38 protein-coding genes (1 of these 38 running past the window's edge) are annotated in these 57,671 nt (G+C 69.0%); 15 read left to right on the top strand and 23 right to left on the bottom strand.

Features of this window, described 5'->3' with window-relative positions; translation table 11 throughout:
• Window positions 1-1,342, bottom strand: partial view of a RecQ family ATP-dependent DNA helicase gene (locus BLU09_RS28680; RefSeq protein WP_244172089.1) — the 5' portion only. 614 nt of this gene lie to the left of the window's left edge; the window shows 1,342 of its 1,956 coding nt (coding positions 1-1,342); it begins with the start codon at window positions 1,340-1,342; the stop codon falls past the left edge of the window.
• Between the two features lie 186 nt (window positions 1,343-1,528).
• On the opposite strand from BLU09_RS28680, the gene BLU09_RS28675 reads away from it, so the two are divergent.
• Both BLU09_RS28675 and BLU09_RS28670 read left to right on the top strand, forming a co-directional pair.
• Window positions 1,529-3,202, top strand: a complete 1,674-nt coding sequence (locus BLU09_RS28675; RefSeq protein WP_090493061.1) for an amidase — start codon at window positions 1,529-1,531, stop codon at window positions 3,200-3,202.
• Window positions 3,203-3,355: 153 nt separating this feature from the next.
• Window positions 3,356-4,834, top strand: coding sequence for a glycoside hydrolase family 6 protein (locus BLU09_RS28670; protein ID WP_090493059.1), 1,479 nt, complete (start codon window positions 3,356-3,358; stop codon window positions 4,832-4,834).
• 26 nt (window positions 4,835-4,860) lie between these two features.
• Here the strand turns inward: BLU09_RS28670 and BLU09_RS28665 are convergent, their stop codons facing one another.
• The 3 genes from BLU09_RS28665 to BLU09_RS28655 form a co-directional block, all read right to left on the bottom strand.
• Window positions 4,861-6,324, bottom strand: a complete 1,464-nt coding sequence (locus BLU09_RS28665) for an MDR family MFS transporter (RefSeq protein WP_090493057.1) — start codon at window positions 6,322-6,324, stop codon at window positions 4,861-4,863.
• A gap of 182 nt (window positions 6,325-6,506) precedes the next feature.
• Window positions 6,507-7,073, bottom strand: a complete 567-nt coding sequence (locus BLU09_RS28660; RefSeq protein WP_090493055.1) for a hypothetical protein — start codon at window positions 7,071-7,073, stop codon at window positions 6,507-6,509.
• Window positions 7,074-7,146: 73 nt separating this feature from the next.
• The gene (locus tag BLU09_RS28655; RefSeq protein WP_011554819.1) at window positions 7,147-7,581 is read right to left on the bottom strand and encodes a hypothetical protein; all 435 of its coding nucleotides are present in this window, start codon (window positions 7,579-7,581) and stop codon (window positions 7,147-7,149) included.
• A 164-nt stretch (window positions 7,582-7,745) separates the two neighbouring features.
• Between BLU09_RS28655 and BLU09_RS28650 the strand changes: the two genes are divergently transcribed.
• From BLU09_RS28650 to BLU09_RS28625, 6 genes are all read left to right on the top strand, one after another.
• Complete coding sequence (locus BLU09_RS28650; RefSeq protein WP_090493053.1) at window positions 7,746-10,400, top strand: ATP-dependent Clp protease ATP-binding subunit; 2,655 nt, start codon at window positions 7,746-7,748, stop codon at window positions 10,398-10,400.
• A 77-nt stretch (window positions 10,401-10,477) separates the two neighbouring features.
• Window positions 10,478-11,131 carry an Isoquinoline 1-oxidoreductase subunit gene (locus BLU09_RS28645; RefSeq protein ID WP_186817853.1) on the top strand — a complete coding sequence of 218 codons (654 nt, stop codon included), beginning with the start codon at window positions 10,478-10,480 and terminating at the stop codon, window positions 11,129-11,131.
• Window positions 11,128-11,589 carry a (2Fe-2S)-binding protein gene (locus BLU09_RS28640; protein WP_090493262.1) on the top strand — a complete coding sequence of 154 codons (462 nt, stop codon included), beginning with the start codon at window positions 11,128-11,130 and terminating at the stop codon, window positions 11,587-11,589. The genes BLU09_RS28645 and BLU09_RS28640 overlap by 4 nt, the downstream gene beginning before the upstream one ends.
• A 10-nt stretch (window positions 11,590-11,599) precedes the next feature.
• Window positions 11,600-13,861, top strand: coding sequence for a xanthine dehydrogenase family protein molybdopterin-binding subunit (locus BLU09_RS28635; protein ID WP_090493048.1), 2,262 nt, complete (start codon window positions 11,600-11,602; stop codon window positions 13,859-13,861).
• Window positions 13,862-14,217: 356 nt separating this feature from the next.
• Window positions 14,218-14,718: a flavin reductase family protein gene (locus tag BLU09_RS28630; RefSeq protein ID WP_090493046.1), complete on the top strand. Its 501-nt coding sequence runs from the start codon at window positions 14,218-14,220 to the stop codon at window positions 14,716-14,718.
• Between the two features lie 25 nt (window positions 14,719-14,743).
• Window positions 14,744-15,325 (top strand): superoxide dismutase, encoded by a 582-nt coding sequence (locus BLU09_RS28625; RefSeq protein WP_090493044.1) that lies wholly within the window; start codon window positions 14,744-14,746, stop codon window positions 15,323-15,325.
• A gap of 45 nt (window positions 15,326-15,370) precedes the next feature.
• Here BLU09_RS28625 and BLU09_RS39525 read toward each other — a convergent pair whose 3' ends face one another.
• Window positions 15,371-21,049, bottom strand: coding sequence for an AAA family ATPase (locus tag BLU09_RS39525; RefSeq protein ID WP_244172088.1), 5,679 nt, complete (start codon window positions 21,047-21,049; stop codon window positions 15,371-15,373).
• A gap of 5 nt (window positions 21,050-21,054) precedes the next feature.
• A complete protein-coding gene (locus tag BLU09_RS28610; RefSeq protein ID WP_244172087.1) occupies window positions 21,055-24,462 on the bottom strand; it encodes an AAA family ATPase in 3,408 nt (1,135 codons plus the stop codon).
• A 435-nt stretch (window positions 24,463-24,897) separates the two neighbouring features.
• Here BLU09_RS28610 and BLU09_RS28605 point away from each other — a divergent pair, with 435 nt between their 5' ends.
• From BLU09_RS28605 to BLU09_RS28585, 5 genes are all read left to right on the top strand, one after another.
• Window positions 24,898-25,908 (top strand): sulfate ABC transporter substrate-binding protein, encoded by a 1,011-nt coding sequence (locus BLU09_RS28605; RefSeq protein ID WP_090493041.1) that lies wholly within the window; start codon window positions 24,898-24,900, stop codon window positions 25,906-25,908.
• A 12-nt stretch (window positions 25,909-25,920) separates the two neighbouring features.
• Window positions 25,921-26,763 carry a sulfate ABC transporter permease subunit CysT gene (gene cysT, locus BLU09_RS28600; protein WP_090493039.1) on the top strand — a complete coding sequence of 281 codons (843 nt, stop codon included), beginning with the start codon at window positions 25,921-25,923 and terminating at the stop codon, window positions 26,761-26,763.
• Between the two features lie 5 nt (window positions 26,764-26,768).
• Window positions 26,769-27,617 carry a sulfate ABC transporter permease subunit CysW gene (gene cysW, locus BLU09_RS28595; protein WP_090493258.1) on the top strand — a complete coding sequence of 283 codons (849 nt, stop codon included), beginning with the start codon at window positions 26,769-26,771 and terminating at the stop codon, window positions 27,615-27,617.
• Entirely contained in the window at window positions 27,614-28,681 is a 1,068-nt protein-coding gene (locus BLU09_RS28590; RefSeq protein ID WP_090493037.1) for a sulfate/molybdate ABC transporter ATP-binding protein, read from the top strand. Before cysW ends, BLU09_RS28590 begins: the two co-directional genes overlap by 4 nt.
• Before the next feature lie 92 nt (window positions 28,682-28,773).
• The gene (locus tag BLU09_RS28585) at window positions 28,774-30,141 is read left to right on the top strand and encodes a glycoside hydrolase family 16 protein (RefSeq protein WP_186817852.1); all 1,368 of its coding nucleotides are present in this window, start codon (window positions 28,774-28,776) and stop codon (window positions 30,139-30,141) included.
• An 18-nt stretch (window positions 30,142-30,159) separates the two neighbouring features.
• Here BLU09_RS28585 and BLU09_RS28580 read toward each other — a convergent pair whose 3' ends face one another.
• The 17 genes from BLU09_RS28580 to BLU09_RS28500 form a co-directional block, all read right to left on the bottom strand.
• Window positions 30,160-30,717 (bottom strand): peroxiredoxin family protein, encoded by a 558-nt coding sequence (locus BLU09_RS28580; RefSeq protein WP_090493033.1) that lies wholly within the window; start codon window positions 30,715-30,717, stop codon window positions 30,160-30,162.
• A gap of 59 nt (window positions 30,718-30,776) precedes the next feature.
• Window positions 30,777-31,142: an HPF/RaiA family ribosome-associated protein gene (locus BLU09_RS28575; RefSeq protein ID WP_090493031.1), complete on the bottom strand. Its 366-nt coding sequence runs from the start codon at window positions 31,140-31,142 to the stop codon at window positions 30,777-30,779.
• A gap of 149 nt (window positions 31,143-31,291) precedes the next feature.
• Window positions 31,292-32,386, bottom strand: a complete 1,095-nt coding sequence (locus BLU09_RS28570; protein ID WP_090493029.1) for a hypothetical protein — start codon at window positions 32,384-32,386, stop codon at window positions 31,292-31,294.
• Window positions 32,387-32,394: 8 nt separating this feature from the next.
• A complete protein-coding gene (gene tssH, locus BLU09_RS28565; RefSeq protein ID WP_090493027.1) occupies window positions 32,395-35,052 on the bottom strand; it encodes a type VI secretion system ATPase TssH in 2,658 nt (885 codons plus the stop codon).
• 83 nt (window positions 35,053-35,135) lie between these two features.
• On the bottom strand, window positions 35,136-36,179 hold the full coding sequence (gene tssG / locus BLU09_RS28560) for a type VI secretion system baseplate subunit TssG (protein WP_020478477.1): 1,044 nt from the start codon (window positions 36,177-36,179) through the stop codon (window positions 35,136-35,138).
• Window positions 36,143-37,894: a type VI secretion system baseplate subunit TssF gene (gene tssF / locus BLU09_RS28555; RefSeq protein ID WP_090493025.1), complete on the bottom strand. Its 1,752-nt coding sequence runs from the start codon at window positions 37,892-37,894 to the stop codon at window positions 36,143-36,145. Before tssF ends, tssG begins: the two co-directional genes overlap by 37 nt.
• Before the next feature lie 37 nt (window positions 37,895-37,931).
• Window positions 37,932-38,327, bottom strand: coding sequence for a type VI secretion system baseplate subunit TssE (gene tssE, locus BLU09_RS28550; protein WP_090493023.1), 396 nt, complete (start codon window positions 38,325-38,327; stop codon window positions 37,932-37,934).
• Between the two features lie 83 nt (window positions 38,328-38,410).
• The gene (gene tssD, locus BLU09_RS28545; protein WP_090493021.1) at window positions 38,411-38,902 is read right to left on the bottom strand and encodes a type VI secretion system tube protein TssD; all 492 of its coding nucleotides are present in this window, start codon (window positions 38,900-38,902) and stop codon (window positions 38,411-38,413) included.
• A 119-nt stretch (window positions 38,903-39,021) separates the two neighbouring features.
• A complete protein-coding gene (gene tssC / locus BLU09_RS28540) occupies window positions 39,022-40,506 on the bottom strand; it encodes a type VI secretion system contractile sheath large subunit (protein WP_011554794.1) in 1,485 nt (494 codons plus the stop codon).
• A 25-nt stretch (window positions 40,507-40,531) separates the two neighbouring features.
• A complete protein-coding gene (gene tssB / locus BLU09_RS28535) occupies window positions 40,532-41,026 on the bottom strand; it encodes a type VI secretion system contractile sheath small subunit (protein WP_011554793.1) in 495 nt (164 codons plus the stop codon).
• Between the two features lie 82 nt (window positions 41,027-41,108).
• Complete coding sequence (gene tssA, locus BLU09_RS28530; protein WP_090493019.1) at window positions 41,109-43,133, bottom strand: type VI secretion system protein TssA; 2,025 nt, start codon at window positions 43,131-43,133, stop codon at window positions 41,109-41,111.
• Between the two features lie 15 nt (window positions 43,134-43,148).
• On the bottom strand, window positions 43,149-44,081 hold the full coding sequence (gene tagF / locus BLU09_RS28525; RefSeq protein ID WP_090493017.1) for a type VI secretion system-associated protein TagF: 933 nt from the start codon (window positions 44,079-44,081) through the stop codon (window positions 43,149-43,151).
• Between the two features lies 1 nt (window position 44,082).
• A complete protein-coding gene (gene tssM / locus BLU09_RS28520; protein ID WP_244172086.1) occupies window positions 44,083-47,775 on the bottom strand; it encodes a type VI secretion system membrane subunit TssM in 3,693 nt (1,230 codons plus the stop codon).
• Entirely contained in the window at window positions 47,775-48,491 is a 717-nt protein-coding gene (locus BLU09_RS28515; RefSeq protein WP_090493012.1) for a DotU family type IV/VI secretion system protein, read from the bottom strand. The genes tssM and BLU09_RS28515 overlap by 1 nt, the downstream gene beginning before the upstream one ends.
• 15 nt (window positions 48,492-48,506) lie before the next feature.
• Window positions 48,507-49,832 carry a type VI secretion system baseplate subunit TssK gene (gene tssK, locus BLU09_RS28510; RefSeq protein ID WP_244172085.1) on the bottom strand — a complete coding sequence of 442 codons (1,326 nt, stop codon included), beginning with the start codon at window positions 49,830-49,832 and terminating at the stop codon, window positions 48,507-48,509.
• 38 nt (window positions 49,833-49,870) lie between these two features.
• Window positions 49,871-50,455, bottom strand: coding sequence for a type VI secretion system lipoprotein TssJ (gene tssJ, locus BLU09_RS28505; protein WP_225909366.1), 585 nt, complete (start codon window positions 50,453-50,455; stop codon window positions 49,871-49,873).
• Window positions 50,456-50,634: 179 nt separating this feature from the next.
• The gene (locus BLU09_RS28500) at window positions 50,635-52,899 is read right to left on the bottom strand and encodes a type VI secretion system tip protein TssI/VgrG (RefSeq protein WP_090493007.1); all 2,265 of its coding nucleotides are present in this window, start codon (window positions 52,897-52,899) and stop codon (window positions 50,635-50,637) included.
• A 231-nt stretch (window positions 52,900-53,130) separates the two neighbouring features.
• On the opposite strand from BLU09_RS28500, the gene BLU09_RS28495 reads away from it, so the two are divergent.
• Together BLU09_RS28495 and agmC are read left to right on the top strand one after the other, a co-directional pair.
• Window positions 53,131-54,978 carry an OmpA family protein gene (locus BLU09_RS28495; protein WP_090493005.1) on the top strand — a complete coding sequence of 616 codons (1,848 nt, stop codon included), beginning with the start codon at window positions 53,131-53,133 and terminating at the stop codon, window positions 54,976-54,978.
• A gap of 27 nt (window positions 54,979-55,005) precedes the next feature.
• Window positions 55,006-57,671 (top strand): adventurous gliding motility protein AgmC (agmC, locus tag BLU09_RS28490; protein ID WP_425270588.1); only part of this gene is annotated, 2,666 nt, incomplete at its 3' end.

The raw sequence follows: 57,671 nt of genomic DNA, 5'->3' as shown, positions 1-57,671 counted from the left end.
GAGCAAACACGTCGCGCAGGAACTGCCCCCGTTCTCCCTGGAAGCGCCCCACGAGCGCGTCGAGGGGCATGAGCGGCTGCACCTTGTAGCCCGCGTAGTACGGCGTGCCTTGCCTCAACACGCCTTCGAGCTCCAGGTACGTCAGCGCGGTGCGCAGCACGAGCGGCCGCACATCATGCCGGGTGGACAGAGCGAACATGTCGACGCTCAGCTCGGGACCCAGGCCGAGCAACTCGGTCACCAGACTTTGAATTGCTTCCCGCGTGGGTGTGTCTCCGAGCGCGAAGTTCTCCAGGCTGGGGACATCGTCCGGACACGCGAAGAGCTCCACCACCGATGGCGCTCCATCTCGCCCGGCTCGGCCGATTTCCTGGCTGTAGCTCTCCAGGCCCTTGGGCAGGTTGTAGTGATACACGGCCCGTACATCCGCCTTGTCGATGCCCATCCCGAACGCGATGGTCGCTACGACGATGCCATTCGCGGAGGCCATCCAGGCTTCCTGCACCCGCTCACGGACCTCGGGCTCCAGTCCCGCGTGGTACGCGCTGGCGGGGAGCCCTTCGGCGGAGAGGAACGCGGCCACGCGCTCGGCGGTCTTCTGCTGCGTGACGTAGACGATGGTGGGGCCGGGCGCTCGGGAGCCGAGCCGCCCCAGGAGGAGCGCGTCGCGGGCCTCGGCGTGAACCGGGGTCGTCTCCAGCGTGAGGTTTTGCCGGTAGAAACCCGTGACGACCGCGTTCTCCTCGGGGATGCCAAAGCCCTGGCAGATGTCTCGCACGACGGAGGGTGTCGCCGTGGCGGTGAGTGCGAGGATTCGCTCTGCCGATAAATCCCGCGCGGCCTTCGCCAGCTTCAGATAGTCCGGGCGGAAGTTGTGGCCCCATTCCGAGACACAGTGCGCCTCGTCCACCGCGAACAAGGAAATGCGCAGCTCACGGAGCAGGGCGGTGAAGCGCTCGTTGTTGAAGCGCTCGGGCGCCACGTACAAGAGCTTGAGCGAACCATCGCGCAGCGCCTGCGTGACTTCGCGTGAGTCGTCCACCGACAGTGAGGCGTCCAGCCGCGCGGCACGAATGCCCTGCCGGGCCAGGGCGTCAATCTGGTCCTTCATCAGCGCGATCAGCGGGGAGACGACCACCGTGATGCCCTCCAGCAGCAGCGCCGGAAGCTGATAGCAGAGCGACTTGCCGCCACCTGTGGGGAAGACCGCGAGCGCCGCGGCTTTCGGACCGAGCAGCGCATCGAGGACCTCACGTTGGCCAGGGCGGAAGTCCGTCAGGCCGAACCGCTCGCGCAGAACGGTATCGAGTGAGCTGTGTCGTGCGCCATCTGCCCTGTGCATGAAGCTCCTCCAACTCGCGAACTCCGGCAACCCACGCCCTCCATGGGCCCTGTCCAGCGACTCCGTCCCTGCTCACCGAGGGAAGAGCGTAGCCACGAAGTCCACGAAGACGCGAACGATGCGTGCCGCTGAATTGGCCACCATCGCCCATGCGGGATGGCCGGCTCGGGGATAGGCTGCGGCGCCATGACCTACCAACGCAATCCCGTGAAGGCGCCCCGTGTGTCGGGCCTGGCGCTCAAGGCTTTCGTGAACGCCCTCGAGAGCGGCGTCGGGTCGGTGATGCTGGACAAGCTGACGCGGGACAGCGGCATCGAGCGATGGCGTGAGTTCTCGGCGGGGGACGCGCCGCCGCTCCAGTTTCCGTTGCCCCAGGGCACCGCCGCCACGGAGCCGCAGACGCCCACGGAGCAGGCCGCGCGCGCCATCGCCGCGTCCGCCAGTCCGCCGGAGCGTGAGAGCGTCGCGGCCTATGTCCGCGCCTACCGCGAGGGCGCCACGGACCCGGTGGCCGTGGTGAATCGAATTCATGAGTCCATTGCCCGGATGGACAGTGGGAAGCAGCGCCTGGGCTTGTTCATCGCCCGCAAGCCGGACGAGGTGCACCGGGCCGCAGAGGCGTCCTCCGAGCGGCTGCGCGAGGGGCGTCCGCTGAGTGTGCTCGACGGCATTCCCGTCGTGCTGAAGGACGAGGTCGACCTGGCCGGGTTCCCCACCACGCTGGGCACGCGGTTCCGCACGCAGGTGGCCGCCGCGGACTCGACGGTGGCGGCCCGGCTCAAGGCCGCGGGCGCCATCATCCTCGGCAAGGCCAACATGAATGAGATTGGCATCAACCCCATCGGGTTGAATCCCCATCACGGCGCCGCTCGCAACCCTTGGGACACGGGCCGCATCACCGGTGGCAGCTCCAGTGCCTCCGCCGCCGCCGTGGCCGCGGGCCTGTGCCCCTTGAGCATCGGTGCCGACGGCGGCGGTTCCATCCGCATCCCCGCGGCCCTGTGCGGCATCGTGGGCCTCAAGGCGACGTGGGGCCGCATCCCGGAGACGGGCGTACCGCCACTGTGCTGGAACGTGGGCCACGTGGGGCCCATGGGGCTCACCGTGGACGATGTCGCCGCGGCGTATGCGGTGCTCGCGGGGCCGGATGGACACGACCTCGTCTCACAGGGGCAGTCACCGCATCACCTGTCTGGCTACGAGGATGACGGCCTGAGCGGCGTGCGGCTGGGCATCTGCTGGGACTACTTCGAGGACGCCGACACGGACGTCGTCGCCCGCTGCAAGGAAGCCGTGGCCGCACTGTCGGCCGCGGGCGCGCGCGTGGTGGAGATTCCGCCTCCCGACCTCAACACCGTGCTGTGGACCCACAGCTGCATCATCCTGAGCGAGATGTCGGAGGTGATGCTTCCCCATGTGAAGGCGCATCCGTCGGAGTTCGGGCTCGACACGCGCACCAACCTGGCCATTGGCCGGCACTTCCGGGCCACGGACCTGGTGCATGCCCTGCGGCACCGGCATCGCCTGACGCGTGAGCTGCTGGCGCAAATGGCGGGCGTGGACGTCCTCGTCACGCCGACGACGGCCACCACGGCGCCCCTCATTCCGGAGGCGGCGCTTCCGGATGGCGAGTCGAACCTGCCTGTCGTCGATGCCCTGATGCGCTTCGTGCGCCTGGCCAACCTGACGGGCTTCCCCTCGCTGTCGGTGCCAGCAGGCTTCGACGAAGAGGGGCTCCCGGTGGGCGTCCAGCTCACAGGCCGCCCCTACGAGGAGCACCTGCTGCTGCGCCTGGGCCGCGTGGTGGAGCAGGCCTCGGAGTACCGCGTCCCGCCTGTTCATCTGCGCGCACTTCGGTGAACGCTGTGGATTGAAGGGCTGAAAAACAAGAAAAACGTGCAAGTGTGGCTTCGCGTGCTCGCGGGGCCACCCACGGGCCACGCACTCGACACAGCCCGCGTCACTCCGGGCGCCGCTCCCTGGCGCCCTCGCGCGGGCGGGAGGAATGGCTTCGTGCAACCCAGTAACACCGCCGTCTCGCCGTTTCGTCGCTTCACCGCTCCGGCCGCGCTGATGCTCGCGGCGGCCCTCACGACTGGCTGTGGTCCCTCGGAGCCACCCGCCCCGAAGGAGGCCGAGGCGCTCGGCAGTCGCACCGACGCGCTGACCGAGCTCGTCTCCAATGGCACCTTCAACGGCGGCACCGTGTCGCCCTGGTGGAGCGGCCCCAACACACAGTCCCGTGTGGAGAACGCCCGCCTGCGCGTGGACGTGGGGGGTGGGACGGCCAACCCCTGGGACGCGCTGATTGGCCAGGATGACATTCCGCTGGTGAATGGCCGGGCGTACACGCTGTCCTTCACCGCTTCTGCTTCGGTGACGACGACGGTCCGTGTGACGGTGCAGTTGGAGAGCGCGCCGTACACCGCGCCGCTGGACCGGCAGATTACGTTGGACGGCACGTCACGGCACTTCACGTTCCCCTTCACGTCGACGCTGGCCACGCAGGCGGGACAGGTCACCTTCCAGATGGGAGGCCGCGCGACGGGGTTCAGCGCGTTCATCGATGACATCTCGCTCACCACGGAGGACGGCGGCGGAGGCGGCGGGCCGCTGGCGATGACGAGCGGCTTCTACATCGACCCGAACTCCAACCCCGCCAACTGGGTCCGGGCCAACAGCGGGGACTCGCGCGCTGCGCGCATCCAGTCCTCCATCGCGAACAACCTGGCCGCGCGCTGGTTCGCCGCTTGGAGCGGAGACATCACCACGGCGGTGTCCAGCTTCGTCTCGGCCGCGGACGCGGCGGACAAGCTGCCGGTGCTGGTGGCCTACAACATCCCTGGCCGAGACTGCGGGAGCCACTCGGGCGGAGGCGCGGGGTCGCCGGAGGCGTACCGGACGTGGATTTCGTCCTTCGCCGCCGCCATTGGCAACCGTCCCGCCGTCGTCATCATCGAGCCGGACGCCGTCGCCCAGCTCGACTGCCTGGCGAACGACGCCGAGCGGCAGACGCGCATCAGCCTGATTCGCTACGCCACCGAGCAGTTCAGGGATCGCGCGCCGAACACGTGGGCCTACCTGGACGCGGGCAACGCCCTGTGGATCAACGCGGACACCATGGCCCAGCGACTGGAGAACATGGGCGTGCGCAACGTGCGAGGCTTCGCGCTCAACGTGTCGAACTTCTACACCACCGCGCAGTCGGCCTCGTACGCGGGCTCCGTCAACAGCTCGCTGAACAGCCGGTACGGCTACACCAGGCCCTTCGTGGTGGACACCAGCCGCAACGGCAATGGCTCCAACGGGGAGTGGTGCAACCCCGCCGGCCGCAAGATTGGCACGACGAACCAGGTGGGCGTGGGCGGCGCGGAGATGACCCTGTGGATCAAGGTCCCCGGAGACTCCGACGGCCAGTGCGGCGTCGCGCCCAACACACCCGCAGGCACGTTCATGCCGGACGTGGCCCTGCGGATGATTGACGGCCTCTGAGCGACGCACGGGGCGCCGCACGGACGTCAGTGCGGCGCCGCCACCTCGGTGGAGGCCACCGTCGTGGTGCGTGACACCTTGGGGAAGAACAGCCCCGCGGTGAAGGCGGCCACGGTGAAGGCGCAGATGAGCCAGAAATTGATGCTCAGCCCGGTGCCCAGCGCGCCGCTCAGCGTCGCCAGCAGGTCCGCGGGCAGGTCCTGGCCATGGTCGGGGCTCATCAATGCGTTGGCCGCCGAAATCGGCACCGTCGGGTCCTTGAGGAGCTGCGACACCATGACGCCGCCCATCAACCCCACGCCAATGGCGCCGCCGATGGTGCGGAAGAACATGTTGCTGGCGGTGGCCACGCCGCGCAGCTCCCAGCCCACGCTGGTCTGCACGGCGATGAGCAGCGCGGTGGACGCGAAGCCCATGCCGATGCCGAACAGGCCCATGGCGACCTCCGGCACCAGCTTGGGCGCCTGGGGCCCCAGGAGCAGCGCCATCAGCGTCGTGCCTACCACCGTCAATCCCAGCCCGCCCACGATGAGCGGGCGGAAGCCCGTCTTGAGCAGCAGCTTCCCAGCGACGAGGGCCGCCAGCGGCCAGCCGACAATCATCGGCGTAATCATCCCGCCGGCCTCGGTGGGCGTTCCGCCCAGGACGCCCTGGACGAAGAGCGGAACGTAGGTGGTGGCCCCGAACATCGCCGCGGAGAAGAGCGCTCCCGCGATGGAGGAGATGACGATGGCCGGCACCTTGAAGATGGACATGGGGATGATGGGCTCGGCCGCCTTGCGCTCCACGGCGACGAAGGCCGCGAGCAGCACGGCCGCCACGGGCAGGCCCCACAGATTCACGCCCACGCCTTGCACGCCGACGAGCAGCGCCACCACCCAGCCGGTGAGCAGCGCGGCGCCCGCGTAGTCCAGCTTCTGGGGCTTCCGCTCCACGCGCTCATGGAAGTAGCTCAAGAGCAGGACGAGGCAGCCCACGCCCACCGGGACGTTGATGAAGAAGACCCAGTGCCACGTGAAGTACTTCACGATGAAGCCGCCGGTGATGGGGCCGATCAGGCCCGCGATGCCCCACACCGCGCTGAACGCGCCCTGGACCTTCGCGCGCTCCTCCAGCGTGTAGATGTCCCCGATGATGGTGAGCGCCACCGGCTGCATGGCGCCCGCGCCCAGACCCTGGAGCGTCCGGAAGCCGATGAGCATGGCCATGGACGTGGACAGGCCACTGGCGATGGAGCCCACGAGGAACAGCACGATGCCGAACAGGAGCACGGGCTTGCGGCCGTAGAGGTCCGCCAGCTTCCCGTAGATGGGCACGGTGATGGTGGAGGACAGCATGTACGCGGTGAAGACCCACGCGTAGTGCTGGATGCCGCCCAGCTCGCCCACCACCGTGGGCATGGCCGTGGAAACGACAGTGGCTTCCAAGGCGGCCATGAAGAGGCTCAAGGCCAGGGCCAAGGTGGTGAGGGGACGATGAGTGGTTCGCATGAAGACGCCGGCGCGGGAGAGGCCCTCCTTAACGGCTGCGGGCGGGGGTCGCCAGCAACAAGCGGCCTTGTGCCCCGGGTGGCCACTCAGCGTGCGGGCGCACACGGACTCGGAAACGAACGAAGGGCCAACCCCCACATGCGTGGGAGCTGGCCCTGGAGGCTTCACCCGTCGATTCGGGATTACAGGCCGCGCATCAGCTGGGCCTGGGCGAAGGCCGCCATCTGCTGGGCGTTGAAGCGGCCCTCGGCGATGTCGCCCACCGTCTTCGCGCCCGTGCGGACCGTCTCCACCATGTCCGCCAGCTTGCCCACGGTGCCGGCCTTGCCGAACATCGAGGCAACGCCACCCAGCGGACCGCCGGCGACCATGGCCAGCCCGTTGTCGATGAACTTGTCGACGAACGGCTTGGCGAGCTGGCCGATGCCGAAGGGCATCTTGTCCAGCAGGCCGCCAATCATGCTCTTGAGGGGGCCGGTGATGGCGCTCATCGCCTTGTCGACGAGGCCGGACACCTGGCTCAGCGCGCTGCCAATCTTGCCGGCGATGCCGCCGATGCTGTTCGCCAGGCCGCCTACCGCCTTGCCGATGCCGCCCAGCGCCTTGCCGATACCGCCCAGCGCGCCCGCGATACCGCCCGCCGCCTTGCCCGCCGCGTTGGCCGCACCCGCAGCGGCGCTCCGGCCAGCACTGCTCGCGCCATTCGAGCCACGGCTACCGTTCGAACCACCTGCGCCGCCAACGGACATGGGGGAACCTCTGTGAAAGGGGGTGAATGTAAGGATTGTCGGGGAGCGCGGGGGAAAGTTGCGTCAAATCCGCCTAAACGCGATCAGGCCCGCCCTTGGGCACGTGCTGGCGGAGCTTCTGGCTGGTCTCCTCGTCCACCTTCACGGGCTCCTGGCCCTCATCCCCCCGGAGTGACGGCTTGTTCGCGTCGTCCTGCTTCCCTTCGAAACCACTGTAATAGGACTTGGGCGGGCCAATGCCCAGCTCGCCATTGGCGGCGGCGATGAAGAAGTTGGCGACGTCCTGGGTGGTCGGCGGGTTGTAGCCGGCGGCGCGCAGCTCCTCGTCCGGGGCAACGATGAGCGTTGGCTCCTTGTCCGGGTTCTGGGCGTAGTCGAGGACCAGCTCGACGTAGGCCTCCAGCTCCATATCCAGGGACTTCGCGATGCGCTGGGTGTCTGGGTCCGCGAGCAGCTCGGCGCGGACATTCTCCACGGGGCGCTTCAGGCGGGGCTTCTGCTCGGACATGTCGGGACTCCCAGAGGGCATGGAAAGAGCGACTCTTCCGGCAGGTTAGCGTCCCCTGCAACAGGGGGCCACCTTGGACGCCCGGCCCTGCCCTGGGGCCGAGGTGAGGCGCACCGGCCGTCCCTAGCGTTGGCGTTGAACCGTCGTTCGGGGGACCCCAAATCATGGCCAATGTCTGCGACCTCTGCCACCAACGCCCGGCGACCACCCGCGTCACCCGCGTCATGGGGAACCGGCGGACCACCGAGTCACTGTGTGACATCTGTAGCAGCCAGCGTTCGCGCTTCGGCCGCATGGGCCTGGGCACGTCGCTCTTCGACCAGTTCTTCAGTGACTTCGGAGACGAGGACTTCGGGGGGCTGTCGCGTTCACTTCAGCAGCCGGTGGAGCGCTACGACATCACCGAGGCCTTCTCCGATGAGACGCGGCGCGTGCTGGAAGCGGCCTTCGAGGCGGCGCGAAGCGCGGGGGCGGCTTCCATCGACACGGAGCACCTGCTGGTGGCGCTCGCGAAGGACCCGCTGGGCCGGACCGCGCTCAGCCGCATGAAGCTGGACCCGGCCCGCGTCGCCGAGCGCGCCGAGTCCGAGATGCGCCGTGGAAAGCGCCCCATGGAGCGTCCCGAGCTGTCGCCGCATGCGAAGCGCGCCCTGGAGCTCGCGTACCAGGAGGCCTACGAACTGGGGCATTCCTACGTGGGCCCCGAGCACGTGCTGCTGGGGTTGCTGCATGAAGGGGAAGGACTGGCGTCGGAGATTCTGCGCGAGCAGGGGGCCCAGCACGGCAAGGCGCGCGCTGCCGTCGCGGAAGCGCTGGCACCTTCATCCGAGGCACGCCGGTCGCCCACGCCCACGCTGGACGAGTACTGCCGCGACCTCACGAGCCTGGCTTCGGAAGGGAAGCTGGACCCGGTGGTGGGGCGGGCCAACGAAATCGAGACCACGCTCGAAATCCTCTCGCGCCGCACGAAGAACAACCCCGTGCTCATTGGTGAGCCGGGCGTGGGCAAGACGGCCATCGTGGAGGGCATTGCCCAGCGCATCATCTCCGCCGCGGTCCCGGACACGCTGCGCGACAAGCGCGTGCTGCAACTGGACCTGTCCGGCCTGCTCGCGGGCAGCAAGTACCGCGGCGAGTTCGAGGAGCGGCTGAAGAAGGTCATGGACGAGGTGAAGGAGCACAGCGACGACATCGTCCTCTTCATCGACGAGGTTCACACCATCGTCGGGGCGGGCGCGGCGGAGGGCGCCATGGATGCGGGCAACATGCTCAAGCCATCCCTGGCGCGCGGCGAGCTGCACGTCATTGGCGCGACGACGCTGGACGAGTACCGCAAGCGCATCGAGAAGGACGCGGCGCTCGAACGCCGCTTCCAGCCCGTGGTCGTCCCGGAGCCGACGGCCGAGCAGGCCATCGAGATTCTGCGAGGCCTCAAGGACCGCTACGAATCCCACCACCGCGTGCGCATCGCGGACGCGGCACTGGTGGCGGCGGTGGAGCTGTCGGACCGCTACGTCACCGGGCGCTTCCTGCCGGACAAGGCCATCGACCTGGTGGACCAGGCCGCGGCCCGCGTGCGCTTGCGGCTCACGCTGCCACCGGAGCGACTGGTGAACGCCGAGCATGAGGTGGTGAAGGTGAAGCGCTCGCTCGATGAGGCACGCGGCCGGAAGGCGGGGCCGCGCATCCAGGAGCTGGAGTCGAAGCTGAACGCCGCCGAGCGCGAGGTCCAGAGCGCGCAGAAGGAGCGCCGCACGCAGAAGTCCAGTGAGACGCCGGAGGTCCGCGCGGAGGACGTGGCGGAGGTGCTGTCGCGCATGACGGGCATCCCCGTGACGCAGATGACGGAGGATGAGCGCAAGAAGCTGCTGGAGCTGGAGTCGCGGCTGCATGAGCGCGTCATCGGTCAGGACGAGGCCATCCGCGTGCTGTCCCAGGCCATCCGGCGGGCGAGGGCGGGGCTCAAGGACGAGTCGCGCCCCATCGGTTCCTTCCTCTTCCTGGGCCCCACGGGCGTGGGCAAGACGGAGCTGGCGAAGACGCTGGCGGAGCTGCTCTTCGGTGACGAGAAGGCGCTCATCCGCTTCGACATGAGTGAGTACATGGAGAAGCACACCGTGAGCCGGCTGGTGGGCGCGCCGCCGGGCTATGTCGGCTATGAGGAGGGCGGGCAGCTCACCGAGGCCGTGCGGCGGCGGCCCTACTCCGTGCTCCTCTTCGACGAGGTGGAGAAGGCCCACCCCGACGTGTTCCACATGCTGCTCCAGGTGCTCGATGATGGGCGGCTCACGGACGCGCAGGGCACGGTGGTGAACTTCAAGAACACCGTCATCATCGGCACCAGCAACCTGGGCTCACACCTCATCCAGGAGTCCACCGCGCGCAAGGAACCGCAGGAGCGCATGCGGGAGCGCGTCATGGGCGTGCTCAAGGGGCACTTCCCGCCCGAGTTCCTCAACCGCATCGACGAGACGGTGGTCTTCGAGCCGCTCAACCGCGCGCAGCTGCGCGCCATCGTGGACTTGATGCTGGAGAAGACGCGCCGCCTGCTGCACGGCCAGGGCATCGCGCTGGAGGTGACGCCCGCGGCGCTGGAAGCGCTGGTGGACAAGGGCTGGGACCCTACCTTCGGCGCGCGTCCGCTGCGGCGTGAAATCCAGCGCGCCATCGAGGCGCCGCTCGCGGAGAAGCTCATCTCGGGCGACATCCATGAGAACAGCCGCGTGAGAGCGGACTTCAAGGACGGAAAATTCCGGTTCGACGAAGTGGAGGCCGCTGAGGCGGAAGGCGCGCAGGCTGAAGCGAGTGCCGTTCACTGAACCGTCACGTGTGGGGTCATCCTGGCCCCCGAACATTCGCCTTGTAGTTGGTACAGACATGCCGGAGCCTTGGCGTGATGCAGCCATCTCTTCCGGTCATGGCCTCGCTCTCCGCCCTCCTGCTGGCGGGAGGGTGCAAGCGGGAGCCCGATGCCGCGGCGGCGCAGATTCCCGCGCTGCCCCAGGTTGCCCCCAACGCGCTGCGACCCGTGGAAGCCTTCGCGGCCATCCTGGACCGGAAGGAGCGCTCCCGCGCGCTCTTCCTGGAGGCCAGCCGCGTCTTCTTCCACCCGCGGTGCGCGAATTGTCACCCGGCGGGTGACAGCCCGCTGCAAGGTGACGACGGCCAGCTTCATGACCCGCCCGTGGTGCGCGGCCCCGAGGACCAGGGTGTGGTGGGCATGGAGTGCATCAGCTGCCACCAGGACAAGAACCAAGACCTGGCACGCATGCCCGGCGCGCCGAAGTGGCATGTCGCCCCCATCGAAATGGCGTGGGTGGGGAAGAGTCCTCGTGAGGTGTGCGAGCAGCTCAATGACATGAAGCGCAACGGCGGCAAGACGCCCGAGCAGATGATTGAACACAACGCCCACGACGCATTGGTGGCCTGGGGATGGAACCCGGGCTCGGGGCGTGAGCCCGCTCCGGGGACGCAGGCGCAGTTCGGTGCCATCGTCGCGGCCTGGGTGGAGACGGGCTCGGAGTGCCCGAGCGAGGAGGCACGGCCGTGACGGTTCGCGTTCGCATCAACGGTGAGGAGAAGGAACTGGACGTCGACCCGGAGATGCCGCTGCTGTGGGCGGTGCGGGACGTGCTCGGGCTCACCGGCACGAAGTACGGCTGCGGCCAGGCGCTGTGTGGCTCGTGCACCGTCCACCTCGACGGGCTGCCGGTCCGCGCGTGCGTGACACCCCTCCGCCGCGCGGAGGGGCACTCGGTGACGACCATCGAAGGGCTGTCGCCCGACGGCAACCACCCGCTGCAGAAGGCCTGGGTGGAGCTGGGTGTGCCGCAGTGTGGCTTCTGCCAGGCGGGGCAGATCATGTGCGCGGCGGCGCTGCTGGCGAAGAAGCCGCGGCCGTCCGACAAGGAGATCGACCAGTCGCTCGCAGGCAACCTCTGCCGGTGTGGGACGTACACGCGAATCCGCTCGGCCGTGAAGAAGGCCGCGGGCATGTCCGAGGAGTGACGAGGCCGCCATGACGAAGCTGCTCACGTTGATTAGCCGGCGCTCGTTCCTGGAAGGGCTGAATCTGTCCGTGGGAGGGCTCGCCCTGGGTGTCTTCTCCGGGGGCCTGGCCGCGGCGGCCAGTAATGCCTCCACGGCGAAGGGCGCTCCGGGGTTGAACCCGAACGTGTTCGTCCACGTGGCTCCGGACGGAGCGGTCACCATCGTCTGTGCCCGCTCGGAGATGGGGCAGGGCGTGCGCAGCTCGCTGCCGGTGCTCGTCGCCGATGAGATGGGCGCGGACATGGCGCGGGTGACGGTGGCCCAGGCCGACGGTGACAAGGTCTACGGCGACCAGAACACGGACGGCTCCAGCAGCGTGCGGGGCGTGTACGACGACATCCGCCGCATGGGTGCCACCGCTCGGGTGATGCTGGTGGCCGCCGCCGCCCGCCGCTGGAAGGTGAAGCCGGAGGCGTGCGAGGCCCGCGACCACGCGGTGTTCCTCCGCGACGGCAAGCGCTCGCTGGGCTTTGGCGAGCTCGTGGCCGATGCGTCGAGGCTGCCCATCCCGAAGGCGAAGGACGTCAAGCTGCGGCCCAAGAGTGAGCTGCGGATGGCGGGCCGGCCCATGCCGCTGCTGGATGGCCCGGCCTATGTGACGGGAACCGCGGTGTTCGGCGCCGACATCCGTCTGCCGGGCATGCTCATCGCCGTGGTGGCGCGCCCGCCTGTCGTGGGCGGCAAGGTCGTTCGCTTCGACGCCACCCGCGCGCTCGCGGTGCCCGGGGTGAAGAAGGTTCTCGAGCTGCCCGCGCCGAAGCCGCCCTACACGTTCCAGTTCTGGGGCGGCGTCGCGGTGCTCGCGGAGAACACCTGGGCGGCGATGCGCGGGCGCGAGGCCCTGGACATCACCTGGGAGGAGGGGCCGAACGCCTCCTATGACTCGACGACGTACCGGGAGCTGCTGACGGCGTCGATTCGCGAGCCAGGAACGGTGGCGCGCAACGTCGGTGACATCGACGCGGCGCTCGCTTCCGCCGCCCGCGTCGTTCAGGCCGAGTACCACGTTCCCCACCAGTCCCACATTCCCATGGAGCCTCCCGTGGCCCTGGCGCGAGTGGAGAACGGGACGTGTGAGGTCTGGGCGCCCACACAGCATCCGCAGGCCGCGCGCAGCGTGGCGGCAACGACGGCGGAGCTGCCGGAGGAGAAGGTCCAGGTCCACGTCACGTTCCTGGGCGGAGGTTTCGGCCGCAAGTCCAAGGCGGACTTCATCGCCGAGGTGGTGTGGCTGGCGAAGGAAGCGGGCGTTCCGGTGCGCGTGCAATGGACGCGCGAGGACGACGTCCGGCACGACTACTACCACCCCGTCAGCGCGCAGCAGCTCACCGCTGGGCTGGATGCATCCGGCAAGGTCATCGCGTGGCGGCACCGCACCGCGTTCCCGCCCATCGCGTCCACCTTCGCGCAGGCCACGCGGCCCAGCCCGTCGGATCTCCAGCAGGGCGTGCTCGACCTGGCGCTCTCCGTGCCCAACGTCCGGGCGGAGACCTGCGAGGCGCCTCCGCACGTGCGCATCGGCTGGCTCCGGTCCGTCTACAACATCTTCCACGCCTTCTCCGTGAACGCCTTCGTGGACGAGCTGGCGCACCTTCGTGGCACGGACTCGCGCGACATGCTCCTGGAGGTGCTGGGGCCGCCGCGCAAGGCGTCGCTCCAGGAGCTGGGCATCACCGCGCTGCGGAACTACGGCGCGTCGGTGGAGGACCACCCCGTGGACGCGGGGCGCTTGCGCGGCGTCATCGAGCGCGTGACGGCGATGTCCGGCTGGGACGCGCGCAAGGCGAATGGCCGGGCGCTGGGGCTCGCCGCGCACCGCAGCTTCCTCAGCTACGTGGCCGTGGTGGCCTCGGTGGTCAAGGATGACCAGGGGCGCATCCGCGTCGACGAGGCGTGGGTGTCGGTGGATGCCGGGACGATTCTCAATCCGGAACGCGTGCGCTCCCAGATGGAGGGCTCGATCATCTTCGGCATGAGCATCGCGTTGCATGGCGCCGTCACCATGAAGGGCGGCGTGACGGAGCAGTCGAACTTCCGCGACCTCAAGCTGGTGCGCATCGGCGAGGCGCCGCGGAAGATTCATGTCGACATCGTCCCCAGTGAGCTGCCGTCCGGGGGCATTGGTGAGCCCGGCGTGCCTCCGGTGGCGCCCGCCATCATCAACGCCATCTTCGCGCTCACGGGCACGCGCATCCGCGAGCTGCCGGTGTCCCGCACGCTGGCCGTCTGAGTGTCATGTCCGGTGCCTGGGGGCTCCAGGCACCAGGACGGCGCGCCTCGGGTTTCGGGCGCGGGCTGCGTCAGGTGCTCCACCGCAGGCACTCAGCACGCCCAGCGGAATGCTCCACAGCAGTGCTCCCTTCCGGCTCCGACGCATCGTTCCGTCCTCATTGAGAAGGCGGAGGCGCGGGGGACTTGGGTGGATTCACTCCAGGTATGGGTCATTCGCAGACCACGGAGGTCCGTTGACTTCGTTCAGGGCAGGTCTTCTGGTGGGTACACCAGACCCCTGCCATTGGAACAACAACCCGCCAATCTATTGGCAGGTGTGATGACAGGTGGGCGGAGCGCCTGTATCCAGGGGGCATGACGCAGAGCACGCCAGAAGGTGTAGACGCGCGCGGCTTCCGGGATGCCATGGCCCGGTGGGCCAGCGGCGTGGCCGTGGTGGCGATACGGGACACCGAAGGCCTGCGGGCGACGACGGTGAGCTCCTTCAGTTCCCTGTCGCTGGACCCGCCGCTGGTGGTGGTGGCGTTGTCGGATGCGTCCCGCACCTTGAAGCGGGTGGAGGTCTCCGGCGTCTTCACGCTCAGCATCCTGTCCGCCGCACAACGTTCCATCTCCGTGCAGTGCGCGAAGGGGGAACTGGATGCGCAGTTCTTCGACGCGGACGCCTTCGTGCGGGACAGCCTGGTGGGGCTGTCATGCCAGGTCCATGGCCTGCACCGTTACGGTGACCACACGCTGATTGTCGGCCGCGTCACACGTCTTCATGAGGGACGTCCGCAGGAGCCCCTTCTTTATTGGGCGCGGGGCTATCGAACCGTGACCTCTCTGCCGCCGTCTGATAGCGATGGCGCCTGACCTCTCACACCGAAAGGAAACGACCATGCCGTTCACGTTGCCTGATCTGCCTTACAAGAAGGACGCCCTCGCGCCGCACATGAGCGCGGAGACGCTCGAGTTCCACCACGACAAGCACCACGCCGCCTACGTCAACAACCTGAACAAGCTCCTGGACGGCAAGCCGGAGGCGAACAAGTCGTTGGAGGAGGTCATCCTCAACAGCGACGGTGGCGTGTTCAACAACGCCGCGCAGGTGTGGAACCACACCTTCTTCTGGCAGTGCATGAAGCCCGCTGGCGGCGGCAAGCCGACGGGTGAGCTCGCGGCGGCCATCGACCGTGACTTCGGCTCCTTCGAGAAGTTCAAGGAGGAGTTCTCCACCGCCGCGGCCACGCAATTCGGCTCGGGCTGGGCCTGGCTGGTGCTGGAGGGCGGCAAGCTCAAGGTCACCAAGACGGGCAACGCGGACCTGCCGATGAAGCACGGCCAGAAGGCCCTGCTGACCATCGACGTGTGGGAGCACGCGTATTACATCGACTTCCGGAACGCGCGTCCGAAGTTCATCGAGACGTTCCTGACGCACCTCGTGAACTGGGACTTCGTGGCCCAGAACTTCAAGGTCTAGGTCGCACCGCACAGCGTCCATCGCTGGCCTGGGCGGCCTCGGAGGTCATTCGAGGCCGCTCAACGCAATCCGCCCCTCAGCCCCCACGCGGAGCACCACCTGGGGCGGAGCGCAGGTGGCCTGAGCCGCCAACCACCGCGCCAGGGGCGCGACCACCTGTTGCTCCACGGCGCGCTTGAGAGGCCTGGCCCCATAGCGTGCGTCGAAGCCGCTGCGCGCCAGGTGCTTCACCACGTCCTCGCCGAAGGTCACCTTCACGCCCCGGCGGCTGAGCCCCTCGCGAGAGAGGGCCGCCTCCAGCGCGCGCCGGGCGAGTGATTCAATGACGTCCTCCGTGAGCGCGCGGTAGGGCACCACCCGGTCCAACCGGTTCAGCAGCTCCGGCCGGAAGAAGGCCGCCGCGGCCCCCAGGTAGTGCGCCGCCCGCTCCAGGGCGCCGCGCTCCCCGAAGCCCAGCGAGCGCCCCGCGCTGTCCGCGCCCAGGTTGCTGGTGAGCAGCACCACGGTGTTGCGGAAGCTGACGGTGCGGCCAGTGGCGTCCGTGAGCCGGCCTTCGCCAAGCACCTGCAACAGCAGGTCATGGACGCCCGCATCCGCTTTTTCGATTTCGTCCAGCAGCACCACGCCGAAGGGCTGCTCGCGGACGCGCCGCGCCAGGCTGCCTTGTTGGCCTCCCGCTTCTCCCACCAGCCGGGTGGCGCTGCCAGGCGCGGCGTACTCCGCCATGTCGAAGCGCGCCAGCCGGGCCACGTCGCCAAACAGGTACTCCGCCAAAGCGAGCGCCGACTCTGTCTTGCCCACGCCGGTGGGACCCAGCAGCAGGAAGGCGCCCAGCGGACGCGAGGGGTCCGCCAGGCCCGTTTTCAGCGTGACGACCAGGTTGCGCAGGAGGAGGGTGGCCTCGTCCTGGCCCACCACGCGCTCGCGGAAGCGGCGGAGCAGGGCATCCGGGTCCAACCGGATGGCGGAGTCCACCAGCTCGAGCGGGTACCCGGTCCGGGTGCAGAAGGCGCGCGTCACCGAAGCGGCGTTCACTTCTCCGGTCGCGCCGGGCTCCGTGCTGGCGGCGCGCAGCAGGGACATCGCGCCTCCGGGCGAAGGGCCCGAGCCGAAGCGCTCCGTGAGTTCGCTGGCGCGGTCCAGTGCGTCGGGCGTGAAGCGCACCTTGCGAGCGCGGCCCACCCGATGCGAGGCCTGCTGAAGCGCGGTGCGTGCGGCCTGGGCCGAAAGGGGTGCCACGGCGATGTGCCGGAGCGATTGCAGGAACGCGGCGTGGGTCCGCTCCGCGCGGGCCACGTCCTCCGGTGTCGCCTCCAGGACGAGAGAGACTTCGCCACTTTCCAATGCGGGGAGCAACTGACGCGCCACATCCAGCCCCGTGTCGCCGCTCCCCAGGGACAGCAGCTCCGACAGGCTGTCGAGGTGCAGCACGGCCCGGCGAACACGCAGGGCCTCCACCATGTGCTTCACGCGCTCCTGCCACTGCCCCAGGTAGCGCATGCCCGCCATGATGCGGCCTCCGGAGGAGCTGAAGACCTCCAACCCGTGAAGCGGCGAACCCGTGGTGGCCGCCTCCGCACGGTGCACGAGCTCATGAACCAGGGCCGTCTTGCCCACGGACGACGGGCCCACCAGGAGCACGCTGGCTCGGGTGCGCGAGGTGACGGCCTCTGCGAGCCGGGACACCTCCAGGTCCCGTTCCCAGGCGCGTTCCAGCAAACCCGCGCGGGCTTCCTCATTGAGACACCGGCTGGCTTCCGCGAGCCCCGGTGGTGGCGCCTGCCGCCGCTGCGGCTTCGCGGCATCGAGCGCGCGGGCACGCGGCGTGTCCCGGAAGCGGACGGGCACTGACAGCGTCTCTACCTGTTCCTCGCCCACGTAGGCCAGCGAGTGCAGCCGGTCGAGCGACGCGAGATAGAGCTCGTGGCGGACCAGCTCCTCGACGAAGGGCTCCAGGTCCGCCGCATCGTGCAGCGTGCCCTTGACGTCCACGCGAGGCACCCACACGCGCAGGGACTGGCGCGCCGGTGCTCCCTTGCGTGCGGTGCGGGCCTTCACCCCGTGCGTGAGCACGGTGAGGCGCAGGGGAACGGACAGCATCTTCCCGTGTTCGAGCGCGCGCACCGTCAGCGTCGTCTTCCGCTGGCGCAAATCGCTCCAGTGGGTCTCCTCGTCCCAGAGCGCTCCTCGCTTGAGGAGCCGTCCCACCACCGCCGCGATGTCGAGCCTCGCGGCGTGCAGCGTCGGCGCGAAGGCCGCCAGGTGCGGGTGGGTGAGGACATGCGCCGCCACGCCCAGCCCGGGATAGGTGCGCACGAAGAGGTGGACGTTCTTTTCCATGTCAGTCGTGTCCCTGGCTGGTTCCCGGAGCACCCTCGCGGCCCATGCGAGCGCCTCCCTGGGGCGGCGTCCGCTCGCGACGTGCGTGAGTTCGGTCGAGTCGTGCGGCCGTCCAGTCGTGACACCCTCGCGGCCACGCAGGATGACGTGGCTGGCCGCGCCCACTGACGCGGCGCCGCTCCTACGGGCATCGCGTTCGCGGACGACTGCCTCATCCCATGCCGCCATCACGCGCGGCACGTCTTCCAGACTCCCGATGTCTTCGGACAGGTGCTCCAGGCGGACCAGAACCTGACGCGGCCCATCGCCATGGACGAGGTCCACCAGCGCATAGCCTCGAAGGGGCGCCAGCACATCGCGCAGGCCGATGGCTGACATCCGCACGGCGACACGCCGAAGCGTCAGGTCCTCGGACCGCTCGTCTCCGGACTGGAACCACTCGGTGCGCCCGTCGGCATGGACGGCTTCCAGGTACATCGCCGACTCCCCGAGCGCGCTGGGGAGGGAGTGGGCCACGGTCCACACCGCGGATGGCGTCGCGTCGCCGAGCCCCTCCACCAACACCGTCACGACGTCCGTCCCCCGCGCCAGGTGCGTGAGCTGATGTTCGGCCCAGGCGGTCTCGTCGCGAAGGGCCAACACCCGGGGCTGTGCGCGGCGGAGCTGTTCTTCGTTCGAGACGTGCAGCGGGCGCTCCTCATACGCAGGGCGCTGCCGCAGGCCCAGGTGGCCCACGTGACTCGAGTGCGACGTCAGCATCTGCTTCACGGTGGACGCAGGCGACGGCGCGTCCTGGAAGTCGCGCGGGACCAGCTCGTAGTCACGGATGTCCGTGGCCTCGAGCGCCAGCCGGTGCAGTCGCTCCGCCAGTTCTCCCGCCTCGGGCACCTCCTTCGACATCAACGCCTCCAGCCGCGAACGGGTCTCCTCGAGCAGGCGGGAAACCTCCGCCAGACTCCATGCAGAGGCAGGCCGCTCGGGTGCCCACGCAGGCACGTTGACCAACACCTCCACCGACACGCGCAGGTCGTTGCCGTCCCGTAGCAGCTCCACGCGCGCGAGGTCGTCCGCGCTCCGCCGCACCAGGTGGTGGGCCAGGGGCAAGGTGAGGCGCTTCTCCAGTGCGCGCTTGAGGGGGCGGGCTCCGTAGCGCGGGTCGTAGGCCTCCTCCACCAGCAGGTCCAGCAGGCGCGGCTCGACCTCCACCAGCACGTTGCCCTGCCGGATGCCATGGCGCGACAGCAGGGCTTCGAGCGCGAGGTCCACCACCACGCGCAGCGCGGCGGGCGTGAGCGGACGGAAGGGCACCACCCGGTCCAGCCGGTTGAAGAACTCCGGGCGGAACCAGGCACGCACGGCGGAGAGGTAGTGCGCCTCCGCGCTGTCCGCGGCGCGGTGGAAGCCGGTGTGGGTGGCGGCCTCGCGCACGCCGAGGTTGCTCGTGAGCACGACGACGGACTGCCGGGCATCCACCGTGCGTCCCGCTCCGTCCGTCAGCCGTCCCTCACCCAGGAACTGGAGGAGGGCGTCGAACACGCGGGGATGGGCCTTCTCCACCTCGTCGAACAGCACCACGCAGAAGGGCTGGGTGCGCAGCGCGGTGGTCAGCTCGCCGTCGGGCGCGCCGGGCCGCCCGAGCAGCCGGGTGATGCTGGAGGACGTGACGAACTCCGACATGTCGAAACGGATGAGCCGCTGCTCTCCGCCGAAGAGCGTCCGCGCGAGCGCCTTCGCCGTCTCCGTCTTGCCCACGCCCGTGGGGCCCACGAAGAGGTAGGTGGCCAGGGGCTTGTCGGACGGCTGGAGCGCGGACTGCAACGTGAGGATGGCGTCCACCACGGCTTCCACGGCTTCGGGCTGGCCCGCCACCTGCCGCTGCATCTCCCACGTCAGCGCTTCGCGCTTCTTCGGCTGGGCGCTGCCCAGGATGAAGTCCGGTAGGCCCGTCTGCTCCCGCATTGCGTCGATGACGTCCCCCGATGAAAAGCGCCGGGTGCCCGAGGTGTTGACGCCCTGTCGGGCCATGACCCGGCGGAGCAGACGGACGGCCTTGCCCGGGAACGCCTCGTGCGACACGAAGCGCTCCTGCAAGGAGAGCAGGGTCTCCAGCGCCAGCGGCGAGAGCCGGACCGCACTGTCCGTGCCTTCCGCTTCCAGTTCTCGCACGGTGCCGAGGAGCGCGGGCAGCGTGGCACGCGCATCCAGCGCGGGGACGTGGATGACCCGGAAGAGCGAGGCGAGGGTGGGGGCTTCTTCCCGCACGCGCTCGAAGCGCTCGGGTGTGGACTCGGCGAGCACGGTGAGCTCGCCTCGGGCCATGTGGGGTTCCAGGAACTGCGCGACGTTGGTGCGCTCATTGCGCGTGCGGCCCGCGTAGACGAGCGAGGCCAGGTCGTCCACGTAGAGCAGGTCGCCGACCTCCATCAGCTCCTTCACCACGCCCCGCGCGCGGGCCTCCCACTGGCCCACGTACATCATGCCTGCAATGAACTGGTTGCCGTCCACGCGCCACACGTCGCGACGCACGCCCGCGGCGTCCTGCCGGGCGGTGAGCCGGCTCACCGCTTCATGAATCAGGGCTGTCTTGCCCGCGCCAGGGGGACCCACCAGCACCAGCGCGGAGCCTTCGCGGCCTTCGAGCGCCTCCACGAGCTCGCGAACCAGCGCCTCGCGGCCGAAGCAGCGCTCCAGCGTGCCGTCTCGGGCACCGTGGCTCAGGTTGCGCGCCACGACGCGGAGCTCCACCAGGGTGAGGCGCCGCCGGTTGCGGCGTTGCTCCCGCTGCTCTGGCGTTTCGGGCGCGGTGTCTTCCTTCTCCGGGTTCTTCGCCCGGCGGCGTCGTGCGGGCAGGGCCGGTCGCGGCGGCGTGCGCGGGAGGACGGAGGGGGCATACGCATCCACCTCCAGGAGTTCCAGTTGCTCCCGGCCCTGGGCCCAGTGTGCGTCCAGGGAGTCCAGGTTGTGTTCCAGACACCACGCCACCAGCCGGCGCGCGAGCGCCTGGGGCAGGTCCGCGGGCTGGTTCAGCGCGAAGCGCGCGGCGGGGAGCCGGGTGGGGGTAACGACCCAGAAGGTGTCACGGGGCCACTTCTCCAGCAGCACGGACATGGTGCCCTGGAGGACGACGCGCCGGTTCTTCTCCCGGTCCCTTCCTTCCGCATCGACGGTGACGTGCTTGAGGGCGAAGTGGGGTGGAAGTTGGTACTGGGCCACCTGGGAGGGCGACTCGCGCTCGAAGCGCTCCATGACAGCGAGCGCGAGTTCGTCTCGCAGCATGGAGAGGCTGGGCCCTGCTTTGTGCAGCGCCGGGAAGAAGGCGGGCACCCAGGCCTCGACGAGCCGGCCGCTGAGCGGGGCCACCACGAAGGGAAGCTTCAGGTCCATGTCGGTCAGTCCTCGTCCCGGCTGTTGAAGACGCGCCACTGCATCCAGGGCTCCAGCAGGGGCTCCAGGTCAGGCCCCTCCAGGCCGAAGCGCTGCTGCACCCCGGTGCGAAGGTCCGTCAGCGTCCCCTGGCCCGAACCGCTGCCCGACAGGCGCACCTGACGGACCTCGTTTTTCGGCAACTGCTTCTGCAACGCCTCCCGGGAGGCGAGGTCGAACAGCGAGAGGGGCCGCGGCTCGAAGTACGCATGCACCATCGAAATCTGACTGCCTTCGATGAAGCGATGCAGGCCGTGCTCGCCAGCGAGCAGCAGGGCGTGGGGGCCGCCCTTGACCTGAATCGCATAGGCGACCGGTTGTACGACGAGCTTGTCGAAGGTCTCATCGTCGGTCCACCGCCATTGCGGCGGCGGAGGGGTGCGATGGGCCTTTTCGCCGGGCTTGCGCTCGGGGACGGCGAGCAGGCCTCGCCGCTTCTCCATGGACGCCTTCTGGGTCCACCGCTCATAGGCCGTGGCGAGCATGCGCGCCTGCCTCCACGCGCCGCGGCCTGGCACCAGGTAGAGGGTCGCGCCATGTGACGGGGGAAAGAGGGAGGAGTAGATGCGTTGCCGGATGCGCGCGAAGGCCGCTTTCACCTGGCTCACCTCGCGGCTCAGGGACTCCACCTGCTCCACGGTCCTGGACAGGTGGGCCTCGAAGAGCAGGTCCTCGATGGCCTCCGCCTGCTGGGCGCACTCCCGAAGCGACTGTTCCAGCGCTCGCGCCTCCGATGACTTGCGCGAGTTTTCTTCGGCCAGCGCCCGTTCTTCCCAGTACGCGGTGTGCCGGGAGACCTTGTCGAAGACGGCCAGGACGCGGCGCAGGGAGCGCATGGGCGCGCAGCGGCTCCAACGCTGGACCTCCGCGCGCACGGTGGCTGCTTCCTCGAGGATCCGCTCGATGGCCTCCCGGCCCCCGCCCTCGGCGGCGCCGCCCAGGGACTCGGCGCGCAGTTCGAGTCCCGTGGTTCCCGCATCCACTGTGATGCTCGCAGGCCCCAGGCGGGGATGCGCCGCGAGCCAGTCCGCCACGGGGACCACCAGCTCGCGCTCCAGCGCGCGCTTCAACGGGCGGGCGCCATACCGCGCGTCGAAGCCTCGCAGGGCCAGCAAGTCCTGGGCGGCGGGGGTGACCTCCAGCAGGGCATCGTGGAGCGAGAGGCCTGGACGGCGGCACACGGCTTCGAGCTCGCGGACCACCAGCCGACGCAGCAGCGGGGCGGACAGCGGCGAGAAGACGACCACGTCGTCCATGCGGTTGAACATCTCCGGCCGGAAGAAGCGCTGCACCTCGGAGAGGTAGTGCGCGCGAAGGGAGGCCATGTCTGGAGCACCGCCCGACGCATCGAAGCCCACGCGGGCGCGCAGGGTGTCCGCGCCCAGGTTGCTGGTGAGGATGATGAGGGCGTTGCGGAAGTCCGTGAAGCGCCCGGAGGCATCGGTGAGGCGGCCTTCGCCCAAGACGCCCAGCAGCGCATCGTGAACGGCAGGGTGGGCTTTCTCCACTTCGTCCAGCAGCACCACGCAGAAGGGCTGCCGGCGCACCGCCGAGGTGAGGTAGCCCGGCGTCTCTCCGTCTCCCATCAACCGCAGCAGGGCGTCCGGACCGGCGTACTCACCCATGTCCAGGCGGACCATGCGCTCCTTCGCACCGAAGAGCAGCTCCGCCAGCGCCTTGGACAGCTCCGTCTTGCCCACGCCGGTGGGGCCCACGAAGAGCAGCACCCCCAGCGGGCGCCGCACGTCCGACATGCCGGCCTTGAGGACGGATACCACGGAGGCCGCGCGCTCCACGGCGGCGTCCTGCCCCATCACTCGCGAGGCGAGGAAGTCGCGCACGTGTGCGGACTCCATCGGCTGGTCGTCCCGGAGCAGGTGCTCGGGGATGCCGGACTCCGAGGCGAACTGGCGGGTGGCCTCCAGTCGGGTGACGGAGGTGCGCGAGGCTTGGGCACACGACGCCAGCAGCCGGCGCACGAACGCCACGGTGTTGCCCACCTGGGCGCCGTAGGGGAGGAAGCGGCGGCACAGGAAGCGCGCCTCGTCGAGCGCGTCGGGCTGGACCTGCATCGCGGCGGCCAAGGCGTCGTCCTCCGCCACCTTGGCGACGATGCGGCCGAGCGCATCGGGGGCGGGCTCCGCGACGCGCACCACCGAGAAGAGCCGGGCGAAGCTGGCGTTGCGCTGCTCCACCTGGGCCCAGGTCTCCTCCGTGGCCTCGGCCACGACGGCCACGTCACGCGCCGCGAGGAGGGGGAGCAGCAGCTGGGCCACGTTCTGGTCACTGTGGGCGCTCTTGCCCGCGTCGAGGAGCTCCACGGCATGGCCCAGGGACAGCAGGGCCCGGGCCTCGGTGGCCTCACGGAAGGCGCGCAGCACCTGCTGCTGCCAGTCTCCGAAGAAGCCCTCGCCCGCGATGAGCCGGCTTCCGTCGAGGAAGTAGAACGGGCGGGCGCGCTCGGCCTCGGTGGCGGTGGGGGCGCGCAGCGACTGGGCGAGCGCGTGGAGCACCGACGTCTTGCCCACGCCCGAAGGCCCCACCAGGACCACCGGTTCGGCGTCCTTGGCCGCGAGCCGGGTGCGGAGCAGGGCGACCAGCGCATCCTGCTCGTAGGCCGCGTCGAGCTGCCCTTCCTGCGCGAGCCGGTGCCAGGCCACGCCGACGCTGTCCAGGGTGGGCGTAGGCGGCGGCTTCGCGGGCGGCTCACCCGGGCCCCGATGCGCGGTGCGGCGGCGTGGCTCCCAGCTGTCCAGGTCCAGCGCCTCCGAGTCTTCGTCCTCGTCGTCCTCTCGCGTGTCGTCCTCCAGGTCGGCGGGCGCGTCCGGAGGGCGCGGCGGTGGACGAATGTCACGGTGCAGCTCGCGAGGCGTGAGGTCCGACAGGGCCACGGGGGTGGCCCGCACTTCGATTTCCAGCAGCGACTCGGGGCCATCCGGGCGCAGGGCAAGGCGCTCCGCGTCGGACATTCCCTCCAGGCGATCTCCCAGCAGCTCCTGGGCCTCGGCGGGGAGTGTCTTGCCCTGGAACCAGTGGTGGCTGTTGAGGCGGGGCGCGTGGAGGCCCAGGAAGGCGTTGAGCGTGGGAGCCACCACGGCGGACAGCGTCAGCGGCGCGAAGTGATTCTGCTCGGCGCCCCAGACGGGAATTGCGGGCAGCTCCACTGTTTCGAGCGTCCCTCCGGTGGGGGCGATGAACTCCGGCACGCGCCGCGGGTGGACGCGGGAGAGTTGGTCATCCAGCGCGAGCGTCAGCTCCTCGGTGGCGGCCTCCAGCGAGTCCGCGTGCACCGCGAGACGGCGCAGCGCCAGCGGCGTGAGCGTCACCCGGCCGCTGACGTGCCGCTGCAACCAGCATTGAAAACGGAAGTTCATGGGTGAGGGCTCTGGTGAAAACGGTGCCGTGCGTGACGGCATGAGCTCCCGGGAGCTGACCGGACCCGCTCTCGACGTGGGCCCGGCCTGACAGTCCGTCGGATGCGTCAGGGGTGAAGCGCGAGCGCACCGTCGCGGCGGGGTGGAAAAGGAGAGGGGCGTTCCTGGAGGGCCCGGGTGGTCGCGTTGACAGCGTCGCGGGTGCCGGGGCATCGTGTGGGGACTGATGACGCGCTCGACCCACCAGACGTGTTGCTGCTGTCCGGCATCCGCGGTGGGCGTCCGTCCGCCAGTGGCCTGAGCGCCCCTGGCTGAGCTGTTTCCGGAAAGCCCACTGCCCGCGAGGGAGTGGGCTTTTGACTTTCTCGCGTGGCCCCTTGCTTCACCCAGAGGTCCCGCATGGAACGTCTCGCGCTGTTGCGCGCCAGGAACTGGATGCCGTTGGCCCTGCTGCTGTCCGTGGCGGGCTGTTCGCGCGCCTCCAGTGATGCGTCACCCGACGGGACGGTGACGTTGCTCAACGTCTCCTATGACCCCACGCGGGAGCTCTACGAGGACCTCAACGCGGCCTTCGTGAAGCACTGGGCAGCCACGCGTGGCCAGCAGGTGTCCATCCAGCAGTCCCACGGAGGCTCCGGCAAACAGGCCCGGTCCGTCATCGAAGGATTGCGGGCGGATGTGGTGACGCTGGCGCTCGCGTACGACGTGGACATGCTGCACGAGAAGGCGCAGCTCCTTCCGGCGGACTGGCAGGCACGGCTGCCCCACAACAGCGCGCCGTATACGTCCACCGTCGTCTTCGTGGTGCGCGAGGGCAATCCCAAGGCCATCCGTGACTGGGACGACCTGGTGCGCGAGGACGTCACCGTCATCACCCCGAACCCGAAGACGTCGGGCGGCGCGCGGTGGAACTACCTGGCCGCGTGGGGACAGGCGCTGAGAGGCGAGGGCGGTAGCGAGGCCCGGGCCCAGGCGTATGTGGAGAAGCTGTTCCGCAACGTACCGGTGCTCGACTCGGGCGCGAGGGGCGCCACCACCACCTTCGCCGAGCGGGGCCTGGGGGACGTGCTCCTCGCCTGGGAGAACGAGGCCTTCCTCCTCATCCGCGAGGTGGGGCAGGCGCGCTTCGAGGTCGTCATTCCCTCGGTGAGCATCCTCGCCGAGCCACCCGTCGCCGTGGTGGACCCCAACGTGGACCGCAAGGGCACCCGGGCCGTGGCGGAGGCGTACCTGGCGTACCTCTATTCGGACGAGGGCCAGGAGATCGCGGCGCGGCACCACTTCCGGCCACGCTCGGAGGTCGTGGCCGCGAGGCATGCGTCCGACTTCCCCGGTCTGAAGCGCCTCACGCTGGCGGAAGTCGCGGGCGACTGGCGGCGGGCGCAGGCCACGCACTTCGCCGACGGCGGCCTCTTCGACCGCATCTACGCGCCCCGCGCGGACTGAGGACACCCCGCCATGTCCCATCCTACTCGCCACCGGGTGCTCCCGGGGTTCCGTCTGTCGCTGGGCTTCAGCTGGTTCTACCTGGGCCTCATCGTCCTCATTCCGCTCTCCAGCCTCTTCCTGCGGACCTTCTCCCTGAGCTGGGAGGAGTTCTGGGGCACCGTGACGACGCCGCGCGCGCTCGCCGCGTACCGGCTCAGCTTCGGGGCCTCGCTGGCCGCCGCGCTCGCCAACGTCGTCTTCGGCCTGCTGGTGGCCTGGGTGTTGGTGCGCTACCGCTTCCCCGGCCGCGACGTGCTGGAGTCCCTGGTGGACCTGCCCTTCGCGTTGCCCACCGCCGTGGCCGGGCTCACGCTCACGACGCTGTTCTCCGCGAAGGGGTGGTACGGCCAGTACCTCGAAGCGCTGGGGCTCAAGGTGGCCTACACGTCCGTGGGCGTGGCCATCGCGTTGACGTTCATCGGGTTGCCTTTCGTGGTGCGCACCGTGCAACCCGTGCTGGAGGACATCGACGTGGACGTGGAGGAGGCCGCGGCCACGCTGGGCGCCTCTCCGTGGCAGACCTTCCGGCGCGTCCTCCTTCCCGCGCTCTTCCCCGCGCTGCTCAGCGGCTTCACGTTGGCCTTCGCCCGCGCGCTGGGGGAGTACGGCTCCGTCGTCTTCATCTCCGGCAACATGCCGCTGCGCACGGAGATTGTCCCGCTGCTCATCATCACCCGGCTGGAGCAGTTCGACTACGCGGGGGCGACGGCCATCGCAATCGTCATGCTGGGGGCGTCGTTCTCACTGCTGCTGGCCGTCAACCTGCTCCATCGCTGGAGCCAGCGTCGGCTGGAAGCCCGGCCGGGAGCGTGAGCGCCATGCATCCATCCACCCTCGTCTTGCGCCGAAGCGCGCGCAGTCTGAGCGGCCCGGCGTTCGTCCGTTGGGGGCTCATCGGCGCGGCGGTGCTGCTGCTGGGCGTCTTCCTCATCGTCCCGCTGGTGGCCGTCTTCACCTTCGCCTTCCAGAAGGGCTGGGAGGCCTACGTCGCCGCCCTGACGCACCCGACGGCGCTGGCGGCCATGCGGCTGACGCTGCTGGCCGCGGCCATCGCCGTGCCCTTCAACCTCGTCTTCGGCCTGGCCGCGTCGTGGCTCATCGCGCGGTTCCAATTCCGGGGACGCTCGTTGTTGATGACGCTCATCGACCTGCCCTTCAGCGTGTCACCCGTCATCGCGGGGCTCATCTTCGTGCTGCTCTTCGGCCGGCAGGGCTGGCTGGGGCCGTGGCTCCTGGACCACGACGTCCGCGTCATCTTCGCCGTGCCCGGCATCGTCCTGGCCACGGTGTTCGTCACTTTTCCCTTCGTCGCACGCGAGGTGCTGCCCGTGATGGAGGCCCAGGGCAGCGACGAAGAAGAGGCGGCGCTGACGCTGGGCGCGAGCGGCTGGCGCACCTTCCTGACCGTCACGCTGCCGAAGGTGAAGTGGGGCGTGCTGTATGGCGTCATCCTCTGCAACGCGCGAGCAATGGGCGAGTTCGGCGCCGTGTCCGTGGTGTCTGGCCACGTGCGCGGAGTGACGACGACGCTGCCGCTGCACGCGGAGATTCTCTACAACGAGTACGACCTGGCCGGCGCGTTCGCCGTGGCGTCGCTGCTGACGCTGCTCGCGCTCGTGACGTTGGTGGTGAAGAAGTTCGTGGAGTGGAGGAGTCAGCCGTCATGAGCATCGTCGTCGAACAGCTCGCCCGCCGGTTCAATCGGGGTGGTAGTCCCGCCGTGTCCAAGGTGTCCTTCCAGGCCCCCGAGGGTGCCATCACCTCGCTGCTGGGACCGTCCGGCGCGGGCAAGTCCACGCTGCTGCGGCTCATCGCCGGGCTGGAGATTCCCGACGAGGGCCGTGTCCTCATCGATGGCGTGGACAGCACGCAAATGCCAGTGCAGCAGCGTGGCGTGGGGGTGGTCTTTCAGAGCTACGCGCTCTTCAAGCACCTCACCGTCCGCCAGAACGTGGCCTTTGGCCTGGAGGTCCGGCGCGTTCCCAAGGCGGAGCGCGAGGCCCGTGTGGAGGAGATGCTCCGCATGGTGCAACTGGAGCACCTGGGCGGCCGCTATCCCGGCCAGCTCTCCGGCGGGCAGCGACAGCGCGTGGCCTTCGCGCGCGCCCTGGCCATCCGCCCCCGCGTGCTGCTGCTGGACGAGCCCTTCGGCGCGCTGGACACGCGTGTGCGCGAGGAGCTTCGGGAATGGCTCCATGCCCTGCACGAGCGCACGCGGCTGACGACGCTGCTGGTGACGCACGATCAGCAGGAGGCCTTGGAGATTTCCCAGCACGTGGTGGTGCTGAGCGAGGGCCGCGTGGCCCAGGCGGGCTCTCCCGCGGACATCTACGACCGGCCCGCGTCCCCCTTCGTCGCCTCATTCATTGGAGGCGCCAGCGTGCTGCGTGGCCACGTCCAGGCGGGCAGGGCGGCCATGGGGGCTTTGTCTGTGACGGCTCCCGCCGCCGCGCGCGAGGGCGAACCAGTGCATGCCTTTGTCCGTCCGCATGACATCAAGCTGGCGAAGGCGGTCGCGGGCGCGGCGAGCGCTTCCACCGCCACCGGCCGCGTCGAGCGGCTCAAACCGGTGGGAGGCTACGTGAAGGTGTTCCTCCGCCTACCAAGCGGGGACGAAGTCACGGTGGAGGTCCCGCGCTCGGAGTTCGACGCGCTGGGCGTGGCGGAGGGGGACTCCGTGCGCGCCGACGTCCGGTCCGCCACCGTCTTCGTGGGGGACTACTCCATCTAGGTGGGAAGTCTTGAAAATCTAATATTTCAACTAAAGCTGCTTGTGTGATGGAGGAGGGCGGCTATGTCCCAGGGGAACCCCTGGAGCGAGACATGCACAAACGACACGCATTGCGTTCGATGTTGTGGGCCGCGAGCAGTCTGGCGTTGGTTGGCGGCTGTTCCCCGGAGCCGGAGTTGTCCGACGCGGAAGCCCTTCCCCTGGTGACGCAGGAGCAGGGCGAGCGGGCCTATGACCCGGGGCCGGGCTGGAACCTGGCGTGGCAGGATGACTTCACGGGCAACAGCCTCAACTCCGCGAACTGGACGGTGCTGACGAGCAACTTCGACCCCGTCACCAACAACTGCAACTTCGGCACGGGGGAGCTGGAGTTCCCCCGCGCGCAGAACGTCACCGTCGCTGGCGGCAAGCTCATCCTCACCGCGCAGCGGACGGCCGACGCGCCGTTTGACTCACGCTGCGCGGGTTACGGGCCACGTTCGTACTACTCGGGCCGCATCCACTCGAAGGGCAAGGTGGAGCGCCGCTACGGCAAGCTGGTGGCGAGCATCAAGGTGCCGTCCGGCTATGGCATGTGGCCCGCGTTCTGGACGCTGGGCGCGAACATCTCCAACGTCGGGTGGCCCCGGAGCGGCGAAATCGACATCCTCGAGTGGCACTCCAACGACGCGTCGTGGATGAAGTCCGCCGCGCACTGGTTCGCCAATGGCGCGCAGCAGAGCTGGGGCACGGGCGCCAACCGCGGGTACAGCATCGCGGACGGCTTCCACACGTACGAGGTGGAGTGGACGGCCAACCGGATGATCTTCCGCCTGGACGGCGAGATTCGCGGCAACGAGTTCGCCCACAACGAGGCGGCCTTCCAGCAGAACCACTACATCCTCCTGAACCTCGCTCTGGGTGGGAACTGGTACGGCCACCCGCACCCGGACGCCATCGCGCTGCCCTGGGGCCAAACGAAGACGATGGAGGTGGAGTGGGTGCGCTGGTACCAGCCAGGGAGCACGCCGCCGCCCGCGTCACTCACCAACGCCAGCTTCGAGAACGGCATGACGGGCTGGGCCACCTGGAGTCCCAACGGCACCGAGGCCGCGGACTTCAGCGAGACGTACAACGGGGGCCGCACCGGCGCCTATCACCTGACGCACTGGACGAACGGCACACCCTTCGAGGTCTGGACGTACCAGCCGGTGTCAGGCCTCGCGTCGGGCACGTACAAGGTCCGCGCGTGGGTGCGAAAGAACGGCGGGTTCGACCTGTCGCGCCTCCAGGCCAAGACGTGTGGCGAGTGCGCGCCCGTGTTCACTGACCTGGGGAACCATGGCGACTGGACGATGGTGGAGACGCCGCCCATCTCCGTGACGGGAGGCCACCTGGAGCTGGGCTTCCACACCCGCGCCACGTCAGGCAACTCCGCCCACTTCATCCACATGGATGACGTGGAGCTCATCCGCCTCTAGTCACGGCGTGAGCCAGCGCTACAGCACCATTCGCCAGAACAGTCCGGCCAGGGTGGTGTAGCCCACCGCCGCGCGTTCCACGCGCCCCTCCGAGGAGATGAAGAACACGGTGGGGAAGCTGTTCACACGAAAGGCGGATTGAATGGCGTCGTCCCCGAGGAGCACCGGGTAGTCCACCGCGTGCTCCCGGGCGAAGCGCCGCACGGCCTCCTCGTCTTCATAGGCCACGGCGACGGACACGACATGCGCGGAGGCCCCCGCGAGCTTGCGCAGCTGCGAGAGGTTGGAGGACTCCATTCCGCAGACGCCGCACCAGGGCGCCCAGAAGGCCAGCACCACCGGCTTGCCGCGGAGCGCGTCCAGCCGCACGGTGTCACCTGTCAGCGTCTGGAGGGTGAAGGCGGGCGCGGGTGTCCCCGCTCCGGGAAGGTTCCGGGCCTGCCACGCGGCCACCGCCGAGAAGAGGAGGGCGAACACGGCCAGGTCCACGCCCCAGCGCACCCATCGCCGCTCCCGGGCACGGGCCCAGGTGGACTTCAGCCTCGCCAACATCCCCGTGCCGCCCTGCATGTGCATCCTTTCGATTCGGGACAGGCCACGGCCGCCCGGAAAGGGGCGGCCGTGCCTGCGTCACATCATGTCAGCGCGGCGGCCTCATCGGGCTGCCAGGCTGCGTCACGCAGCCGGGCGCCGTCCTGGCGCTGCGCGCGGCCCACCGCCCGCGTGACGGCGTTGCTGGCGCGCTCCAGCGTCCGGTCGATGGCCGCCAGCAGGTTGGTGTCCGAGGATTCGATGGCCAGCTCCCGCCCGTGTTCCAGGCGGAGTGCCACGCGGCACACCTGGTCCACGCCGCCCTTGGGGCCGTTGGCATCCTCCAGCCGCACGACGACTTCCTTCACCCTGTCGGACAGCCGGTCCAGGGCGAAGCGCACGCGACGCTCGGCGTAGGTTCGAAGGGTCTCTGTGAGGGGGATGTTCCGGGCTCGGATTTCGACTCGCATCCAGGACGCTCCTTCCGGGGCCCACCATGGGCCCACGCCTCTATCTCTGTCGTCGTGACGCTTTTGCCGCAAATAGGAAAAGCCCCCGTGAGCGCTTCGGAAAACCGAAGGTTCACGGGGGCCGGTGGCGGGGCCATGAGGCCCTGGAATCACGGGCCGCTGGACGTCGCGGCGCTGCCCGCGGGCTTCTTGGCCGCCGCCTTGGCGGGTGGGCTGGCTGCGCCCGTCGTCGCGGGGGCCTGCGCCTTGCTGGCCGGCTCCAGGGCCGCGGCGTCCGTGGGGGCCTTCTTCGCGGGCATGGCCCAGATGGGGGCCTCCGGCACCGCGCGGGCACCAATGCGCACCTGCTGCTCCACCATGCGCGACCACAGTGACGCCTTGTTGCCTACCAACGCGTTGTTCGCCAACTCCAGGGTCCGTGTGTCCTGTGCGCGACGGTAGAGGCGGGGGGCCACGTCCGGCTGGGCCGGGTCGGAGTCGCTCACCTGCACCTGCTCCTGCACGCTGATGCCCTCCTCCGCGAAGGTGAGGGTGGACGTCAGCTCGAACTTGCGGCGCAGCCCGTTGGGCAGCTCGAAGGTCATCTCCCGGGAAAGGGGGAACCACGCGGCGCCCAGGCAGGCGCGGTTCGCGTTGGAGACGGACTCGCTGAAGAAGCGGTTGGTGCGCAGCGGCATGATGCGCGCGTGTCGGCGGCAGACCTCCTCGTCGCCGGAGGTGCACGCGTCACCCTCCGCGACGAGGATTTGCGTGCCCTTCACCTTCTCCAGGCGCAGCTTGGTGTGCTTCGCCATGGCGCGCAGCGAGCCCAGGGCCTCCACGCGGAAGCCCTGCTCGGTGCTCTCCACCAGGGCCACCGGGCCCAGGGCCTCGCCGTTGGTGAAGCGCCGCGTCTGCACCCAGACCAGCCGCTGGCCCGCCTGGAGCGTCTCCAAGACGAGGTCCTCCTCGGAGAGCTTCTCCGCGGGAGGCAGGGCCTGCGAGTCCGGACCGGCCTCCACGCACTCGTCCGCGGCCGGGTCCTGCCACCACACCGGGGCACCGGCGCAGTCCACGCTGGGGCGCGGGTTGGCGCCCGTGTCCTTGTCGTAGCCGTGGAGCAGCAGCGCGAACCAGGTGTCCGGCGTGGGGAACGAGCGCGCGTTGGGGCCCGCCTCGGCGAAGCACATCGACGGCTTGGGGACGGTGGCGCAGCCGGCCAGCAGCGACAGCGCGACGGCGGAGGCCTGAAGCGTTCGTTTCATGGATTCTCTCAGGCCTCGGCGAACCGGAGGTCCCAGTCGCCTCCCTCGGTCAGGGCCACATGCAGCTTCGGGGGCACCGCGCCGCTCACCAGGTGCTGCAGCAGCTCGCGGGACAGCGCCGGCATCAGCGAGCCTTGGAGAATCTGCTCCATGTTGCGCGCCCCCATCTCCGACTCCGTGCAGCGGCGCGCGAGCTCGTCCAGCAGCTCCGGCGCCAGCGTCGTCTCCACGTTGTGCGCCGTGCGCAGCCGGCTCACCAGCTTGGCCAGCTTCATCTCGGCAATCTGGCGCATCACGTCGCGCTGCACCGGGCCGAAGGGGACGACCGTCATTCGAGCCAGCAGCGCCGGCTTGAAGTGCTGGCTGAGCGCGGGGCGAATCACCGACAGCACTTCATCGGAGGTGGGCTGCGCGCCGTCCTCGAACATCCGCATCACCAGGTCCGAGGCCAGGTTGCTGGTGAGGATGAGCACGGTGTTCTTGAAGTCCACCGCGCGGCCCTCGCCGTCCGTCAGGGAGCCCTTGTCGAACACCTGGTAGAAGAGGTTCATCACCTCCAGGTCGGCCTTCTCGCACTCGTCCAGCAGCACGACGGAGTAGGGCCGTTGGCGCACGGCCTCCGTCAGCAGGCCGCCCTCGCCGTAGCCCACGTAGCCCGGCGGCGAGCCGATGAGCCGGCTCACCGTGTGCTTCTCCTGGAACTCGCTCATGTTGAGCGTCGTCATGAAGCGCTCGCCGCCATAGAGCGCGTCTGCCAGCGCCAGCGCCGTCTCCGTCTTGCCCACGCCGCTGGGGCCCACGAAGAGCATCACGCCAATGGGCGTGTCCGGGTTGCGGATGCCGGCCTGGGAGATGCGGATGATCTCCGCCACCTTCTTCAGCGCCGCCTCCTGACCCCGCACCCGGCCCCGGAGCTTGTCCTCCAGGTTGAGCACCGACTCCAGCAGGTCGCTGCGCATCTTTCCCACGGGCACGCCCGTCCAGCCCGCCACCACCCGCGCGACGATGTCCGCGTCCACGTCCGCGTGTACCAGCGGCACCTCGCCGCGCGTGGCCGCCAGCTTCGCCGCCGCTTCGTCCACGGCCGCCTTCAGTGGCGTGGAGTCCGTGTCCGGAGCGGCCTCGCGCAGGGCCTTGCGGGCCTCCATCAGCGCCGCGACGGCCGTGCGCTCCGTCTCCCAGCGCGCGTGCAGCGTGGCACGTGCATCCACCGTGGCGCTCAGCTTCGCCTCGGCGGCCTCCAGGGACGTCTGTTCGTCCGGGCCGCCCGTGCCCTCGGCGAGGTCGCGCTTGCGCGTGTCGCGCTCGCGCTCCAGCGCCGAAATCTCCTGGTCCAGTTGCACCAGCTCCTCGGGCCGGGTGGACAGCTCAATCTTCACGCGGGCCGCGGACGTGTCCAGCAGGTCCACCGCCTTGTCCGGGAGCTGCCGGCCGGAGATGTACCGGCTGGACAGGCGCACCGCGGCGGTGACGGCTTCGTCGCGGATGATGACGCCGTGGGCCGCTTCGTACGTGGGGCGCAGGCCGCGCAGCATCAGCTCCGCGTCCTCCTCGCTGGGCTCCTCCACCTTGACCGGCTGGAAGCGCCGCTCCAGCGCGGCGTCCTTCTCGAAGTACTTCTTGTACTCGGCCCAGGTGGTGGCCGCGAGCGTGCGCAGCTCACCGCGCGCCAGCGCCGGCTTGAGCAGGTTGGACGCGTCCGTGCCGCCCTGCGAGCCGCCCGCGCCGATGATGGTGTGCGCCTCGTCGATGAACAGGATGATGGGAGTGGGGGAGGCCTTCACCTCGGAGATGACGGCCTTGAGGCGGTTCTCGAACTCGCCGCGCACGCCCGCGCCCGCCTGGAGCAGGCCCAGGTCCAGCCCCAGCAGCTCCACGTTCTTCAACGCGTCGGGCACCTCGCCCCGGACGATGGCCCAGGCCAGGCCCTCCACCAGCGCCGTCTTGCCCACGCCGGGCTCGCCCACCAGGATGGGGTTGTTCTTCCGGCGGCGGGAGAGGATGTCCACCATCTGCCGGATTTCGCGGTGCCGGCCGAAGATGGGGTCGATCTTCCCCTCGCGCACCCGGCCGGTGAAGGACGTGGCGAAGCGCTTGAGGGCTTCATCCCCTCGGCCGCCCGCGCTACCGGCCGCGCCTCCTGATGCGCCACTGGCGGCGGCATCCGCGGAGGCGACCTCGACATTCTCGGGCGAGGGCCGCAGCACCACGTCCAGCGAGCTCATCAGCTCGTCGCGGCTGATGGCGTCCAGCTCGGGGAACAGCTCCGCGGTGTAGCGCGCGCGCCGGCTGACGAACTGGGCGAACAGCAGGCCCGAGCGCAGCCGCGTGGCGCCCTGCTCCACGGAAGCCAGGAGCCACGCCTCCTCGAACCACTGGAACAGCGTCTCGGAGAAGACGGGCCGGCCGGAGCTGCCCGCGCGCAGGCCCTGGAGGGCGCGCTCCATGCTGGCCAGCAGGTGGCGGCGGTCCACGCCGAACTGCTGGAGGATGCGCGCGACGTCCGAGTCCTCCGGCTCCAGCATCTGCACCAGCATGTGCTCCGGGACGATTTCATAGAACCGTCCCGCGCTGGCCCGGGCCACGGCGGCCTCGAGCAGACGGGTAGAGGTGGGCGTCAGGCGACGGACAAGCGCTTTCGGATCGACGCGAATGGGAGCCCCCAAAAAGGAAAGCGGTGATGGACGATATATCGGGCGCGCCCTGGCGGCGTAAATCCCCGCGCGCCGCGCCCGCCTGCTCTAACAACTCATTTCACCACGGGGACACTCATCTGCGTCTGCTGACTCAGGCCCAGCCACGTGTCCCGCCCGAGCTGACTCGGCTCCCGGCTGGAGAGCCGGAACTGGTGCTGCACGCCTTCGGTGAGCCCCAGCTCCAAATCGTACTCCAGGGGGTCCCTCACGAAGAGGGCCACCACCTCTCTCACGAGTGGCAGCAAGTCCCCTTCCTGCATCAGCCGCTTGTAGGCGCGCGGCGGCAGCGGCCGGATGTGGATTTGAATCTTCCCCGTCCGGTCGAAGGCCTTGCCGCCCAACAGCATGTTGCGCCCCAACTGGTGGTTGGAGTGGCCCAGCCGCGCCCGGGCGTCGATGTCCACCCAGCGGCCCACGAACTGGCGCACCGACACCCTCGCGCCCTCCAGGTCGTCGCCCAGCACGTCCTCGAGCGCGACCTCCAACTGCTCGGACGTCCTCGCCCGGCTGGCCAGCAGCGGGGCGATCCGCAGCAGACGCCAGGTCGGCAGCGTGCCCTCCAGGGCCTTCTCGTAGGTGTCGAACCCGCCCAGCGCCAGCAGGCGCCGGGACCACTGGTCCGAGAAGGACGTGTCCGTCTCGCTGGTGACGCGGTACTTCGACTCGATGCGGTACAGCAGCGACAGCAGCCGGTGATGGAACAGGTCCAGGAACTCGCGCCGCACCGGGTGGTCCGGGTCCTCCTGCGCGACCTCCTCGGCCAGGTAATGAGGCAGGGGACTCACCGCGCCCGTCAGGCCCAGGAAGCGTGTCACCACCTCGAAGAGTGGCCGCTTCGAATACGGGTCCTCCGCCCGCACCGGCACCTGGTGGAGCGTTACGGACGACACGTCGCCCGAGGGGAACCCCAGGGACGGGTCGTGCCGGAAGCGAATCATCTCCTCGTTGACGGGCCCCGCGCCGCCCACGCGCGTGGCCTGCGACGTCAGCCGCTCCAGGAACGCCACCAGGGGAAAGAAGCCCACCCGGGGCGCCAGCTCGGCCAGCTTCTGGGCCGTCTCTACAAAAGCGTCTGGGAGCCGTTCCTCGGAAGCCACGCGAACTCCGTCTGCGAGGGGTGAAGCCGGATGCTCAGCTCGTTGAAGGAGTTGATGGTGACGTGGGAGGCGAGCAGCTCCTCCAGCACGGAGCCGAAGAGGAACGAATCGCCCACGCCCATGAAGTTCTCTTCGTCCAGGTCCACGCGGGTGCGGTGACCCCGCAGCGGCGCGCCCTCCAGGAAGCGCGTCACCGGCTTTGTCTCCACCGCGCGGATGGCGTTGATGCGCAGGCGGCTGGCGCGCGCCGCCAGGTTGTCGGTGAGCGAATGGAAGTTGTACAGGTCCATCAGCCGGCGCAGCGCGGCCGCGTCCGCCAGCGAGTGCTGGTTGATGGCCAGGTGCGACAGGAGCCGCCAGTGCAGCTCGGTGCCCAGCGGCGCGCGCGCGGGCCGGCTCACCGGGGAGATGTTCTTGAACTTCGCCTGCGTGGGGCTGGCGGAGGTGGACGCCGTCAAGTCACCCACCTGCAGCCGCGAGGGCAGCGAGCGGTTGGTGCACGTCAGGTCCATGGACAGCGCTTCCTCGGCGTTGACCTCCGGCGCGATGTTCCGCGGCGTCTCCAGGGTGATGTACGTGTCGATTCCTTCGTCCAGCGGCGAAGGCGCCCGGCGCAGCCGATAGAAGGACTGCTCAGCGTCCCCGCCCGCGGTGTGGGTGAACTCGTAGAAGGGCCGATAGACGCGCCGCTCGTTGCGCCCGGCCTTCAGGCCCGTCACCGAGTCCACCGAGTACACCTCGGCGTGGTTGGGGGGCAGGTCGGACGCGCGCAGCAGGTGCTCCCGGTCCAGCGTGCGGTGGAGGATGGGGTCCGCCGGCACGCTGAAGAGGTTCACCACGGGGGCGCAATGCAGCCGGAACATCTCCCGGTGGATGCGCGCATCCAGGGGCGGCGGCCGCTCCAGGTGGAAGGCAATCTCGAAGCGGTCCTCTTTCAGCCCGGCGGCGGCGTCCAGCCCGCGCACCTCGAAGAACAGGAACTTCTCCGGCAGCGTCAGGTACTCCTGGAGGTGGCGGTAGCCCTCGCTGGCGCGCGGCCAGGGCAGCAGCTTGAAGTCCCGGTGGAAGCCCACCGGTTGGATGGCATTCGCTGGCAGCTTGATGCCGTCGCCCTGGCCCGACGCGCCGCGCACGCGCACCTGGCGGCAGTAGCGGAGCAGCCACAACAGCACCACCGACGCGGCGGACAGGTCGGCGTGGATGAACAGGCGCAGGCCTTGCTCGCGGAACACCTCCGCGCGGCCCTGCTCCGTCGTCTGGAAATAGAGGCGCAGCACCGGCGCGGTGATGGACGACCGGTCCAGGAGCGCGTCGGTGAGCTGCACCGGCAGCAGGTCCACGTCCGTGGTGGTGCGGAAGACGCAACTGGTGCCGTCAATCGGCTGGGACGCCACCTCCGCCCCGGCGGCCAGCCGCGAGCGGCCGCGCAACGCGCGCAGGTGCGGGGTGAACTCGACGATGGTGGAGGCCGGCAGCGGGCGCAGGTAGTGCGGCAGCAGCAGCTCGGTGAGCCCGTGCACCAGCTCTGGCACGTCGTCGTCCACGCGCTCGCGGATGCGGGCCGCGAGGAACGCGAAGCCCTCCAGCAGCCGCTCCACGTCCGGGTCCGCGCCGCGCTCCACCAACAGGCCCGCGACAGAGGGGTTGGCCAGCCCGAAGGCCCGTCCCATCTCCCGCAGGTACGACAGCTCGCTCAGGTAATACTTGCTGAACATCCTCGCCCTCCGCCACGCACCCCTGGATTCACCCGGCTCACCACAGGTCCACGCGTCCGCCCGGGTGCACCTGGGTATGGAAACGCACCATGCCTCGTCGATCCCGCGTGGCCAACTGGGCGGTGATGTCGAAGCGCAGCGCCGTCGGGTCCACCGGGTCCGCGTTGTAGTGCACCACCACGCCCTTCAGGCGCGGTTCGAACTCCTGGATGGCCTGCCGGATGGACTGCGTCATCCGCGGTATCGCCGACGGGTAGGAATGGACGATGTCGTTCAGGTCCAGGATGCCGTAGCCCGGTGAGGCCACGGACTCTCCCTTGCGCGTGTTGAGGAGGTTGCGCAGGTGCTCGGCGATGGATTCAACGACGTCGCCAGGCGGGGCGAGCGTGCCGTTGCCTTCAGCGATGCGCGACAACAAGCCTCGGGAGCCCATGGATTTCCTTCAACAACGGAGTACCCCAACCCCCGGCCGCCCGCGGAGCCCACTTGCACGGACGGCCGGTGGAGGGACGGACATCAACGCTGGGTGTCCCAGGTGTCCTCGTGCGTGACGCCGCCCTGGGTGATGGTCCAGTTGATGGTGTGGAACACCAACTGGATGGTCTCCATCGGGGGCAGGTTGGTGCTCGCCGGCACGAAGGAGTTCGGCACCGTCTGCTGGATGGCGTTGATGCGGGCCTTCTTGATGGACACCGTGTAGAACTGCTCGGTGGTGCCGTCGCCCGTCGGGTTCGGCCGGAAGAACTTGAAGGTCGCGTCGATGACCTGGTTCTCGCAGAGGGCCTTCATCAGCAGCGGCGACGACTTGTCGATGCGCTTGGTGATTTCGATGCCCTCGTACTGGCGGCGGCCCGTCGCCAGACCCGAGCCGGCCTCGCGAGCGGTGAAGACCTTCTGGCTGTACGCGACGCACTCGATGGAATCCGCGCGGCCCAGGCTGGTCTGCGTGCTGTCGCCCTTGATGTCGCTGCCGTTCGCCTTCAGGTACAGGTGTACTGATTCAGCCATGACTTCAACCTCGTCGCTTTGCGCGCGTCCGCGCGCTGGTGGACCCAGGCTCACCCCGAGCCTGGGCTTGTTGGAGCCCCTAAACTAGCTGAAATGACCGACGCTGGGTGAAACGGGCTCTACTCCTTGTCCAGCTTGCCCACGAGGGACAAGGTGAACGACGCACCCATGTACTTGAAGTGGGGGCGCACCTGCAGGCTGCAGCGGTACCAGCCCGGCTGACCCTCCACGTCCTCCACCACCACGCGCGCGGCGCGCAGGGGGCGGCGCGAGCGCACGGCGGGAGCGGGGTCGTCCATGTCGGAGATGTACTGGCTGAGCCAGTGATTGAGCTCGCGCTCCAGGTCCGACTTCTCCTTCCAGCTTCCAATCTGCTCGCGCTGGAGCACTTTGATGTAGTGCGCCAGGCGGGTCATGATGAACATGTAGGGGAGCTGCGTGCCCAGGCGGTAGTTGGTCTCCGCCGCCTTGCCCTCCGGGGTGTTGCCGAAGAACCGGGGCTTCTGCGTGGAGTTGGCGCTGAAGAAGGCCGCGTTGTCGGAGTCCTTGCGGAACACCAGGCCGATGAAGCCCTCCTCGGAGAGCTCGAACTCGCGCCGCTCGGTGAGCATGACCTCGGTGGGAATCTTGGTCTGGATTTCCCCCATGGCCTCGTACTGGTGCAGCGGCAGGTTCTCCACCGCGCCGCCGGACTGGGGACCGATGATGTTCGGGCTCCAGCGGAACTTGGCGAACGAGTCCGCCACGCGGCTGGTGAGCGCCACGGAGGCGTGACCCCACAGATAGCGCTCGTGGTGGCCCACGACGTCCTCGGTGAAGTTGAAGGCCTTCACCGGCACCGTCTTCTCACCGTAGGGCAGGCGCAGCAGGAAGCGCGGCAGCGCCAGGCCCACGTAGCGCGCGTCCTCGCTCTCACGGAACGAGTGCCACCGGGCGTACTGCGGGCCCTCGAAGAGCGACTTGAGGTCCTTCAGGTCGGGCAGCTTGAGGAAGCTCTCCTCGCCAAACACTTCCGGCGCGGCATTGCCGATGAAGGGCGCGTGCGCCATGGCGGCCACGGAGGCGCACTTGCGGAGCAGCTCCATGTCCTGCGGGCCCACGTTGAAGTCGTAGTTGGCGGAGATGATGCCGTAGGGCTTGCCACCGAAGACGCCGTACTCGTTGGAGTACACGAGCTTGTACAGGCCGCTCTTGGTGACCTCGGGCGCGTCCTCGAAGTCCTTCTGCAGGTCTTCCTTGGAGGCGTTCAGCATCTCCACGCGGGTGTTCTCGCGGAAGTCGGTGCGGTCCACCATGAACTTCAGCGAGCGCCACGAGGACTCCAGCTTCTGGAACTCCTTCGCGTGGAGGATTTCGTTGACCTGGGAGGACAGGCGCTTGTCGATTTCGGCAATCATCGCGTCGACGAGCGCCTTGTCCACGCGCTCCTCGGAGCGGTTGGGCGCCAGCATCTCGGTGATGAAGGCCTGCACGCCGCGCTTGGCGACGTCGTAACCCTCGTCCTTCGGCTTCAGCTTGGCCTCGGACAGGATTTCGTCGAGCAGGGACAGCGAGGCGTCATTGGCGACGCCCGTGGACTTCTGGGTCTGGGTCTCGTTGGCCATGGTGATTCGGTTCCCCCGGAAAGGGCTACTTGGTCTCTTCGGTCAGACCCAGTTCCTTGATGAGCGCCTTGCGTCCGTCCTCGTCGGCGAGCAGGGCCTGGAGCTTCTTGCGGAACGCCGGCAGGTTGCCCAGGGGGCCCTTAAGGGCGTTGAGCGCGCTGCGCAGCTCGAGCAGCTTCTTCAGCTCCGGCACCTGATTGACGACGCTCTCGGGCGAGAAGTCATTCAGGTTCTTGAACTGGAGCGACACGTTCATCGTGGCGTTCGGGTCCGCCGAAAGCTTGTCGGCGGCGGTCAGGGTGACCTTGAGGTTCTGCTGGGCCATGACTTCGTTGAAGTTGGCCTTGTCCACGTTGATGGGCGCGCGCTGCTCCAGCGGACGGGCGTCTTCCTGACCCGTGAAGTCCCCCAGCATCAGCACCTTCAGCGGCAGCTCCACCTGCTCCTGCGCATTGCCGGTGGCGGGCTTGTAGACGATGTTGACGCGCTCGGTAGGGGCGACGGAACTCTCTTTGCTCATCTGCGGCTTTCTCCTTGAGAACTGCGTAGAAGACGCGGGCGTCGCATGAGGGAGAGCTTCGCCGCGGTACGACGGGTGTCTTTCAAGCGCCGACGCGCAGCGTGGCGGAAGAGTCCAGCAACGCTAGACGACGATACCGGTTTCGAAATTTCACTGCCACCGGTCCAGACTCCTTTTCGGCGGCGGTGCGGGTTTGAAGCCACCCCTCCAGACACGCGGCGGCGAGCGCTGGCTCCCAGGTGTCGAGCGCGTGGGTGGAGACCTCTTCGTCCAGCGCGTCATAGACGGCGCGCGCGAGCGGCAACTGGCCCGCATTGGCACACAACCGCGCCAGCTCCAGCCGGGAGATGAAGCGGGCGCGGCCGGTGCTGGCGGCCGTGACGGCAGCCTGCAACCGGGTGACCGCTTCGTGGACGCGGCCTTCCTCCAGCAACGTGCGGGCTTCGGCTTCCAGCGCCGCGCTGTCGGCATGGACAGACGGGCCCAGCGACAGGGGCCCCAGCGCCAGGGCCGTGGACACTGACGCCACGGCGGCGGAAGGGGCGGGTGGGGGCGCGCTCGCGCGGAGGACGTGGTTGCGCAGCCAGTCCTGGGTGGCGTCATCCGTGAGCGGGCTTCCCAGGGTGGAGAGGAGCGTCTCCACGCCGCTCATCCGGCGGAGCTGGATGGCCAATTCCTGTACCAGCGCGGTGCGAGCCCCGGTGTACGCGGCACCCAGTCCCTCCAGGGCGGTGGCGCTGTACCGGTGGAGCGTCAGCGAGAAGCGGTGGCGGGCGAGGGCCGACTCGGACTCGTCCAGCAGCTCGCCCCAGCGCTGGTTCTGCTCCAGGGTCTCCAGCTTGCTTCCCAGCAGGTCCGGCAGTGGGTGAATCTGGGTGCGGCCATTGCCATCCGTGGCGGGCGGCTGGGTCAGGTGCAGCCACAGTCCCATGCGGTTGAGGCGGTAGGAGAGCGGGTCCTCGGGGCTTGCCCGGCGAAGCGCTCCCGCGGCTCCCAGCAGCGCGCCGCCCACGGTGCGCAGGAAGTCGGTGATCGCCTCCACGCTGGACAGATCCGGCGCGGCGGGAAGCTCGGGGAGAGGCGGGACTTCGATGGCGGCGCGCGGTGGGGCGGGTGTGCCGTTAGCGGAGGCGCCGCCCTGGCTGGCTGCGCTGCCTTTGGCGGTGTCCTGAGCGGTGCTGCTCTTGGCCGGGGCGGGGGCGCTCTTTGTCGTGGGATTGCCCTGGGCGGTGTTGCCTTTGACCGGGGCGGAGCTGTTTCCAGCACCGTTGGCTTGAGCAGGTTTGCCTTTGGCGCTGGCATTGCCCGCCTCCCGAGCGGAGCGGTTGCCATTGTCGTTCGTGGGCGTTTCAGTGTTGTCCGGAGCCGCTCCTGGCCGCGTGGCAGTCGTGGCGTCCGCCGCGCGCACAGCGGTCTCTCCATCCTCGCCGGACGGGGTGTCCTCGTCCTGGGACGGCGCAGTCCCATCCACCGGCGTCTGCGAGGCGTCTGCGTCCTCCGAGGACGCCGTGCGTCCCTCCGGTACGCTCGCGGGTTCGGGCTCGGGGAGTCCGGCGCGGAGCCGGGCGATGGCGTCCTGGAGCGGCCCGAACGCGGGAGCCATGTCGGAGAACCGCTCGCGTGAGAGCTGGGCCAGGCGCTTCACCGCGACCGCCAGCGCATCCAGGGGCTCCGCGCTCACGGAGGCCTGGTCCACGGTGGGCAGGATGCGGCCCAGCCGGTCCACGAACCAGGCCACGGCGTTGGCCCGGCCGCGCAGCCGCTTCGCCTCCGGGAAGAGGTCCTGCCAGTAGCGCTCCGTCACCTCGGCGAGCACGGCCGTGCCGGTGGCCGCGCCGTCCAGGCCTCGTGTGGCATACAGGCCATAGGCCATGTACGAGGCGAGCCAGAGGTCCTTGGTGGTGTGCTTCAGCAGCTCGCTGGCGCCCTCGACGACGTCATCCCAGCGCACGGCGTTGCTGGCCGGAGACTCCAACTTCGCGACTTCCAGCGCGACGGCCTCGTATGCGGGCTCGTGCTTCGCCTGCACGCCGGCCGGAGACGCCCCCGGCACGGGCTCGGCCCAGGGGCGGGCACGTTCACGAAGCTGTTCCAGGGAGGGAGGCATAGGCGTGGTGGGCCTTCAGCGCGAAAGCGTCTGCAACAGCTGTTCCAGGGTGGTGGACGGCGCGTCGATGACCTGTCGCGCCGAGGCCGTGAGGCCCTTGCGCGCGTTGTCGATGGCGGCGGGGCGCTCGGTGCGCAGTGGCCACACCTGGGCGCCCGGACGGCTGGGCTGGGCCAGCGCGAGGAAGAGGGCAGGGGAGGCCGCTCCCAGGCTGATGAGCAGCCGGGGCTTCTCGCCCTCGGACCAGAAGAAGGCCGGCGGCTGGTGCGTCCACTTGAGCAGCCGCGAGGACAGCTCCAGCCAGGCTACGGGGCCCACGCGCGTGGTCAGCGGACAGTCCAGGGTGACGCCAGCCGGTGACTGCTCCTTGCCGCGCTCGCCCGCGCACGCGGTGAGGAAGGTGTGCAGCGCGTAGTAACGCCCACCTTCCGGCGTGCTCTCCACCACCGGGCTCAGGAGGTCCACGGTGTGGTGCTCCGCCAGCACGGCGTTGAGCAGCCGCTTCGCGAGGCTGTAATCCCCTGGCCCCGGCAGGGGCAGCGCCGCCACGCGCTCCAGCAGTTGTGGTACGTCCAGCTCCGCGGCGGACTGGGCCAGCGCACCGGCGGCGCGCAGGAAGGGCTGGTACGCCTCCGGCGTCAACGCGAGCCGCGAGGCCGTCTCCGCCGAGGACACCTCGGTGAAGATGGCCAGCGGGAATGTCCGGCCCACGCTGTCCTGGCTGGGCGCCATCAACCCCACCAGCGCCTGCTTCTGGCCGGGCGCGGTGAAGACGAAACAGACGGGCTCGGCGGGCAGGTCTACCCGGGCTCTTCGCGAACGCTCCACGCCCGCTTCCATCCAGCCGTAGAGCTGGAGGGCCAGCGGGGTGGCCGCGTTGTGGCGGATGAACTCGGCCTGTCGGGGCGTCTTGCCCAGCAGGCCGATGCGCGGCGACTGCACTGCCATGTCAATGAACCCCATCCGCCGCGATGGCCTGCGGCGCGCACTCGCCTTTGCGAGCGATGGTCGTCGGTGGCTGCAACCCCGGGTCCCGGAAGATGGCCAGCAGCTTGGACGTGTTGCCCGACATCCCGAAGAACGGGTTGGCGGTGCGCTCCGGACGGAAGTCGATGGAGACCAGCGCGCCGTTCATCTCCTCGATTTCCCACGTCGCGGTGAAGTAGCGGCCGTCCGCGCTGGGCTCGATGCGCTTGACGCGCTCCAGCAGGCGGAACAGGCCCCAGTCACCCTCGGCCTCCAGCGTCGTCTCCGTGGAGCCGTCCGCGCTCTGCACGGTGATGCGGGCGCCGAGCTTGCCTGCCTGACCGGGCCAGATCATCGGCTTCCACACCGTGTCCGGGCCGTTGCGGTACGTCTCGTCCGTACCGTCGAGCGTCAGGGTGATGGATGAAATCTGCGACGCCATGCCGTCCGCGGAGACGCCCGGGCGCAGGCGCACCTGGAAGCGGACCAGCGGGTCCACCGTGTCGCCGCCGGGGAAGAGCGTGGTGGAGAGCGCGCCCGTCTTCTCCAGGAAGCCGAGCAGGTCAGGCCGGTACATGACCCCGCCCGACGAGGTGAATTCCCACCGGCGTCCGGTGGCCACCACGTCCTCCAGGAGCTGCTCCTTGACGAACTTGCGCACCAGGCCGCCTTCGGGGCGCAGGAACTCCGCGACCTCGGGCAGTGGCGCGTCCGCCTGCGACGCGCGGTCGAACGGATACTTGCCCTTGAAGGCGCTGCTCCACGCCGTCACCACCTGGTCCTGCCACAGCTTGCTCTTGTTGCAGGCCACGCCCACGAACACCACCGAGCGCATCTCCTGGAACGGCGGCAGCAGCAGCCGCTCGAAGATGGCGACGTTGTCCGTCTGCTTGCGGACCATCATCTCCACGTTGTTGCGGGTGGACTCAATCTTGTCCAGCAGCAGGCCGGACTCGGCCGGCTTGTCCTTCACCGCCAGCAGCGTCGTCTGGACGGTGGCCAGCTGGTCTTCATACGAATCCAGCGCCGTCAGGGACTCTTCGCCGTCCTCCGTCTTGGAGGTCTCCGTGGCGAAGCGGATGAGCGAGGCGAACTCGCGCTCCAGGTCGCGGGCCGTGACTTCCTGGGCGCCGGAAGGTGAGTTGGCGTTCAGCAGCTCGCGCTTCTGCGGCACGACCTTCCCGGGCTCCGAGCCGAACAGCTTCCCCGCCTTGGCCAGGAAGCCCGTTTCGGTCTCCGCCGCCTTGGCGTCGCGCTTGTCGAGCACCACGTTGTACGTGAGCGCGCGGAACAGCCGCCCGTAGGGCTTGGGCTTGCCGCGCGTCAGGTTCGTCAGCAGGCTCTCCATCTGCGTCAGGTTCTCCGGTGCCTGCACGCGGATGGAGCCGAGGAAGTCCTTCCACTCCTGGGTGTAGGCCTCGAAGTAGCGGGTGCGCAGCTCGCGCCGCGAGCTCACCGTGTCCACCTTCTCATCGCGGTCCAGCACCCACGACTGCTGGTCCTGGAAGGCCAGGTCCAGCCGCTCGCGGATGACGTCGTCGTAGGCCTTGCGAGTGAAGGCGCCCCGCACGCGCGAGGTGGCGCTCATCTGCGGCACGGAGCCCACGAGCTGCTCCAGCGTCACGTCCGGGTACGCGCCGCTCATGTTGGCCACCAGCTGCGCCAGCTCCAGCCGCACCAGGGGCACGTTGTTGAGCGAGCGGCGCGCCGACTGCACCACGCCGGTGACGCGGCCGAAGGCGATGCGCTGCTCGCGCGCCGGCTTCTGCTCCTCGGGGAGCATCTGCTCGTTGGCGAGCATCAGCAGGAACGTCTCCGCGTGGTTCGCCACCGCCCGCTCGTCCACCGCGTCGCCCCGCACGCGCTTCCAGTGCTTGACGATTTCGTCCTGGAGCCACTTGCGCTGCAACTCGTCCAGCTCCGGCTCGCGCGGGTCGCGGGGCGTGGTCACCAGCAGGTACATCTTCAAGTCGTCGAAGTACTGGCGGTACGCGTCGAAGTGCTTGCTGTAGTCCTCGTCGCTGCGCACCGTCAGCAGGTCCGGGTTCTTCCCGAAGTTGTCCAGGCGCTGCTGGATGAGCTCGAACTGCTTGCCGAGCAGCACCCGGCGCAGCGCCGCGTTGTAGAACTGGCGCGCCTGCGGCAGCAGCTTCTGGCCCTGGTAGAGGCCGAAGCGCATGAACACGGGCGCGCTGCCTTCCTCGTACTCCGTCAGCTCCTGGAGCCGGTTGCGCAGCGGAATCAGGTCCTCGACGCGGCGGATGTCGTCACGCGGGTCCAGATTCACGCTGGTGATGGCCTCGGTGACGGCCTCCGCCATGTTGCGGTTCTTGAAGAAGGACACCGTGGGCAGCGACAGCAGCAGCACCGTGGCGGCGGAGGCCGCGCTGGCCAACATCATCCGCTGGCGGCGCACCCGCGCTTCCTCCAGCGAGCTGCGCACGGCCACCTGCTGGTCCTGGAACATCACCTTGGTGAAGACGTCCCAGAGGAAGTAGCTGCGGCCGTCCGTGGCGCCATCCGTCTGCGCCCGGCCGTTGGTGCTGCCGAAGATCTCCGCCGCGGACGGGGACACCTTGTCCACCGGGCGCAGCTCCTGCGTGCCGCTGTTGAAGTACAGGCCGCGGAAGACGGGCGTGTCCTGGAACACGTTCTCCAGGAAGAGCGGCTGGAGGAACTCCGCCAGGTTCTTCCGGAGCGCGTCGAACTTCTGCGGGAAGCCGTAGATCTTCTCGCGCGTCTCCAGCCGGCGCTCCTGGCCCAGCCGGCGCAGCGAGCGCTGCTCCAGCACGGAGAGCATCTGGTCGAAGCGCTCGCGGAACAGGTCCGTGCTCGCCTCGCGCTGCTGCTCCAGCGGCACGGTGAAGCCCCAGATCTGCCCGCGCTCCACGCGCGACAGGTCGGAGAACATCTCCACGAAGCCGGGCAGCAGGTCGCACTTGGTGATCATCACGTACACCGGCACCAGCATCTTCAGCCGGGTCGTGATTTCATCCAGGCGCTCGCGGATGGTCTGCCCCATCTCCCCCACGGCCTGAGGGTCCGCGTTCAGCAGCTCGCTGACGCTGATGGCCACGATGAGGCCGTTGATGGGACGGCTGGGGCGGTGCTTCGCCACCGTGTCCAGGAAGGCCAGCCACTCCGGCCGGTCCTCCTCGGCGCTGGTGTAGCGGCCGGCCGTGTCCAGCAGCACGGCCTCATTGGTCAGCCACCAGTCGCAGTTGCGCGTGCCGCCCACGCCGCGCACGCCGCCGCGCGCGGAGAGGTACGGGAACTTCAGCCCGGAGTTGCGCAGCGCGGTGCTCTTGCCGGCGCCCGGAGGACCGACGATGAGGTACCAGGGCAGCACCGCCAGCGCGTCCTTGCCGCCGCGCGCCAGCTTGGAGGCCTTGAGCGCCTCCACCGCCTTGGTGAACTCCGACTGCATGGCCTTGATTTCAGGCTGCAGGTCCGGCCGCACGGTGGTGGCCTGCTCATCCGCCTGCGCCGCCAGCGCGCCCTCCAGCTTCTTGGCGGCGGCGCGCGCGCGGATGCGCTTGACCAGCCACACCACGCCGGCGGCCAGCATGCCCGCGAGCGCGGCGACGATGGCCGCTTGCTGCATGGAGAGGCCCAGGTAGGTCATCAGGGCGAACATCGGCGCGCCGATGCCCAACAGCGGTAACAGGTACGCCATCACTGCGCCCCTCCCGCTGCCTGCGTCTGGCTGGCGCTCGTCGCCGTGTTGCGGGCCGCGTGGACCTCGATGCGGCTTCTCAGCTCACCGACCTTGTCGTTGAGGAAGAACTGCAGCACGCCGTAGAACAGGACGGCCACCGCGAGCGCCCCGGCGGAGATGCCCACCATTGACGCCTTCTTGCGCTTGGAGAGCAGCGATTCGGTGGGCCGGTCCCCGTGCGGTGACAGCACGTCGAAGTCGAAGGGCCGCGCGCGCTCCAGGTCCTTCTGCACCGTGTCGATGAGCGTCATCAGCTCCAGCTCGCCGCCGCGGATGCGGTAGCGGCCCTGGAAGCCGAAGAGCATGCACAGGTAGTAGACCTGCAGCACCTCGTGCCGGTGCGGGTCCTTTCGCACGGTGTTGAGGCGTGCGAAGAAGCCGTCGCCGGCGACGTTCTCGTTGAAGTAGTGGAGCTGGAGGGGCATCCAGAGCTGTCGGTACTCCTCCGGGCGGCCCAGGACGACCTCGTCGATGAGCGCCACCAGTGCGTAGGCCATGTCCTGGGCGTCCTGATGGCTGAAGCCCAGCACGGCGGCGCGGCGCAGCGTCTCGTCCACCACGCCGCGAAGGCGATGGTGCAGCGTCTCGGGCGGGGGCACCGCCGAGGCTTCGGAGCCGCGCAGCTGGATGGCGGCGTCGAAACAGTCCTTCGTGGCTTCGGTGACTCGGTCCATGGGCGGCTCGGGGCGTCAGCGATTGGCGGTGGGAACCGCGAGCAGTTCCACGGTCGTTCGGCTCGCGTCGAACGGCTGCGGGAGGTAGATGGCGAGGTTGCGGTCCCGCATCACGTTCCTCCAGTAGCCGTCATTCATGGAGAGGCTGAAGTAGACGGTGCCCGGCTGCACGGGGACCTCGGGCGGCGGCCGGTACGTCACCGCCAGCGGCACGCCGGGCGCGGCGGCCTGCACCAGCGCGCGGATGTCCTCCCAGGCGGCCACCTTCGACAGCTTGGGGAGCTGCTCGGCCACCACGCGTTCCGGCAGCTCGCTGCGCACCGCGAGGATGAAGTGGCCGCAGCGCTCCAGCCGGTCGTCCTCCAGCCGGCCGCGGAACATGCCGTCTGCGCCCGCCGTCAGGTCCACCGACAGGCACTGCTCCAGCGCCACCGCGCGCATCAGCTCGGAGAGGCGGCGGAACAGCTCCTCGAAGGTGGCGCGCAGGTTGGTGAACTGGAAGGTGGGCAGCGTGGACGGGTCCGCGCTGACGGAGAAGGTGCACAATTGCCCCGCGCACTGCGCCAGCGCCAGATACAAGTCCCTGGGCCGCAGGTTGCCCGCGTCCAGCGCGTGCTGGAGGAAGGGGATGGTGCCGTTGAGCGCGTTGAGCTCCAGGAAGAGCGTCACGTCGCCCGCGGTGAACTCCAGCGCCGAGGCGTCCCGGTGCCGCCGCCGTGAGGACAGCTGCCGCTGCTTGGACACCATCAGCCGCAACATCGTCCGCAGCTCGTTCATGACGAACGGGGACGCGTCGATGCGCAGGCACGGCGGGATGAAGGACTCCACCAGCGTCAGGTTGCCGGAGCGGTCGCGGGACAGCTCGCACAGCTTGATGGACTCGAAGTCGTCGCGCGGCTCGGTGCCGAACAGCAACCGCACGTTGCGCTGACCGAAGGCCACCTGCGAGATGGAGGTGGAGGCCGTCAAATCACTGACGGGGCGGGAGGTGGGCGTGTAGCGCGGGCTGCTGCCCAGCCGCTCCCCGCTGCCGAAGCTCTCCACGCCGCTGCGCTCGCGCGGCACGCCCAGGTACACGTCCAGGGTGCGCTGGGCGGGCGGGAAGTAGCCATCCGCGGGCCGCGCGGGCGGCGCCTCCGCGTCTCCGGACTCGAAGGAGACCGGCAGACCGTCGGGGAGGATGCCGGTGAAGTGGGTCAGCTGCACCTGGCCGGCGCGTAGCGCCTCCATGTCGAACTCCAGGGCCACGACGCCCCAGGGATACGGTTCGAGCGAGGCCAAGCGCTGATCCAGCAGTTGCTCGTGGTAGAGGTCCTGCTGCTGGAGGTGGTGGGGGCTCATGAACATGCCCTCCGACCAAACGACTCGCTGCACGGACTTCATACACCTCTCCGCGGCGACACGCCGTCGCCTGCTTGGGGTTGGAGTCGAGGCTCCGGCGCCTGCGTCATGGGCCGGAACATCAGGTCAATCTGATAGCCTTGCAGCCGGTAGCGGAAGACCTCGTCCCCCGGCTTCGGGTCGCCCTGGTCACCCGCGGGGCGCTCTACGCAGCGCGCTTCCTCCACCACGGGGAGCGCCGCCACCGTCCGCCACGAATAGCCCAGCGGCTGCCGGAAGTGCCCCATGGCCAGGACGAAGCGGGCCTTTGGATCACGCTGCACCCAGCGCTTCACCTGGCGGCCGGGCGGAATCACCAGCTCGGCCACCTGGAGCAGGTCCTCCTTGAGGAACTCCTCCGGCTTGCCCCACAGGTCCTTGAAGCCCGCGCGCTCCAGCCGGACGCTGTCCTTGAGCTGGACGATCTGCACCACGGTGGGCAGTGAGCGCCCGCGCGCGTCGGGATTGAGCTGCTCCGACGCATCCACCACCACCTGGAACGGCGGCGGCGTCTCACACGCCTGGGGCACACGCTTCACGCAGCCCGCGCTCCCGCTCAAGGCGGCCGCGAGCGCGATGACCACACCCCACCGGAGGTTCCGGCCGGCACTCCACACCGGACCGGCGCCTGTGTGTCCTAGCGCCAAGATTCGTATTCCTTGAAAGAACGCACGGGTCCTTACAACTTCCGTGCGAAGCGTAAACTGCCAGACAGGACGGACAGGATTCAAGCCACCCCCAGATGGCGGTTCCCTGTCTGCTCCTAGTTCTCGGAAATCTTGGAGCCCTTGATGACGACGTCGCCTGTCGCGGTGACCTCGATCTTGGCGCCCTTGATGACCACGTCCCCGTTCTTCTTCACCTGGAGCGTGGCGGAGCCGACCTTGAGGGTGAACTGCTCCTGGGCAACCAGTGAGATTTCCTTGGCGGACAGTGTGTAGGCGTCCTTGGCGGCGTGGTTCACCTTGCCGGCCACGCTGACCATCATGTCCTTGTCCACCTTGAGCGTGCGGGACTTACCCACCTCTTCGGAGAGGTCCCCGCCCACCTGGAGCGTGCGGGCGCCCTTGACCGTCTCGGACTTCTTGGCGCCGACGACCTCCACCTTGGCGCCGCCCACCTGTTCGGACTTGAGGCCGCCCACCAGCTCGTTGAAGGCGGCGCCCACGGTGACGGCGAGCGCGCCGCCCACGTTGAGCATCTTTCCCAGGGCCACCGTCTCCGCGGAGGCCATGGCCACCGTGAGGGCCTGGTTGCCGCTGACGCTGATGGACTGGTCCCCGGCCACCGCTTCGGTGTGGTTGCCGCCCACGGTGGTGGAGCGGTTCTGCGTGACGGCCAGCGTCTGGTTGCCGGTGACGGTGCTGTCGTCGTTCTTCTTCACCAGCAGGGCCTGGTTGCCCTCGATGACGCGGGAGCGGTCCTTGCGCACCAGCAACGTCTCGTTGCCGCGGACCTCCTGCGTCTTGTCGTTCTCCACGACGATGTTGAAGTCCTTCTGCGCGTGCAGATAGATGAGCTCGCTGCCGGCCGCGTCCTCGAAGCGCAGCTCGTTGGAGCCCGCGCCGCCGGGGCTGGAGCTGGAGCGCAGCGTGCTCTGCGTCTTGTTGCCGGGCAGGTCGATGGGCGTCGGATTCGCCCCGTTGTAGACGCTGCCGGTGACGATGGGCCGGTCCGGGTCGCCCTCGAGGAACTCGACGACGACCTCATGGCCGATGCGCGGCAGGTACAGGGCGCCCCAGCCCGGGCCCGCCCAGGCCTGGCTGACGCGGATCCAACAGGAGCTCTTGTCGTTGTTCTTGCCCTCGCGGTCCCAGTGGAACTGGACCTTGATGCGGCCGTGCTCGTCGGTGTGGATCTCCTCACCGCTGGGGCCCACCACGATGGCCGTCTGCGCGCCCGGAATCACCGGCCGGGGCGTCACGCGCGGTGGGCGGAAGGGCACCTCCGCGGGCTGGCAGAGGAATTCGTTGCGGTAGTCCTCCCGGCTGCGCAGCGAGCCCTGCTCGATGCTCAGCGCCTCCGACTGGTGGCCCAGGTGCCGCACGGAGACGGGCAGGTACTTGCGGTTGGCGGCCTCGTCCGGGTGCTCCGCCAGCTCGAAGGAGTGGCCCACGCAGATGCGGCGGCTGTAGCTGGCGCCCGTCACCGTCTCCGCCCGAGCGCGCAGCTCCTCCAGGCGCACCTTCGCCAGGCTGCGGCCGGGCGCGGGCTCCTCATAGCGGCCGGGGTAGTCGTAGATTTCGAGCGCGGCCTCGCCGTCCTCCGCCTCGGAGCTGGCACCCAGGTCCTGGGCGGGACGCAGGAAGTTGTAGTCGCGCAGGGCCACCGCGCCGGGCTGCACCTCCATGCGGGAGACCAGCTCGTGGACGTACTCCTGCGAGGCGACCATCTGGCTGCGCTCGCGGAAGACGAGCTTGGATTCGCCCTGCATCTCGGGATTGGCGGAGGCGCCGTCGCCAATCACCATCATGTGGGCGTCCTCGCCGTGCTCGAAGAAGTAGAAGATGCCTTCTTCCTCCAGGAGGCGGGACACGAAGTCGAGGTCGGACTCGCGGTATTGCACGCAGTAGTCGCGCTTGGGGTACGTGCCGGTGAGCGCCAGCCGGTGCTCCACCTTGGCCTCGTCCAGCACCTTGTGGACGATGTCCGGGACGGTCATCTCCTGGTAGATGCGGCTCTTGCGGCGGTGGCGGAGTGTCCACAGCCGCGGCACCACGGTGGCGCGGTAGCGGCGGCGCTCCGGGCCGTTGCCTTCATCCCACCGTGACATCCGTGACACGATGCCGTGGAAGAAGCGCGCGGTGCCGTCTCCGAGCATGATGGTGAGTCGGGCATCCTGACCCAGCAGCGCCTTCTCATCCACGTCCACGTCCGGCCGGGCGGCGAGCGCCACCTCCACCGCGTAAGGCTGGGACAGCGTCTCCTCGGCTTCAAATCCAAGGACGGCCAGCTCTCCGGCGGTGAAGGAACCTGCCTGGAACTCGAACTCAGCCTGGTTGGCTTTCAAGGCGGCGTTCGCGATCATCCACAGTCCCCCAGCGCAGGGCCTCGTCCATGGGATTTGGCCCGATTGTGGTGCGGCAGCATGCCACGAATTGGCGTACCAGGGGGGCCTGACACGAAATTTTCATTGCGGACGTGCGGTGGCGCTGGGGCCACCCCCATTCCAGGTCGGACTTCGGTGTAGAGTGGAAAAGGGGGGCTGGCTTGAAACTGCGGGTCTTCCCGGGGTACCCAGACGGCTTCGGGGAGAACCATGAGAAGAAAAGAGCTCCTGCACCGCGGGCTCGCGCTGGCACTCGCGCTGACGTCGCTGTCCGCCGGGGCGCAGGAAGCACCCGTGTTGCGAGGCTTCGACCTGGAGCGCCTGGAGCTGAATCCCGGCGCGGAGGGTTCGCTCCTCGTCGGCATGGGCGAACTGCTTCCCGTGGGGGCGTTCCGCGCGACGGTGATGATGCACTACGCGCATCAGCCGCTCGTCTACATGGACAACCTCATTCGCGAGCAGCCCGAGGTGGCCATCGTCTCTGGACGCACCACGGCGCATCTGGCCGCCGCGTATGCCCCGTTGGACTGGCTTCAGGTGGGCTTGCAGGTTCCCATGGTGGCTTTCCAGGGCGGTGATGACGTTGGCATGGCGCGTTATGGGATTGCCGTGCCCGCCAGTCAGGCGCTGTCCACGCCGGTGGTGAGCGCGCGCTTCGGCTTGCTGAGGCAGACGGAAGCGGGTGGGGTGGACCTGGCCTTGGATCTGGCGGCGGGGCTGCCGCTGGGCAGCGAGGGGGCCTTTGCCCGCGATGATGGCGGGCTCCGCTTGTCGCCGCGGGTGATGGTGGGACGGCACTTCGGCTTCATCCGCGCGGGCCTGGAGGTTGGCTATCTGCAGCGCCCTCGCGTGCTGCTGACGGACCGCACGGGCGAGACGGAGGATGAGGTGGGCCAGGAACTGCGCCTGGGCGTGGCGTTGGCCACGACGGGAAAGCGGCTGCGCTGGGAGCTCAACGTGCGGGGCATGGTGCCGCTGACGGATCAGCCGACCTCCCTGGAAGTGCTGCCCGGTGCGCGCTACCTGGTGGGCTCGTCGCTGGAGATGTTCGCGCTGGTGGGTGTCGGTGTGGGCGCCGCGCCGGGGACACCGCTGTTCCGGCTGATGGTGGGCGGGGCCTTTGGCAACGTGACGCCGCCGCGTGGCCCGGGCGAGTCTTCCGTCCGCTGTGAGATGGGGCTTCCGCCCGATGCGAAGATTCACGAGTGCCCGGACATGGACGAGGACGGCGATGGCGTGCGCAACGCCGACGACAAGTGCCCGCTCGTTCCAGGGGACGTGGCGCGCCAGGGCTGCTCGGCGCAGGACACGGATGGCGACGGAATCGAAGACATGTTGGACGGCTGCCCGTTGGAGCACGGTCCCGCTGCGCGCCAGGGCTGCCCGATTCCGGACCAGGACGGTGACGAGGTCCCCGACGAAATCGACAGTTGCCCGTCGGACCCGGGGCCCGCGGACAACCGGGGCTGCCCGGTGCGGGACACGGACGGTGACGGCATCGACAACGACAAGGACGAGTGCCCGAACGAGGCCGGTCCCATCGAGCGCAATGGCTGCCCGGAGTCAGACTCGGACAAGGATGGCGTGCCCAACCGCGCGGACAGCTGTGTGAATGAGCCGGGGGACGCCAAGAACCTGGGGTGCCCGCTGCACATCCTGCCGCTGGTGGAGATTCGCCCGGACCGCCTGGTGGTGATGGGCAAGGTCTTCTTCGAGCCGACGCAGGCACGCATCCAGAAGCGCTCCTATGAATTGCTGGATTGGGTGGCGCGCGTCATCCGGGAGCACCCGGAGATTCCGCTCGTCGTGGTGGGCGCGCACACGGACGACCGGGGCTTCCCAGACGACAACCGCCGTCTGTCGCAGGGGCGTGCGGAGGCCGTGCGCCAGTACCTCATCGGCCGGGACATCGCGCCCGAGCGGCTGAAGGCCCTGGGCTACGGCCAGGAGCGCCCCATCGACAGCAACGCGACGTCGAACGGCCGTGAGAACAACCGCCGCGTGGAGTTCCTGCTGGCGGACCCACAGCAAGACACGTCCGAGCGCGGTCAGCGCTGACGTGCGCCTCCGCGGAGAACCATCTCGATGAGAACGAATGCTCTGACGAAGGTGCTGATGGTGGCCGTAGGGCTCTGGGCCCTGCCGGCCCTGCCGGGTCCGGATACCTATCTGGTGGGGAATGGCCAGGATGGCGCTCGGAATATCGGCGGCGGGCCGGGTGGCACGGTCATCAACAACTACGCCCAGGCCCTGGAGCCGCTGGCGCCAGGGGACACGACCGTCAAGACGTCACTTGCGACCATCACCTCCCAGTCGGGGGCCAACGTCCCCGACTTCAATGGGCCTGGGGGTGGCACCGACGGCGACCTGGTGATGATCATCCAGACGACTGGCTTGGTTCCCGCAGCGGCCGTTGGGAGCGCCGCGCCCATCAGCCTCGAGGGAAGCTCGGTGGGGCGGTGGGAACTGGCACGAATCACCAACGTCAACCGCAGCGTGGAGAATGAGCTCACGCTGACGTTGGACCGGCCGCTGAAGTATTCCTACGCTGCGGACGTGACCCAGGTGGTCCGGGTGCCGGAGTACACGACGCTGACGCTCGCCAACAACGCGGTCGTTCACGCCGGGAACTGGGACCCCGAAACGTACACCGGCGGTGTGCTTGCCTTCCTGGCGACGGGCGCTGTCACGCTGGGTTCCGGGAGCAAGCTCAGTGCGAAGGGCGCGGGCTTTCACGGTGGCACGTACGTGGCGGATACCTCAGTCAATGGCGATGGACCCCTCAAGGGATGTCCCGCGAGCGGGCGGCCCGATTCGACGCGAGCGTTCAGCGGCGAAGGCCTGAACGCCGCCACGAATTCACCCCGGGGTGTGGACAATGTCGCCAACGGCGGCGGTGGCGGCGTCTGTCTTCGCGCGGGTGGCGGCGGCGGTGGCAATGCAGGCGCGGGAGGGCGCGGGGGGAGTTCGGACAGTGCGTCCGATGAGGGACGGGGAGCAGCCGCGGGGCAGGGGGGCGCTGCGCTCAGCGCTTCACCCTTGATGCAGCTCCTCATGGGGGGCGGCGGAGGCGCGGGCCATGGTCGGAGCGCGTCGCCGACGCCTCGGGGTGGTCACGGCGGCGGAATCATCTTCGTCCGGGCGCAATCCTTGTCAGGGGGTGTGTTGGACGCCTCCGGTGAGGCGGGCGTGGCGAGCAATGAGGACGGAGCGGGAGGTGGTGGTGCCGGTGGCACCATTCACGCCCGCTTCCTGCATGCAACGCCGTGTGGTGCCAGCAACTTCCTGGACGTCCGAGGCGGCGCTGGCGGGGCCACGACGCATGGTGGAGAGGGGTTGCGAGGACCGGGCGGAGGCGGAGGCGGAGGCCGGGTGCTCTTCCAGTCCCGAAACACGGCGACATGTGCGGTCAACATCGCGAGTGGTGTTGCTGGCCTCGCTGTGGCGGGAAACCATCATGACGCGGTGCCGGGCAACAGCTCGTTTCCCTATGCGGGCGCCGCGACCCTCATGGGTACGGAGTTCGCTGCCCCCGTTCAACCGACCATCACGGTCCCCGCTGGTTCCATTGTGACGAATAACCCCCTCCCAACGCTCAGTGGCACCAGCACGGCGAACTCGGAAGTGGTCATCTACGCGCTCGAGGGGGGCGCTGTGTCCGGGGTGGAGTACGGACGTGGCGTTGTTGGGAGCAACGGGAGTTTCTCCCTGACGCTCTCCCGGCCATTGCAAACGGGAGAGATTACGCACCTCGTGGCCGTGACGGAAGCCCAGGGGCTGCAAGGCGCGCCGAGCGCCTCGCGTGCCTTCACAGTCGACACAGAAGCCCCCGATACGTACTTCGCCGAGAACGGAGTTCCGGCTTCTCCCTCCAGGCTGTCCGCGGTGAGCTTCACCTTCGCATCGAATGAACCGACGGGTATCACCTACCAGTGCCAGGTGGTGTCAGGGATTGGCACGACGGCTCCCTCCTCGGGTTGGGAGCCTTGCGACAGCTCTTACACCACGACGACGACGCTCACGGATGGATTGACATACACGATGTGGGTCCGTGCCCATGACGCGGCGGGGAACCGGGATCCAACACCCGCTCGATATTCCTGGCTCGTGGATTGGACGCGCCCCGAAACCGAATTCGCCGCTAACGGCACCCCGGGGGGGACTTCCAACGTCGTCAACCCGGTGTTCCGATTCACCACGGAGGCGAACGCCACCTTCGAGTGCATCCTGGTCCCTCCTGGAGCAACGACGGCTCCCCTGGAGACCGACAACCGATGGGCCGCTTGCACGAATCCCTATGTCGCGCCTACTCGGTCAGACGACACTGAGAACACACTGTGGGTTCGGGCGGTGGATGCGGCGGGGAACGTGGATGACACTCCTGCCAGTTATTCGTGGACGGTGGACCTGAGCGACCCGGACACGGCATTCACGGGGACGCTGCCCGACCCTGTGAACAACCTTGCATCGGTGACCTTCACCTTCGGCTCGAACGAGTCGAATGTCATCTTCGAGTGCAGCTTGAATGGGGCGCTCTTCGCCACGTGCACGAGTGGAAGCAGCATCGCGACGACGGAACTGGAGGCTTCGTTCACGCTGCTGGTTCGGGCGAAGGACCAGGCGAACAATGTGGACAAGACGCCCGCCAGGTACGATTGGCGGACGGACAAGGTTCGTCCGGACACGGTGTTGCACACCACGATGGGCAGCTTGAGCAACGCGCTGCAGGCGGGCTTCGACTTCAACTCTCC

The organism is Myxococcus virescens (genome assembly GCF_900101905.1).
In the GTDB taxonomy this organism is placed as follows: domain Bacteria; phylum Myxococcota; class Myxococcia; order Myxococcales; family Myxococcaceae; genus Myxococcus; species Myxococcus virescens.
This window is presented reverse-complemented; position numbering and strand designations above follow the sequence as displayed.

Bases quoted from the DNA above. Each gene is read 5' to 3' on its own strand.
- BLU09_RS28675 (WP_090493061.1), top strand. From the start codon at position 1,529: ATGACCTACCAACGCAATCCCGTGAAGGCGCCCCGTGTGTCGGGCCTG.
- BLU09_RS28665 (WP_090493057.1), bottom strand. From the start codon at position 6,324: ATGCGAACCACTCATCGTCCCCTCACCACCTTGGCCCTGGCCTTGAGC.
- BLU09_RS28660 (WP_090493055.1), bottom strand. From the start codon at position 7,073: ATGTCCGTTGGCGGCGCAGGTGGTTCGAACGGTAGCCGTGGCTCGAAT.
- BLU09_RS28655 (WP_011554819.1), bottom strand. From the start codon at position 7,581: ATGTCCGAGCAGAAGCCCCGCCTGAAGCGCCCCGTGGAGAATGTCCGC.
- BLU09_RS28650 (WP_090493053.1), top strand. From the start codon at position 7,746: ATGGCCAATGTCTGCGACCTCTGCCACCAACGCCCGGCGACCACCCGC.
- BLU09_RS28645 (WP_186817853.1), top strand. From the start codon at position 10,478: ATGCAGCCATCTCTTCCGGTCATGGCCTCGCTCTCCGCCCTCCTGCTG.
- BLU09_RS28635 (WP_090493048.1), top strand. From the start codon at position 11,600: ATGACGAAGCTGCTCACGTTGATTAGCCGGCGCTCGTTCCTGGAAGGG.
- BLU09_RS28630 (WP_090493046.1), top strand. From the start codon at position 14,218: ATGACGCAGAGCACGCCAGAAGGTGTAGACGCGCGCGGCTTCCGGGAT.
- BLU09_RS28625 (WP_090493044.1), top strand. From the start codon at position 14,744: ATGCCGTTCACGTTGCCTGATCTGCCTTACAAGAAGGACGCCCTCGCG.
- BLU09_RS39525 (WP_244172088.1), bottom strand. From the start codon at position 21,049: ATGGACCTGAAGCTTCCCTTCGTGGTGGCCCCGCTCAGCGGCCGGCTC.
- BLU09_RS28610 (WP_244172087.1), bottom strand. From the start codon at position 24,462: ATGAACTTCCGTTTTCAATGCTGGTTGCAGCGGCACGTCAGCGGCCGG.
- BLU09_RS28605 (WP_090493041.1), top strand. From the start codon at position 24,898: ATGCCGTTGGCCCTGCTGCTGTCCGTGGCGGGCTGTTCGCGCGCCTCC.
- cysT (WP_090493039.1), top strand. From the start codon at position 25,921: ATGTCCCATCCTACTCGCCACCGGGTGCTCCCGGGGTTCCGTCTGTCG.
- cysW (WP_090493258.1), top strand. From the start codon at position 26,769: ATGCATCCATCCACCCTCGTCTTGCGCCGAAGCGCGCGCAGTCTGAGC.
- BLU09_RS28590 (WP_090493037.1), top strand. From the start codon at position 27,614: ATGAGCATCGTCGTCGAACAGCTCGCCCGCCGGTTCAATCGGGGTGGT.
- BLU09_RS28585 (WP_186817852.1), top strand. From the start codon at position 28,774: ATGCACAAACGACACGCATTGCGTTCGATGTTGTGGGCCGCGAGCAGT.
- BLU09_RS28580 (WP_090493033.1), bottom strand. From the start codon at position 30,717: ATGCACATGCAGGGCGGCACGGGGATGTTGGCGAGGCTGAAGTCCACC.
- BLU09_RS28575 (WP_090493031.1), bottom strand. From the start codon at position 31,142: ATGCGAGTCGAAATCCGAGCCCGGAACATCCCCCTCACAGAGACCCTT.
- BLU09_RS28570 (WP_090493029.1), bottom strand. From the start codon at position 32,386: ATGAAACGAACGCTTCAGGCCTCCGCCGTCGCGCTGTCGCTGCTGGCC.
- tssF (WP_090493025.1), bottom strand. From the start codon at position 37,894: ATGTTCAGCAAGTATTACCTGAGCGAGCTGTCGTACCTGCGGGAGATG.
- tssE (WP_090493023.1), bottom strand. From the start codon at position 38,327: ATGGGCTCCCGAGGCTTGTTGTCGCGCATCGCTGAAGGCAACGGCACG.
- tssD (WP_090493021.1), bottom strand. From the start codon at position 38,902: ATGGCTGAATCAGTACACCTGTACCTGAAGGCGAACGGCAGCGACATC.
- tssC (WP_011554794.1), bottom strand. From the start codon at position 40,506: ATGGCCAACGAGACCCAGACCCAGAAGTCCACGGGCGTCGCCAATGAC.
- tssB (WP_011554793.1), bottom strand. From the start codon at position 41,026: ATGAGCAAAGAGAGTTCCGTCGCCCCTACCGAGCGCGTCAACATCGTC.
- tssA (WP_090493019.1), bottom strand. From the start codon at position 43,133: ATGCCTCCCTCCCTGGAACAGCTTCGTGAACGTGCCCGCCCCTGGGCC.
- tagF (WP_090493017.1), bottom strand. From the start codon at position 44,081: ATGGCAGTGCAGTCGCCGCGCATCGGCCTGCTGGGCAAGACGCCCCGA.
- tssM (WP_244172086.1), bottom strand. From the start codon at position 47,775: ATGGCGTACCTGTTACCGCTGTTGGGCATCGGCGCGCCGATGTTCGCC.
- BLU09_RS28515 (WP_090493012.1), bottom strand. From the start codon at position 48,491: ATGGACCGAGTCACCGAAGCCACGAAGGACTGTTTCGACGCCGCCATC.
- tssK (WP_244172085.1), bottom strand. From the start codon at position 49,832: ATGAGCCCCCACCACCTCCAGCAGCAGGACCTCTACCACGAGCAACTG.
- BLU09_RS28500 (WP_090493007.1), bottom strand. From the start codon at position 52,899: ATGATCGCGAACGCCGCCTTGAAAGCCAACCAGGCTGAGTTCGAGTTC.
- BLU09_RS28495 (WP_090493005.1), top strand. From the start codon at position 53,131: ATGAGAAGAAAAGAGCTCCTGCACCGCGGGCTCGCGCTGGCACTCGCG.